The organism is Mesonia oceanica (assembly GCF_902499555.1).
In the GTDB taxonomy this organism is placed as follows: Bacteria; Bacteroidota; Bacteroidia; order Flavobacteriales; family Flavobacteriaceae; genus Mesonia; species Mesonia oceanica.
The window spans coordinates 57,672-115,342 of sequence record NZ_CABVMM010000015.1 but is presented as its reverse complement, the minus strand read 5'-3'; the positions used below and the strand labels follow the sequence as shown (position 1 = coordinate 115,342).

Genomic DNA, 57,671 nt, shown 5'->3' with positions numbered 1-57,671 from the left:
TCAAACCAATAACCTTTTCGGTTATCTTCCCTCACGCTAGGCGTGTAATAATAATTGTATATTTAACTTATAGAAATAAATCCTTGGTCAATATGACAACATTAACTAGAATAATGACAGCAATCTTTATGAGATTAGTGTCTTCTCTAGGTGCGGTGATAGAAATTAATCCAAACACTTGCATCTTTGGAATTCTAGGGCCTTTTCTCCTAATTGAGAAAGCAGTTTGCTCAAAACATACATTTAAGTTACTCGTCCAAAACTCATAGTTTTTTCTTTTTTTTACATTATTACCAACGGTTTTATGTATGGCTCGTTGCGGAAAATCATAGCTGATTTTCCGACGTAAAACGAAGATAGCAAATTGCAATGAATTCCGATTAGGAATTCAGCCGCAATGAGCTATACACGTTGTTACCACACGTTTTTTTATTCAAATTTCTTATAATTTTCAGTCCAATATTGCTCTATGAATTCCCACTTATTTTCAAAGTCCTTTTTCTCTATTGGAATGAGTTTTAGTTGTTTTTTATTTTCTTCTTTTACTTTGTAAATATATATTCCATTATCATTTTCGTTGTCGCATTCTATCGTATGAATATTTCCAATTTTCACTGCTTTATTTTCTTTTAAATAAAACAAGTCACTGTCCCAATTTGAGTCAGCGCAACCACTTCTGTGATAAGAATAGTAATAATTTGTGTTTTTAATTTTTGTTGAAGCTGGAAAATTTGAAAAGTTTTCTATCTCAATAAAGGATTTTGATTTGGGATTAAAAATCAGCAATTCATTAACCTCAGGAACATTAGTCATAAAGTGTAGCTCAATATCTAAAAATCCGTCCCCGTTAAAATCGGTAAAAATAAATTCAGAAGGATTATTGTCATTCCGATACAATGTTTTATCGTCCAAAGATTTGAGTTCGAAAAAGTCATAATCTTTTAGACAGGTTTTAAATTCACTTCCGTTTTCAAATTGCTCTTTGCATATAATTGGATTCTGTACCACAATACTTTCTTTTGCTTCGTCCTTATTCAATTCAGAGTTGCTTGTTTTTTGCTTGCAGGACAAAATCAAGACTAAAATTGTTAATATGCAGAATGTTTTTCTCAAATGTGTGGTAACATGCGAATAAACACAATTGCGTTTATCTATCATTAGCTATGGTATAAATATAACTAATTCCTATAAATTATCCAACACCTTCATATAAGCTATAGTATAAATAGGTAAATTCAATTCAGCTAAAAATTATTTTTCGAGAAAATAGGGAGCCATAAATTTAAGCTGTAAATTTGCAAAAATTTATGTGTGATGGATTACCAAATCAAGGCTTTTAAACTCGTTAGTATTCTAGAAGCGATCTCCTTTTTAGTATTGTTATTAATTGCCATGCCACTAAAATATATTTGGGAGTCTCCCGAAATGGTAAGAGTGGTAGGTATGGCTCACGGCATCTTATTTATTGTGTACCTCATTGGGGCGTATTTTATTTACGAAAAACTAAATTGGTCCCTAAAAACCTTGGGGATTGTTATGCTTTGTTCGGTATTGCCTTTAGGGCCAATTTATGCGGAAAAGAAATACTTGCCTTCGCATTAGTTAATTAGGAGTTCTGTTTTAGAAAAAGGTTTTATTTAACTTCTAAAGCTTCATTTCAAATAAAAATCGGTTACGGTTTTTGTATCGAGAAGAGGGCTTGCAATTAATATTTGGTTCTCGGGTTCTCGATACAATTTTGCTTCGTTTCACTGCACAAAATCACTCGAACTGACTGTGTTGGTTAGAACTAAAAATTGCTGATAGGGTTTTCGATACATTTTCCCTTCTCTTTGTTTCGGAAAAACACTCGAACTGACTATAAATGATTGGTTTTTCCTCTAAGATGAATCTAAAAAAGTTGCTGTAAAATCTCATTATTTTACAGCAAAAGACTAAATCTTGCGTAGCAGACCCTAAATCAAGTTCAGGGTGACGCTACTCGATGATGATTAATTGCTACTAATGTTCGATAAATTTTCTTTGAAAACTCACTTCAAAGGCGTCATTTCAAGCGATAATCGGTAAAGATTTTTATATCAAGAAAAGGGCTTGCAATTAATATTTAGTTCTCAGGTTCTCGATACAATTTTGCACATCACTACACAAATCACTCGAACTGACTAGTTTTCGCTTTATTCATCGGCTAGGCGGTCTTTTACAAACTCTACTTGGGTTTTGCCGTGCGGTTTGGCTTTCCCATGTTCGTCTAAGCTTACCATTACAATTTTATCTACTTTAATAATGGGCTTGCGGGTCATTTTATTTCGTACTTCGCATTTCAACGTCAAGGAAGCCGTACCAAATTTAATTACTTGGATTCCGATTTCAACAATATCGCCCTGTTTGGCAGAACTTTGAAAATCGATCTCGCTAATGTATTTGGTTACCGTTTTGGGGTTTTCTAGCTGAATGATAGAATACAAAGCTGCTTCTTCATCTATCCATTCTAACAATCTTCCTCCAAATAAAGTTCCGTTAGGATTTAAATCTTCGGGTTTTACCCATTTTCTAGTGTGAAATCTCATCTTTTTTATGTAAAATTAGTGGTTTTTATACTGAAATCAACTCCAATTGAATTAGGAAAAACTATAGGCTCATTTGTAATTTCTCTAACGACTCCTCGATAATTTGTCCGTGGTCAAAGGCTATTTCTTCTACCTCTTTTAGCAACATCCATTTGGCTTCCGCAGCATCATCACTTCCTTTAATCGTTTTTCTTTTAGAAAGTTTAGTCGTAAAAGCAACCGATATGGTCCTTCCCCGTGGATCACGTTGAATGGCATCGTAAACCCCTACGCGTTCTACCTTATCTAATTTTAACCCCGTTTCTTCTTGAAGTTCACGTAAGCAACCGGTTTCGAGTAATTCATCTTCTTCTAAGAATCCACCCGGTAAAGCCCATTGTCCTTGGTAAGGTTCATTTTTTCGTTTAATCAAGAGTACATATAAACCTTCTTTTTCTTCGGCAAAAATAACAGCGTCGGTAGTAATGGAAATATCTTGTTTCATAATTCAAGGGATTTCTGGTTGTTCGATTTTGGTAATTGAGGGATTCTTAAATCCAACTCAAAATGTTCATTCATTTTTTTTATAAAATAAGCAGAAAGTAAAGGCGAGGCCTTTTCTAAATTTTGATGTACAAAAAAGTACAGGTTCTTTAATCCTAACTCGTACCACTCCTCTATTCTATCTATCCAATCGTCCAAGCGGGAATAATCAGATTCGTGATTTGCACCGTTATAACGAACAAATGCGGTGTCGCTGGTTAAGCGCATATGCAATAAATCACGCCTTCCGGCACTATCGGTGATCACATTGGCTATATTGTATTCTTGAAGCATGGCATTGAGCTCATCACTCACCGCTTGATCGTGATGCCAATCGTGATGCCGCACTTCAAAAGATAGTGGAATTTCCCTTGGCCATTTTTTAAAAAACTCCGGTAAACGGTCGATCCATTTGGGTTGAAAATTTTCGGGCATTTGTAAAAATACCATTCCCAATTTTTCATTTAATCCCAATAAATTAGCAGTATAATCGGTGACCAAATCGTCTACTTCATGTAAGCGTTTTATATGGCTAATGAGCCGTGGAACTTTCGGGAAAAACTTAAAATCCTCTACCGTTTTGTCATGCCATTTTTGAAACTGCTCTAAAGGCCACATCCGGTAAAAAGTAGCATTTAATTCAATGCTGTTGAATTGCTGCGAATAGTAAACCAGTTCATCTTTGGTACCGCGAGGATAAAAGTTCTTTAAATCTTTTTTATTCCACTTAGCACAGCCAATGGAAATGGTATTGAAAGATTTGGGCGCAAACTTTTGAAGTACCTCTTTGGTTTGTACATGATCTTCCGGTAAGGTAAAATCTATGCTAGAAGGATCGTCAACTTTTCCGAATTTCATAGCGACCGTTTTTTGATTGAGTTTTTATTCTGGATATTCTATTCTAAGATGATAAATGTTTTTTAGCTTTCGTTTTAAAACCTTCTTAATTTTTTGAATTTCCTTAAAAGTGATATCTGCATTTAAGAACTGTCCTTCATCCATTTGCTTGTTGATAATTTTCTCTACAAAATTATCAATAAGCGTAGCTGTTGGTTCTTTTAAACTTTTACTGGCCGCTTCTACACTATCGCTCATCATTAAAATAGCGGTTTCTTTACTGAAGGGTTCGGGACCGGGATACATAAAATCTTCTTTGTTTACTTCTTCATCGGTTCCTTCTAAACGTTCTTTTTCTTTTTTATAAAAATAGTATACCAAGCTGGTACCGTGATGTGTTCTTATAAAATCGATTAATCGATCGGGTAAATTATGCTTTTTTGCTATTTCTATCCCGTGAATCACGTGATTAATAATAATCTTCGCACTTTCCCGAGGTTCCAATTCGTCATGCGGATTAACGGAAGTCGTTTGGTTCTCCGTAAAAAAAGTAGGATTAGACATTTTTCCCACATCGTGGTACAAAGCTCCTACCCGAACCAACATCGAGTTGGCTCCGATTTCATTAGCGGCAGCCTCAGCTAAATTGGCTACGTTTAAGCTATGGTGAAAGGTTCCCGGTGCTTTATTGGAAAGCTCTTTTAATAATTTTGAATTGGTATCGGAAAGTTCTAATAAAGACATATCTGAAACCAAGGCAAACATCTTTTCGTAAGCGTAAATCAACGGCTGAACAAATAAGGTAGCAAATCCACCAATAAGGAAAATAACCAGGGTTTCATAGTTAATTTCCTCTAAGCTTCCTTCCTGAATAATGGTAAATGAAAAGTAAGCAAAAATATAAATTGCGGTAATTTGTCCAACACTAATAAATAAATTTGCTCGTTTATACAATTCTGAAACCGTTAGAATGGTTACAATCCCTGCAATGATTTGCAAGAACATATATTCGTAACTATTGGGTACGATAAAACCGAGAATCAATACTGTGATAACGTGCGTAAAAAGTCCTAAACGGGCATCAAAAAAGGCTTTGAGCGTTAGCGGTAAAATACATAAAGGCACCACATATACGTATTTCACGTTGAACTTCATCACGCCAACGGTCATTAAAACCGCTAAAAGTACGTTGAAGAAAATAAAAGTAACTTTGGTATTGTTGTCAAAAATCTCGTAACGATACTTTTTAATGAAAAGGAATAACATTAATAAAGCTAAAGAAACCAGCAACACGTATCCGAAAACTACGACGTAATAACTGGAAGTTGACCAAACCTTAGATTCGTATTCTTTTTTAAGGGAGTTTAAAATTCCCAGTTTATTACTATCTATCACTTCTCCCCTAGCGATGATCCGGGTACCTTGAGGAACAATGCCACGTGTATAAGAAATAGAATTTAATTGCGATTGTAAATCTTCCCTCGTCAACTCTTCATCTAGACTAACGTTGGGCTGCACAATGTCGAAAAACAACTCGGTAAGTTCTGTTTGAAACTCTTGTAAGCTAGCTATATCAATCTTCCTCTTAATATAAGAAGGTAAGTCTTTTTGCTTTAAAATACTGCTGTAAACGACTTCTTGTGCTTCATTCCCTTTCTTCAGGTAAACAATTCCATTTTCTTTAAAGGGTTTAATTTCCTGAATAAGTCCCCGGTCATAAATATCATCCAGCGTTCGTTCTGTAAACCTTATCAAACGTACTCCCCGAACTTTCATAATACTATCTGAAAAGACAGATTCAATTTCTGCATCTAAAGCCCCGGCAACCTGTTTCGGGATTTCTTGATTGTAAGTAAAATAAGGCGTGTGGTTATTTCTTATTTCCTCTTTTTCTTCAGCAATTTCTTCATCAGATTTTAAAATAGCAAAGTCAAAAGGCGCATACAAATTCTCATATTGCCAAGGTTGCCCTTTAGAATATTCATATTTAAATTTACTCCCTTTAGGAAATAAATAAACAATGATGGCAGTGGTGAGCAGATAAAGAAAAACTTTATAAATCACCGCTTGATTCTTGTAAATACTATTTACGAAATTGCTCATATAAATTTATTGCTCATCAAATGTAGTAAAAAGATAAAAGCTAAGCTTTAATACAGGCGTGAGTTCTTGCTAAAATTATTAAATTCGTAAAATTAAAAACGAAAAATTATTAAATAATGAATAAAGAAGTGGTAATTGTAAGCGCGGCAAGAACTCCCATCGGTAGTTTTTTAGGAAGTTTATCTTCTGTTCCGGCTCCAAAATTAGGAGCTGTAGCCATTAAAGGCGCTTTAGAGAAAATAAATTTAAAACCAGAATTGGTACAAGAAGTTTTAATGGGAAATGTAGTACAAGCCGGAGTAGGTCAAGCACCTGCCCGTCAAGCTGCTCTTGGTGCCGGAATCCCGGATACCGTGCCTTGTACCACCATCAACAAAGTTTGTTCTTCCGGAATGAAAGCGGTGATGCAAGGTGCGCAAGCTATTGCGTTGGGTGATGCTGATATTATTGTTGCCGGAGGTATGGAAAATATGAGTTTGATTCCGCATTACGTGCACATGAGAAACGGACAAAAATTTGGTCCGAAAACGATGGAAGACGGAATGCAAAAAGATGGTTTAGTAGATGCGTACGACCATAACGCAATGGGCGTTTGTGCCGATTTATGCGCAAAAGAGCATAATTTTTCAAGAGAAGATCAAGATAATTTTGCTATTAAATCTTACGAGCGTTCTAAAAAAGCTTGGGCTGACGGTAAATTTGATGAGGAAGTAGTTCCTGTGGAAGTGCCTCAGCGTCGAGGAGAACCTGTAATCGTAAAAGAAGATGAGGAGTTTAAAAATATTAAAATGGAAAAAATTCCTGCATTACGGGCTGCTTTCTCAAAAGATGGTACGGTGACGGCTGCGAATGCTTCTACGATTAATGATGGTGCCGGTGCGGTTGTATTGATGAGTAAAGAAAAAGCAGAAGAATTAGGTTTAACTCCCCTCGCTACGATAAAAGCTTATGCCGATGCAGCGCAAGAACCAAAATGGTTTACCACAGCGCCATCTAAAGCTTTACCTAAAGCGATTGCCAAAGCAGGAATTGCGATTGATGATGTAGATTACTTTGAATTTAACGAAGCATTCTCTGTTGTTGGGCTAGCAAATATGAAAATATTAGGACTCACCGATGAAAATGTAAATGTGAATGGAGGAGCCGTTTCTTTAGGGCATCCCCTTGGTTGTTCGGGGGTTAGGATCCTAATTACATTAATGAATGTACTGAAACAAAACAATGCAAAAGTAGGTGCCGCTGCAATTTGTAACGGAGGAGGTGGTGCTTCTGCAATGATAATTGAAAGAAATTAATATTTTTGCAGTAAAAAGTTTTAATGCAATACGGAATTTGTAACCTTAATATTGTACCGGTACGCGTAGAACCGGACGATACCAGTGAATTGGTTTCTCAGCTTTTGTTTGGAGAACAGATAAAAGTTTTAGAAAAAAGAAAGAAATGGAGCAGAATCCGTATTGCATTTGATCATTATGAAGGTTGGGTAGATAATAAACAATACCTGGAAATCTCTGAAGAAGATTATTGCCTTCTTGAATCTTCTGCCGAAGAATTAGCGGTAGATTTAGTGGATTTTGCAGTTCAACCCAATTCGCAACAGCTAACGCCTCTTTCCATTGGTGCTAAATTGAATTTTATTGACCGATTTCAACTTCAATTTGATGGAAGAAAAATTATCGGGGTTCAACCCAAAGAGCATTTGTTAGAAACCGCCTATCTATATTTAAATTCCCCTTATTTATGGGGCGGAAAAACTCCGTTTGGTATTGATTGTAGTGGTTTTACACAAATGGTTTACCGATTAAATGGTTATCATTTATTTAGGGATGCTTCTCAACAAGCTAAACAAGGAGAAGCCTTAAGTTTTATTGAGGAAAGCGAACCGGGTGATTTAGCTTTTTTCGACAATGCGGAAGGAGAAATTATTCACGTAGGGATCATCATGCGGGATAATTATATTATTCACGCTCATGGAAAGGTAAGGATTGATAGAATTGACCATAGCGGAATTTTTAATGTAGATAGTAACCAATATTCTCACAATCTACGGGTGATCAAGAAAATAATATAAGCTTAGATCTTTTTAAAGTTTTTGGGTTCAACTTCAAATTCGATTTCAACTTCGATTTCAACTTCGATTTCAACTTCGATTTCAAGTTCAAGTTCAATTAGTCTCGACTACGTCTTTTATGGCAGATAAGCTCCAAAAAGCACCGGTAATATTTTATTTATAAATCATTAGCTCGTAAGCGCTATTAATAGATTATGCCACTTTCTAGTGCCTATTTATTTCAAATTAAAGAGCTATTTATTAGAGATTAGAGCAATCGCGAAAATGAAATTGTATCGAAAAGTAATCTTAATAAAAAATCAGCAAAAGTTTTCAGCTTCAGCTTCGATTTCCACTTCAGCTTCAATTTCAATTTCAAGTTCAAGTTCGATTTCAACTTCAACTTCAATTAGTCTCGACTCCGCCCTTACTGACAAACAAGCTAGACTGAAATCTAAACTATGATTTCTGTCTATAAACAAAAAAACTCCGGAGATTTCCGGAGTTTTTTATAATTAAAAGGATTGAAAATTAATTTTTCATCGCTTTATATTTAGCAACTTTATCATCATTACCTAACTGAGAATGAATATTGATTAAAGTTTGAATAGCTTGCTGGTTATTTGCATCTAACTCTACCGCTTTTTCCAAGTAAGGAAGTGCATCTTTATACAATTGCGTACGCTCTTTTTGAAGCTCTTCGTAACGCTTAGTATCTGCTTTAGACATGCCTAATGAGTTCATCTCATCAATCATTCCTTGCTCTTTCATTAAGGTAGAAGAAGCTAAATTAATATAAGCATTTGTCATTTTAGGATCTACTTCTATTGCCTTTTTATAATACTCAATGGCTTTCTTAGGATCTCCCATTTGCGTAGCAGTAACTCCTAAATTGTAATACAAAGAAGCATTGTTAGGATCTTTTTCTAATACTTTTTCTACAATTTCAGTATACTTATCTTTCTGACCAGCTTTATAATAAATATCTGCTTTGGCTAGCATAAGTTGAGTATCACCAGGGTTTTCAGCTAAAGCGTCTTCAATGGCTTGGATACCTTTTTCTTCCTTTCCTTGTTGTAGGTAAATTAGAGCGATATTTTTATAAATCTCTGATTTTTTAGACTCTAATTTCTCCTCCGTAGGATCTGAATAGCTTCCTGATTTTAAATACAGGTCTCTTTGATTTTTATCGTTAAACTTTTCTTTCTCTCCGGTTTCAGTATTTATCGCATAATACTCTATTCCTTTACCGGTATACCCTAAATCCTTCAATTTATTATAATAATTCAAGGCAGCCTCATAATCTTGTGCTTGGGTTAAATTAGCGGCAGCAAAATATAAATGAAGGGTATCTTTTTTATTTAAATTATAAGAAGTATATAATTTTTGAGCTGCTTCTTTATATTTTTTAGCGTTTTGATCTGCTATTGCTGAATTTATTAAAGCATTTCTTACATCTCCTAATTTAGCTGCAGCATCTTCATTACCTAATTCTTGAGCCATTTGAAAGGATTCTCCGGCGATTTTAAGATCTGAAGGAGATTGTGTTTGGGGTTGTTTTCCCATATATGCCATTCCTTTAGCCATATAGTAATCTTCCTTTATTCTATCTTTCTCACCAGCTACTTGGCTTTCTACCGAAGTTAAAATGCTTTTGGCTTCAGAAAAGTTTTCCTTGTCAATGGCTTTTTCTGCATCTTTAATTTCCCTTTTTTGGGCAAAAAGTGTAGTGCTAGCCAATACAAGACCAACTGCTATAATTTTTGTTTTCATTTTTATGATTGTTTTGGTTTTAAGATTCATTATTTATTCTTCTTCACCATCAGTATCAATTGCTGTGCCATCCTCGTTCAAATCTTCTATATCCTCTTCATCTTCTTCATTCATCACTTTCGCAACGGCAGCAATAGCATCGTCTCCCTTTAAATTAATTAAACGAACACCTTGTGTTGCCCTTCCCATTACGCGAAGATCTTCAACAGCAATTCTAATAGCAATTCCCGATTTATTAATAATCATTAAATCATCATTGTCGGTCACACTTTTAATGGTAACCAATTCTCCCGTTTTTTCGGTAATAGAAATTGTTTTCACCCCTTTTCCTCCACGGTTGGTGATTCTATAAATTTCTTCTCCGGTTTCAGGATCATTAATATAGGTACGTTTACCGTAACCATTTTCTGAAACCACCAATACGGTTTCTTCTTTTGGATTTTCTACAGCAATCATACCTACTACTTCATCGTTATCATTGGCTAATCTAATTCCACGAACTCCCGAAGCATTTCTACCCATTGGTCTGGTTTTAGCTTCTTCAAAACGAATAGCTTTACCAGATTTTAAGGCTAACATTACCTGGCTTTCACCCGTAGTTAATTTAGCAGAAAGTAATTCATCTCCTTCTTTAATGGTAATCGCGTTGATACCATTAGTTCTTGGACGAGAATACTGCTCTAAAGATGTTTTCTTTACCTGCCCTTTCTTAGTAGCCATAATTACATAATGACTATTAATGTATTCTTCATCTTTTAAATCTTGCGTACAGATGAAGGCTTTTACTTTATCGTGCGGCTCAATATTTACTAAATTCTGAATAGCTCTTCCTTTAGAAGTTTTGCTTCCTTCAGGAATTTCAAAAACACGCATCCAGAAACATTTTCCTTCTTGCGTAAAGAAAATCATGTATTGGTGATTGGTCCCCACAAACAGGTATTCTAAGAAATCTTCATTTCTTGTCGTTGAAGCTTTAGAACCAACCCCTCCTCTATTTTGCTTTTTATATTCAGTTAATGGTGTACGTTTAATATAACCCGCATGAGAAATAGAAATGACTACTTGCTCATCTGGGATCATGTCTTCAATGCTTAAATCACCTCCGGCAAGATTAATGGTAGATCTACGCTCATCACCATATTTTTCTTTTATTTCCAGCAATTCATCTTTAATGATTTGCATTCTTCTTTCTTTACTGGCAAGAATATCTTCTAAGTCCTTAATGGTTTCCATTAATTCTTCGTATTCTGCCCGTAGTTTATCTTGCTCAAGACCGGTAAGTTGTCTTAAACGCATTTCTACAATTGCTTTGGCCTGAACTTCGGTCAGCTCAAAACGATCGATTAATTTTTGTCGGGCTTCTTCTGCATTACTAGAAGCTCTGATTAAAGCAATTACTTCATCAATATTATCGGAAGCAATGATTAAACCTTCTAAAATATGCGCACGATCTTTAGCCTTCTTTAATTCAAATTCAGTACGTCTTACCACTACTTCGTGACGATGTTCCACAAAATGACGAATCATATCTTTTAGATTCAGCATTTCTGGTCGTCCTTTCACTAAGGCAATGTTGTTAACACTAAAGGAAGATTGTAAGGCTGTATGCTTATAAAGCATATTTAAAACGATATTAGGTATCGCGTCGCGTTTCAAAATATAAACGACACGCATTCCGTTTCTATCGGATTCATCACGAATCAAAGAAATCCCCTCAATCTTTTTATCATTAATCAAATCGGCAGTTTTTTTAATCATATCTGCCTTATTGACTTGATAAGGAATTTCTGTAACAACAATACATTCTTTCCCTTTCACCTCTTCGATATTGGCTTTAGCACGCATCACCACTCGGCCTCTACCGGTTTTAAAAGCCTCCCTTACACCATCATAGCCATAAATAATACCTCCCGTAGGGAAATCTGGAGCTTTAATATGCTCCATTAATTCATCTATTTCAATGTCGTGATTATCGATATAAGCTACTGTTCCATCAACTACTTCGGTAAGGTTATGAGGTGGCATATTGGTGGCCATACCTACGGCAATACCACTCGCTCCATTCACCAATAAGTTGGGTATTCTAGCAGGAAGAACACTAGGTTCTTTTAAAGTATCATCAAAGTTTAAGTTGTGATCAACTGTATCTTTATCTATATCGGCAAGCATTTCTTCACTCACCTTACGCATTCTGGCTTCCGTATAACGCATTGCTGCCGGACTATCGCCATCTACAGATCCAAAGTTACCTTGCCCATCTACCAACATATAGCGCATACTCCACTCTTGCGCCATACGAACCATGGTATCGTAAACAGAAGTATCTCCATGGGGGTGATATTTACCTAATACTTCCCCTACAATTCTTGCTGATTTTTTATATGCTCGATTAGAAAGTACGCCAAGTTCGTACATTCCAAATAAAACTCTTCTATGCACTGGTTTTAAACCATCACGCACATCTGGCAGAGCACGTGACACAATGACCGACATCGAATAATCGATATAGGCCGACTTCATTTCATCTTCAATGTTGATAGGAATTAACTTCTCTCCTTCAGCCATAAAATTTATTTTAGTTCATTTTATTTTCTAACGTGGCAATTTACGGAAATTATTAGTATTTAAAAGCCTCCTTACTTGGTTTCAACTATATTTTATTAACAAAAAATTATTAGCTTTTCGTTGATAAGTAATGTGGATATCATTTTGATTTTAGCAGATAATTTTGTCAATTAGCATAGTGTCTGGAATAAGGCATGGTTTTTGAAACCAATAATGTGTAAACAAATTAGAGGAGATTCAAGATGGATGATAATTTTTCCCCACGAGTAAAAGATGTAATTACCTATAGTAAAGAAGAAGCCTTAAGGCTAGGTCATGACTTTATAGGTACAGAACATCTTGTGCTAGGACTACTTAGAGATGGCAACGGTAAAGCAATCGATATTTTAGATACGCTAAATATTGACTTGGATCATTTAAGGCGTAAAGTAGAGATTCTAAGCCCTGCCAATCCTCAAAATGCAGTAATTTCTAATGATAAGAAAAATTTGCACTTAACCAGGCAGGCAGAACGTGCCTTAAAAACAACCTTTTTAGAAGCGAAGTTATTTCAAAGCTCATCTATTAATACAGCCCATCTTTTACTTTGTATTTTAAGAAATGAGAATGATCCTACTACTAAACTTTTAAATAAGTTGAAGATAGATTATGATAATGTGAAAGATGAATTTAAAGGAATGATAACACAAGATAAAGATTATATTGAAGGTCCTACCTCTGAGTCTTTCTCAGATGACGATACTTCAGGAGATGCCACCAAGCCTAATCCATTTGGAGGAAGCGGTAATAGTGGCGGAAGTGCTAAACCTAATAAAAAATCTAAAACTCCGGTGCTAGATAATTTTGGTAGAGATCTTACCGCCATGGCAGATGAAGGAAAATTAGATCCGGTAGTTGGTCGTGAAAAAGAAATTGAAAGGGTTTCTCAAATATTAAGTAGAAGAAAGAAAAATAACCCCTTACTTATTGGTGAACCGGGAGTTGGTAAAAGTGCCATTGCGGAAGGTTTAGCGTTACGAATCGTAAAAAGAAAAGTGAGTAGAATCCTTTTTGATAAGCGCGTAGTTACCTTAGACTTAGCAAGCTTAGTGGCCGGCACCAAATACCGTGGACAATTTGAAGAGCGAATGAAAGCGGTAATGAATGAATTAGAGAAGAACGACAATATCATTCTTTTCATTGATGAAATTCATACCATTGTTGGCGCTGGTGGAGCTACCGGAAGTTTAGATGCCAGCAATATGTTTAAACCTGCCCTTGCAAGAGGCGAGTTACAATGTATTGGTGCTACTACCTTAGATGAATACAGACAGCATATTGAAAAAGATGGTGCGTTGGAAAGAAGGTTCCAAAAAGTAATTATAGAACCTACTACCGTTGACGAAACCATTGAAATATTAAACAATATCAAAGGGAAATACGAAAGTCACCATAACGTGAGTTATACTCCTGAAGCTATTGAAGCTTGTGTGAAGTTAACCAATCGTTATATGACTGATCGTTTTTTACCTGATAAAGCGATTGACGCCTTAGATGAAGCAGGATCTCGTGTTCATATTACTAATATTGAGGTTCCTAAACTAATTTTGGATCTAGAAAGAAAACTGGAAGAAGTTCGTGAAACTAAAAATTCTGTAGTCAAAAAGCAGAAATATGAAGAAGCAGCTAAACTTCGGGATGATGAGAAAAACCTAGAGAAAGAACTTCAGGTTGCACAAGAACGTTGGGAAGAAGAATCTAAGCAACACAAAGAAACCGTCAATGAAGAAAGCGTTGCTGATGTGGTTTCTATGATGACAGGAATTCCCGTGAATAGAATTGCTCAAACCGAAAGTAACAAACTAGCTAAATTACCGGAACTTATCAAAGGAAAAGTAATCGGTCAAGATGATGCTGTATATAAGGTGGTGAAAGCTATCCAAAGAAATCGTGCCGGACTTAAAGATCCTAATAAACCCATTGGTTCATTTATTTTCTTAGGGCAAACTGGTGTTGGGAAAACTCAGTTAGCAAAGATTCTTGCCAAAGAATTATTTGATAATGAAGATACCCTCATTAGAATTGATATGAGTGAATATATGGAAAAATTCGCGATCTCTAGATTGGTGGGAGCACCTCCGGGATATGTGGGTTATGAAGAAGGCGGTCAGTTAACTGAAAAAGTTAGACGTAAGCCTTACTCGGTCATTTTATTGGACGAGGTTGAAAAAGCTCACCCAGATGTTTTCAATATGCTTTTACAAGTCTTAGATGATGGTTATTTAACCGATAGTTTAGGAAGAAAAATAGACTTCAGGAACACCATTATTATTATGACTTCCAATATTGGAGCTAGAAAATTGAAAGAATTTGGACAAGGGATTGGTTTTGGTACCCAAGCAATGAAAGAGCAAAAAGATTCTAACGCAAGAGGCGTAATCGAAAATGCCTTGAAAAAAGCATTTGCTCCAGAGTTTTTAAATAGGATTGATGATGTGGTAGTATTCAATTCACTTGAAAAAGAGGACATCCACAAAATTATTGACATTGAACTAGAGAAATTATTAATTAGAATAAAAGACCTAGGTTACGATCTACAACTTACAGATACTGCTAAAGATTTTATCGCAGAAAAAGGATTTGATAAACAATATGGAGCTCGACCACTTAAAAGAGCAATCCAAAAATATGTAGAAGATGCTTTAGCTGAAAAAATCATCACTTCTAAAATTGAAGAGGGTGATCAAGTAATTATGGATTTAGATAAAGAAAAAAATGAGCTTTTGATAGAAGTAAAAAAATCACAAGCTAAAACCGAAGATTCTTAGAATCTTCTTATTCATCATAAATAAAACCTCATATTCATTTAAAAAATATGAGGTTTTTTTACGTAAAAACAAACACCTTGAAAAAGATTAAACTACCTATTGGAGAGCTTAAATTATTTCCAGATTATATGGAAATAAACTTTACGGAAGGAACACACATTGATGAAGAAGTTTTATTTCAATTGGTAAGCGAAAAAATAAAATACTATAAAGAAAACCCTATCCCAGTGGTGATTTTAAGAAAATCATCAGCCGATAAATATTCTATCAACCCTACCCTATTTGTTGAACATAAGGAGTTTTTTGAAGCCCACGCAAAGTGGGTAGCTGTAGTTGCTTCAGATGATTCCGGTTTTGAAAACCTAGAATACCTTAAACAGCTGACTAATGTTCCTGGATATGGTTTCACCAATTACCATAAAGTTCTAGAATTGCTGAAAAAAGAAAATAAATTACTCTAATTTCTTCCATAAAGTAATTTCTAATAAGCTTCCTTACTATTTCATTATTCTAAAATGAAAGAAATAGATTTAATTGAATGCAAATTAAAATTCAAAAAACATTATATAATTTTAGAATTAAAGGATGGAGCGCATTTCGATTCAAGATTGTTTGAACAATCTTATGAATTAAAGCTAAACTACTATGGTACTAAGCCTGTTGGAATAATTATTCCGCCTAGAGAAAACAAACAGGACAGCTATTCATTTAACCCATTAATTTTAATAGAATACTACTTTACATTTAAAGCTCAAGTAAAATGGGTTGCCCTTCTATCGAATGATAGCATAGATGTAAACCACTTAGAATACGTTAAAAAGTTTACAAAAATCCCTTGTTATATATTTAAAAATGAAAAAGAAGTAATATTGCGGTTTAAGCTTACATATTAAACAAGATTTCTTGATCAATACCAAACTGAGTCAAGTAAAGTTTAGCTTTAGCAATTTCCTCAGCCATAACTTTATCTTGTTTTACTACAGGAACCTCTTCCCGAAAGCTATTCACCAATTGCATAATAAAATCTGAAGATTTTAGAGGTTCACGATAATACAAAGCCTGAGAAGCATTAAATAGCTCAATTGCCAATATCGATTTTAAATTCTCTACTACTCTCACTAATTTGGTAGCTGCATTAGCACCCATACTTACATGATCTTCTTGTCCGTTGGAGGAAACAATTGAATCAACACTTGCCGGCGTACATAATTGTTTGTTTTGACTTACAATGCTTGCTGCGGTATATTGCGGAATCATAAACCCATTGTTTAAGCCGGGATCATCCACTAAAAACATAGGTAAATCCCTTAACCCAGAAACCAATTGATAAATCCTTCTCTCAGAAATATTCGCTAATTCAGCTAAAGCGATTGCTAAATAATCCATTGCTAAAGCTAAAGGTTGACCATGAAAATTTCCACCGGAAATAATTTTATCTTCTTCCACAAAAATATTGGGATTATCGGTAACACTATTAATTTCGGTCTTTACCGTTTGATGTACAAAACGAATCGTATCTTTTGAAGCTCCATGAACCTGCGGAATACATCTAAACGAATATGGATCTTGTACACTTTCTTTTACTTTCTCAGCAATTTCGCTTCCTTCTAAAAACTCTAACATGCGTTCGGCCGTTTTCACCTGTCCGCGATGTGGTCTTACATAATGCACCAACGGATCAAACGGTGAAAGGTTACAATCAAAACCATCTACAGAAACGGCTCCAATAGCATCAGCCAAATACGACAATTTATAAGCTTCAATTAAAGAGAAAACTGCGTGAGCACTCATAAATTGTGTTCCATTCAATAAAGCCAAACCTTCTTTAGAACGTAAATTTAGCGGCTCCCAACCTTTCTGTTGAAGAATTTCTGTAGCAGGATAAATTTCTCCATCTACATAAACTTCTCCTTTTCCTAACAGCGGTAAAGATAAATGAGCAAGTGGTGCTAAATCTCCCGAAGCGCCTAACGAACCTTGTTCATAAACTACCGGTAACACCCCCTCATTAAAAAAATCAATCAATCGTAAAACGACTTCTTGGGTAATTCCTGAATTTCCGTAACTTAAAGACTGTATTTTCAACAGCAACATAAGCTTCACAATCTTCGGACTCACTTTATCACCTGTTCCGCAAGCATGAGAAATCACTAAATTTTCTTGAAGCTGAACTAAATGTTCTCTAGAAATCTTAACGTTGCATAAAGAACCAAAACCGGTATTAATCCCGTAGAAGGGTTCTTGAGAAGCATCCATTTTTTTGTCGAGATAAGTTCTGGCTTTATCAATATTCACTTTCGCTTCATCACTTAAGGCCAATAATTTGTTTTCTTCCAGAATCTCCTGAATTTGAGGTAAATCTAAAATGTCTCGACTTATATAATGGGTTTCTCTCATTTCTTTAAACAATTGTTAATTTCCAGCTTCAAAATTGAAGATATCTTACAAAATATCCAAGCCTTTTCTAAGATATTCAGTATTATTCAAACAAACTTTTATAAGCTTTGCCCAAATGCTGAATAATATCTTCAGCGATTAGTGCTTCAAAACCTAATTTTTCTGCGGCTAAATCGCCTGCTTTTCCATGCAAATAAACGCCAAAAACCGCTGCAACTCCGGGATCATATCCTTGTGACACCAATCCCGAAATAATTCCGGATAAGGTATCTCCGCTTCCAGCAGTTGCCATCCCGGGATTTCCGGTAGAATTCACATATAAATTTTCATCAGCAATCGTAATGGTGTATGCCCCTTTAATCACTAAAATCACTTTATATTCTAAAGAAAATCTTTTGGCTTTTTCAAGTTTATCAAAATCATCTTCCCAATCTCCTAACAAACGTCTTAATTCTCCGGGATGTGGCGTTAAAATTGATTTTTCAGGTAAAAGCTTCCATAAATCCTTATTTTCGGCCAGTATATTAATTCCATCGGCGTCAATAAGCATAGGTGAACCGTGCTCCTTCATTAATTGCTCCAAATAGTGTTTGGTTCCCTCTTCTTTTCCCGCTCCTATTCCAAAACAAATACTTTCCGGTACAAAATCGGTTTGTGTATTGGTCAAATGTTTTTCGTTTTCTGCGGTAATCACCATCGCTTCAGGAATTCCTAACTGCAAAATTTGATAGCCACATTTAGGGATTAAGGCACTTACCTTTCCTGCCCCTGCTCTTAAAGCTGCTTTAGTAGCTAACAAAACACTTCCCATTTTTCCATAACTTCCACCCGCCACCAAGCAATGACCAAAAGTTCCTTTATGGGAGAATTTTGTCCTGGATTGGTACAAACGTTGTGCATCAGGTTGCTGAATTAAGGATGCTTCAGCAGCTGTGTTAGAAATAAAATTTTGATCTAAACCAATATCTGCAATTTCTACGCGGCCGGCAAATTCAGCTGTTTCAGGTAAAAAGAATACCAATTTAGGAAGTTGAAAAGTAATAGTTGTTTCAGCTTTAATGATCACTTCCTTATCATCAGGAGCTTTATCTAAATACAATCCCGAAGGAACATCAACGGATATTACATAGGTTTTTGATTGATTTATATGCTGAATCAATTCCTTTACCCAACCTTCTGCTGGACGATTTAATCCAATCCCAAAAATCGCATCAATCACGATTTCTCCTTGTTGCAATTCCGGTAAATCTGAATTTTCATTGATAAATTCAGGCCAAAATTTATTTTCTTTTAATCGGTTTAAATTCAATAGAAAATCATCCGAACGCTTATCACTAAAATTCACAATATAAACTTCTACCTCATATCCATCATTTAGCAATAAACGAGCTAAAGCCAAACCATCTCCACCATTATTTCCAATTCCGCAAAAAAGGTTGATTTTTGGCTGGTGTTCTTTTAATTGCGTTTTTAGCCATCCAAAAAGCTGAACGGCCGCCCGTTCCATCAACTCTTCACTTTTAATATTTTGCTCTTTTATTGTGAATTCGTCAACTTCTTTCAGCTTTTCTTTGTTAAATATTTTCATTCTATAAAATATATTTCAAAAATTATTAAAATATCAATTCTCACCAATTGCTTGGTTTCTCTTTATAAAAATAATACATTTGATATGGAATTACGTTTATGAACAGTAGCAATAACATATCTTTAATATTCACCCAAATTTCTACTTCGGGCATTATTGCTATTTCTACCTCTACCATTACCCCTTTTGGGGTTTAATTAATTCATATCATTTTCAGGTTCTATTGGTTTGTTTTAACAAACCAAACAAAAATTTCAATTTCACCAAAAAGCAAAATTCATGAAAGTTCTCAAATTTGGAGGGACTTCTGTAGCTAATGCAGAAAACATTCAACTAGTTAAAAATATAGTTCAAAAAGAATCATCTTCGAACTACTTATGTGTAGTGGTTTCTGCCCTTGGAGGCGTAACCGATTTACTACTAGACTCGGTTTTTTTAGCAAGTCAGCAAAAGGAAGCCTATCAGGAAACTTTTCAATTAATTGAAAAGAAGCACTTAGAAGTCGTTAAAAAACTTATTCCCGTACAACAACAAAGTTCTGTAATGAGCTTTTTAAAGCGGGAACTCAATATTTTAGAAACCTTGTTAGAAGGTGCATTTTTAATTGGTGAAACCACGCCAAAACTACTCGATAAAATTTTAGGTTATGGGGAAATTCTTTCTTCAAAAATCATTCACAGTTATTTTACTGCTGAAGGAATTTCGTGTGCCTACAAAGACAGTAGAGAACTTATAAAAACCAATACACAATTTGGACGGGCTTTGGTGAATTTTGAAATCACTGAGAAAAATTTAACCGAAAATATTACAGAAACAGAAACACAAGTTTACTTAATGCCGGGCTTTGTGGCTTCTTCCCTAGCTGGCGACTCCACTACTTTAGGACGTGGCGGTTCAGATTATACCGCTGCGATTGTTGCTGCCGCTTTAGATGCTGAAGTCTTAGAAATTTGGACTGATGTTAGTGGAATGTTTACCGCTAATCCCAGATTGGTAAAACAAGCCGTAGCAATTGAAGAAATCTCGTATCAAGAGGCGATGGAGCTTTCTCATTTTGGAGCAAAAGTATTGTACCCACCAACCATACAGCCGGTTTTAGCAAAAGAAATCCCTATTCATATCAAAAATACGTTTTTGCCTGCTGAAAAAGGAACGCTGATTACTAAAAACACCAATGGTAAAAACCGACCAGTTCGCGGAATAAGTCATATTGAAAATATCTCTTTGCTTTCCCTTGAAGGCCCGGGAATGGTAGGAGTACCAGGCATTTCTAAACGTTTTTTCGAAGTACTTTCGGTAAATGAAATTAGTGTCGTCCTTATTACTCAAGCTTCTTCAGAACACAGTATTTGCGTGGCTGTAGCCTCTGAAGATGCTGCAAAAGCCAAAGAAGCACTTGACCAATCTTTTGCCTACGAAATTTCACTACATCGAATTCAACCGGTAATTGTTGAAGATCATCAAGCCATCATTGCACTGGTCGGCGATAATATGAAAAGTCATCAAGGCCTAAGCGGAAAAATGTTCAGCGCCTTGGGTAAAAACAATGTAAATATTCGGGTAATTGCACAAGGAGCATCAGAACGGAATATTTCTGCAGTCATCAAAAAGGAAGATGTAAAAAAAGCTTTAAATACCTTACACGAACGCTTTTTTGAAGAAAACATAAAACAACTCAATCTTTTTGTGATGGGTGTTGGAAATGTAGGTGCTAAATTCCTCAAGCAAATTCAACAACAAAAGAAATTTTTAAAACAAAATTTTAAATTGAATGTTCGAGTAATAGCCCTTTCCAACTCTCGAAAAATGTATTTTCAAGAAGATGGAATATCCCTCAAAAATTGGGAAGAAAATTTAACTAAGGGCGAAAAAGCCGATAAAGAATTATTCTTTGAAAAGGTAAAAGCAATGAATTTACGCAATAGTATTTTTGTAGATAATACAGCAAATGAGGTGATTGCAATGTCTTATGCCAACTATTTAAAAAATAGTATTTCTGTAGTTACTTGCAATAAAGTGGCCAGTTCTTCTGCTTATGAAAATTATGCAGAATTAAAACAACTCTCAAGGGAATATAACGCTCCATTTTTATTTGAAACCAATGTAGGAGCGGGATTACCTATCATCGATACGCTTAAAAACTTGATTGCTTCCGGTGATAAAGTCACTAAAATCCAAGCAGTTCTTTCAGGAAGTTTAAATTTTGTATTCAATAATTTTGATGAAAACCATGAGTTTGTAGACGTAGTTAAACAAGCGCAAGAGGAAGGCTATACCGAACCTGACCCAAAAATAGATTTAAGTGGAATTGATGTCATGCGCAAAATACTAATTCTTGCTCGAGAAAGCGGTTATCAACTAGAATTAGACGATATTCAAAACCAATCTTTTTTACCGGAAGAATGCCTCCAAACGAAAACTGTAGAAGATTTCTTTACAAGTTTAGCTACACACAAAGATCATTTTAATCAATTATTTGAAAGTGCAAAGCAACACAACAGTCGACTCAAATACGTAGCTCAATTTGATAACGGAAAAGCAAGTGTAGGACTGGAAGAAATTCCGCAGCAACATCCTTTTTACAATTTAGAAGGAAAAGACAATATCGTTTTATTTTATACAGAAAGATACGTAGAACAACCACTCATTATTAAAGGAGCGGGTGCCGGAGCCGATGTTACCGCTTCAGGAATTTTTGCCGATATCATACGAATAGGAAATTATTAAGTTATGGAAGAAATTAAACTATTTTGTCCGGCTACCATTGCAAATGTTTCCTGTGGTTTCGATGTATTGGGACTTTGCCTAGAACAACCCGGCGATGAGATGATTATTCGAAAATCGTCTTCTCCCGGCATTCAAATTACTAAAATTGTAGGTCAGGATTTACCTCTTGAAAATCAAAAAAATGTAGCTGGAGTTGCAGGTTTAGCTTTGCTGAATGAATTAAAAGAACTCCATGCCGGTTTTGAAATTGAAATCTACAAAAACATCAAACCCGGTAGTGGAATTGGAAGTAGTGCAGCTAGTGCCGCCGGAGCTGTTTTTGGTATTAATCAATTACTCGGTCAACCTTTTTCAGCAAAAGAACTTATTCTCTTCGCAATGCAAGGTGAATTTTTAGCTAGTGGTGCATTGCATGCCGATAATGTGGCTCCTGCCCTTTTGGGCGGTTTTACGCTGGTAAGAAGTTATAATCCTCTTGATGTGATTAGGCTTCCGGTTCCGGCAGAACTGATGGCCACTGTAATTCATCCGCAGTTAGAAGTAAAAACTGCTGATGCCCGTTCGGTTTTAAAACATTCGGTTTCCTTAAAAAATGCGATTACACAATGGGGAAATTTAGGCGGTTTAATTAGTGCTTTATACACCAACGATTACGATTTACTATCCCGGTGTTTACATGATGAGATTATAGAACCATTACGCAGCGTACTCATCCCTGGTTTTGATGAAGTAAAAGCAACAGCCTTGGCTCACGGAGCTTTGGGGAGTGGAATTTCCGGTTCAGGTCCATCCATTTTCGCTTTAAGCAAATCCAAATCAACCGCAAAAGAAATCGCTTCTGCTATGGCAGATGTTTATCGTAAATTTGAGGTAGATTATGATGTTCACGTTTCAAAAATAAATTGTGAAGGCATTAAAGTACTATAGTTGTCAACTAAAAAATGTCACGCTGAACCTGCAAGTACAGCAGACAGGCTCGTTTTTTAATAGTGCATCTTGAGAATGATATTCCAGACCAAGTTCGGAATGACGTAACAGCACTAGTACTTAAGTCCTAAATCTAAAAATTAAACAAAATGAATTATTTCAGTTTAAACCATAAAGCTCCAATTGTAAATTTTGAGCAAGCTACCGTCCAAGGAATTGCTCCTGACAAAGGTTTATATTTTCCGGAAAGTCTAATTCCACTCGATAAATTAATGCTTGAAACCATAGAGTTTATGAGCAACGAACAAATTGCTTATGAAGTAATCCGGCAGTTTGTAAACGAATCTATTCCGAAGAAAGAATTACGAAAAATTGTAGAAGAAACGTTGAGGTTTGATTTTCCATTGGTAAAACTCGATGAACGAACTTATTCCTTAGAACTTTTTCACGGCCCCACCATGGCTTTTAAAGATGTTGGTGCTCGTTTTATGGCTCGTTGTTTAGGTTATTTCAACAGAAATAAAAAAAATCAGAAAATCAGGGTTTTGGTAGCCACTTCCGGTGATACCGGAGGTGCAGTAGCTAATGGTTTTTTAGGCGTTGAAGGTGTAGAAGTTATCATTTTATACCCAAGTGGAAAAGTTTCTGATATTCAAGAAAAACAACTGACTACTTTAGGTCAAAACATTACCGCTCTAGAAGTTGACGGAACTTTTGACGATTGCCAAGCCATGGTAAAAAAAGCCTTTTTAGATGAAGAATTAAAAGAACTCCATTTAACATCGGCCAACTCTATAAATGTGGCGCGTTGGTTACCACAAATGTTCTATTATTTTTTTGCATACAAACAACTAAAACCTCTCAATAAAAAATTGGTTTTCTCTGTTCCCAGTGGAAATTTCGGAAATATTTGCGCCGGTATATTAGCCAAAAGTTTAGGTTTACCCATAGAGTTTTTTGTTGCCGCCACCAATGTGAACGATACCGTTCCGCAGTTTTTACAAACAGGCACTTACGAAGCCAAAGCTTCAACCGCTACTATTTCGAATGCGATGGATGTAGGGAATCCCAGCAACTTTATAAGGATTCAGCAATTATTCAATAACGATATTAAAGCTTTAAAAGAATATTTTGCTTCCTTTAGTTTTACCGACGAGGAAACCAAAAAAGCAATGAAAGAAATCTACAGCAATTGCGATTACATTGCCGATCCACACGGCGCTGTGGGATATTTAGGTTGGCAAAAAGTAAAGGATGAATTTCCCGATAGTGTAGGTGTTTTTTTAGAAACGGCTCACCCCGTAAAGTTTTTAGATATCGTTGAAAAAACACTTCCCGTAAAAATTGATATTCCAGAACAAATCAAAGAAGTAATCGATAAAGAAAAGAAAAGTTTTGGTATTAAAAATTATGAGGAACTAAAGAGATTTCTCAAAAAATAAAAGACAATAAAACTTGATATCAATGATAGCATTTAAAAATTCTCAAAAATATTAGTGTTTATGCAATATTATTTTAAAACTTCTTATCGCTACTCTTTATTTTTTGATAATTTTGCCAAAAATTATAAAACGCGGTCATGAAGAATACGCAACTTACACATATACACGAAGAACTTGGTGCTAAAATGGTTCCGTTTGCGGGCTATAATATGCCGGTTTCTTACGAAGGAGTAACTATTGAACACGAAACCGTACGTGAAAAACTAGGGGTTTTTGATGTTTCACATATGGGAGAATTTTTAGTTTCCGGACCGGAAGCTTTAGCGCTCATACAGAAAATTTCTTCTAACGATGCTTCCAAATTAGTAGATGGAAAAGCACAATATACTTGCATGCCAAATGCAGATGGAGGAATTGTAGATGATTTAATTATCTACCGAATGAACGAAGAAAAGTATTTATTGGTCGTCAATGCATCCAACATCGATAAAGACTGGAACTGGATTTATCAACACAACACGATGAATGCCGATTTAAAAGATGTATCTGACGATTATTCTTTATTGGCCATTCAAGGTCCCAAAGCTGTGGAAGCCATGCAAGCTTTAACCGATATCAACTTAGCCGAAATTAAATTTTACAATTTTAAAATTGGTGATTTTGCCGGTGCAGAGCATACTATTATTTCAGCTACCGGTTATACTGGAAGTGGTGGATTTGAGATTTATGTGAAAAATGAATTTGCTGAACAGGTATGGAAAAAAGTATTGGAAGCCGGAGCAGATTTTGGTATAAAACCCATTGGACTTGCTGCTCGTGATACGCTTCGTTTAGAAATGGGATTCTGCCTTTACGGAAATGATATTGATGATACCACCTCTCCTATTGAAGCAGGATTGGGTTGGATTACCAAATTCACCAAGGATTTTATCAATTCTGAAAATCTTAAAAAAGAAAAAGAAGAAGGACCAAAACGCAAATTGGTTGGTTTTGAATTGACCGAGCGAGGTATTCCTAGAAAAGATTACGTGATTGCCGATGCTGAAGGTAAAGAAATTGGTGTAGTTACTTCAGGTACACAATCGCCTTCTACAGGCAAAGCGATTGGAATGGGTTATGTAAAAACTGAATTTAGTAAACCTGAAACAGAAATTTTTATTCAAATCAGAAAAAAATCGATTCCTGCACGCGTAGTTAAACCACCTTTTTACAAGAAAGGATAATTCATTCAAAATAAATTTTAACTAGTGTTGAAGACATTTTCAATTGTTTTTGGCACTAGTTTTTCTTTTTTTACCGTTTATACAACAAATCTCAAGTTTATCAAAAATTCGAAGAAAATATTAATCCTAGGCGGAAGTGGCTTTCTGGGCAATTCACTTTACAAAGAGCTCCTGCCCTATTTTAATGTACATGCCACCTACCGCACCGGTAATAATTTTTACGATAGAAATAAAAAATTCCATCAGTGGGATTCTGAAACAGAGTCTTTGGAAATTTTATTGAAAAGCTTAAAGCCCGATTTAATTATTTCTGCGATGCGTGGAGAATTTGAAGCTCAAATTTATGCTCATTTTGAAGCCATCAATTACATTCTCTCACACGATAGTAAACTTATATTTCTTTCTTCTGCCAATGTTTTTGATGCGTTTACCAATTACCCTTCTTACGAATACGACAAAACATTATCGTTAAGCGTGTACGGGAAATTTAAAATAAAAATTGAAAATGCACTTTTACGTTTACCCAACGAAAAATACGTGATTGCGCGATTACCGATGGTTTATGGAGCGAAATCTCCCCGAGTGGAAGAATTAAAAATACTACACGATTTAAATGAAGCTATAGAGGTTTTCCCTAATGTAGTTACTAATGCTACTAGTATTGCTAAATTTACACAGCAAATGCACTACATTATTAACCGGGAATTAGAAGGGGTTTTCCATTTGGGCAGTACAGATTTAGTACATCATAGTGATCTAATTGATGATATTTGCAAAGAACTTCAACTTGAAAATCCTTTATTTAAAAGTGTTTATGACTCTAATGAAGATCGGTTTTTAGCTTTACTCCCAAAAGATAATTTACTACCGAAAAACCTTCAATTGACCATTCAAGATGTGGTAAAAGATTCGTTAATTAGTTGATGTTAAGCTTGTACTAAATTTAGTCTCTTGAGAAAAATTAATACTTAATTTTTATAACTTCAGCAAAAAACAATAGTTATGGAAAAATTGAGCGATACCGAAATCAACAAAAAACTGGAGAAACTGGAAGGTTGGGAATTCCACGAAAATTCCATTCAGACTAAATTTGAATTTGAAGATTTTAAAGAAACATTCAGCATTATGACGCGAATTGCTTTTGAAGCTGAAGCACAACAACATCACCCAGAATGGACGAATGTTTACAACACTTTAAGTATTACACTATCTACCCACGATGCCGGTGGAGTTACCGAAAAAGATTTTAAAATGGCTAAAACCATTGAAGACTTAATTCAAATTCAATAAAGTAATATTTGCATTTATTCCCAAAAGTTAGTTATTTGGCTAAATGCTAAAAAATATTCTTTTCTTTTTCTTCGTTTTTGTCTTTAGCTTTTCAAATTATGGACAAAAAAATGAAGCATTTTGTAAGGAAATGGAAGCGCTTTCTCTACTTGTAGATGAACTTCATTACCAAGCAAAACCTATTGATGACAGCTTATCTACAGCAGTTTTTCATCTTTTTTTAGAAAACTTAGATGAAAATAAACGCCTGTTCAATCAAGAACAAGTCAATAAATTTAAAGAACAAGATTACCTCCAACTAGATGATTACTTAAAAGCAAATGATTGTTCTTTTTTAAATAAATATGTAGTTGAGCTGGAAAAAAGTATAGCTCATGCTCAAAAATCATTAGAAGCTCTAAGAACAGTACCATTAGACTTTAGCGGAAATTTAAAGCTTTCTTTTTCACCAAAAGAGAAACATCACTACTCTAAAAATAAAGATTCACAAACTACTTATTGGAAAAAGAAGATTAGCTATGAGCTTATTGCTAACTTAACAGAAGAAGATAGTTTATTGACTCAAGTAGAAAAGACTTTAAAGGAAGAAGGGCAAGAATTAAAAAATAAACTCATAGACCAACAGCTATGCTTGCTTAGTGAGACCACTAATCAGTTTGGAGGGATTCAAAAATTTGTTGAAAAACAGTTTTTAAATGCTTTTGCAAATTACCAAGATCCGCATACCACTTATTTAGACAGAAGTGATAAAGTAAGTTTTGAAACCTATATTTCCAGTAACCAAGCTACGTTTGGCATTTACACCACCAAAAATAAGGAGGGAGAAATAGAAATAGCGCAAATTGTGCCGGGAAGTTCGGCTTTTAAAAATAGTGAGTTGGAAGAAGGAGATATCCTTAAAAATCTACTTAGCCAAAATGACGAACTGCTGGTTTCTTGCGTCTCTAATCAAGAGGTGATTAACTTTATGAACAATGAAAATCACCACCAAACCACTTTTAAAGTTAAAAAGAAAAACGGGCCCATTAAAACCGTAAAACTTACTAAAACAGTTATAAAGGTTGAAGAAAATTCAACTCGGGCCTATACTTTAAATAATGAAAATAAACGTATAGGTTATTTAAAAATTCCTAGTTTTTATACCGATTTAGAATCTCCAAATGGTTTAGGAGTGGCCAATGATGTTGCCAAGGAAATTTTTAAACTTCAGCAAGAAAATATTGACGGCCTCATTTTAGATTTAAGAAATAATGGTGGCGGATCGATGAAAGAAGCAATTACACTTTCGGGAATGTTTATTGATAAAGGACCTATCTCAATTGTAAAAACCCATAAAGGTCGTGTTTCTACCCTTCGTGATCCTTATCGCGGAAAAGTTTTGGACAAACCTATTCTTATTTTGGTCAACCAATTTAGTGCTTCGGCTTCAGAGCTTTTTGCTGGTGCTATGCAAGATTATCATCGTGCAATTGTAGTAGGTTCTCCTACTTTTGGAAAATCTACCGTGCAAAGTATTTTTCCTTTAGATGAAAACGAAAAATTAGGCTTTAGTAAAATTACCATTCAGAAATTCTATGGAATTAATGGGACCACACATCAATTTAAAGGTATTCAACCAGACATTATTTTACCTAGTATTTATGATGATATAGAAAGAGGAGAGCGCTTTCTGCCCTATGCCTTAAATAGCGATTCTGTAGAGGTTACACTACAACCTTTAAAACTGAAGAAAATTAATACTTCCCCATTAAAAGAAAAGAGTGCAAATAGAATCAACTCCAACCAAACTTTTGATAAAGTTAAAAAGTTAAATGGAAAATTTAAGTCGGAATACTTAACTAAAGAAACCGAATACGCTTTAACGGTAGAAAATATTTATAAAGATGTGGAAGCTTTTCAACACCTGCTGAATGAGTTTTCTGAAGTAAAAACAGAAAAACCTGATTTTTCTGTAGAAAATACCTCTTCCACTAAAAACATATTAATTTTCAATAAAGACGATAAAGAATTAAACGAAAAAATAGTTCAATCTATCGCCGAAGATATTTACATAGAAGAAGCTTTTTTGATTATAACCGATTTATTAAATAACTAAACAAATGAAACAACTTTTTACACTCGCCTTAGTTCTAGCTTTACCTTTTTTCAGCTTTAAAGCTAACTCACAAACATTTGATCAACCTGTAGAGTATTTAGATTTTATTAGTGGAGAATACCAGGAATTAACGAAACAAATGTGGAAATATACCAAAGCCATTGCTCACGGAAAAAGTGATCGTAACATAGAACGAAGACGTGAAAAATTGGTGGAAATGATGGAAGAATCGATTGAGAAAATCAAAAAAGCCGATAGCTATAATGAAGAAAATGATTTTAAGGAGAAAATCATCAATAACCTACAAGTGAACAAAAGCCTCATGAATAATGAGTATGATAAAGTTGTAGATATGAAAGCAGTAGCACAACAATCTTATGACAAAATGGAGGCTTATATGTTAGCACAGGAAATGGCTGACCAGAAAATGGAAGAAACGCAAAAAGATTATGAGAAGTATTTTAACCAATATGCTGAAAAATATGACATTACGATCAACGAACAAGAATCCGATTTAGGTAAAAAAATGCGTATCTCGGGGGAAGTATTTAGTCATTATAACGATACTTATCTTATTTTCTTTAAATCCAATATGAACGAGTCTTATTTGATGGAAGCTTTAGCGACTGGAGATGTGAGCGCTATTCAGCAATCGGCTAATGCTTTAAAATCATCCGCAGAAGAAGGTTTAGCCCAATTAGACACACTTACCGCTTATAAAAATGACCGTGCACTAATTAATTCAACTAAAAAAGCGTTGGAATTTTATTTGGAAGAAGTAACTAAACACGTCCCTACCTTAACTAATTTCTTAATTGTAAATGAAGATTTTGAAACCATCAAAAAGAATTTAGATAATACGCCAAAGAAAAAGCGCACCAAAGAAATGGTAGATGCCTACAACAACAAGGTAAAGGAGATGAATAAAGGCGTGAATGAGTATAACAACACCAATAATTTGTTAAACCAAAAAAGACAAAAATACATTACGCAGATTAACCAAACTACCGACCAATATTTGGATAAACATATCCCTAACGATTAAGGTCTTTTTTTGTAAATTCGCAATTATTTTAAAATTTTAAGATGGGAAGAGCTTTTGAATTCCGCAAAGCGCGAAAAATGAAAAGGTGGGCAGCTATGTCTAAAGCCTTTACAAGAATAGGAAAAGATATTGTAATGGCCGTTAAAGAAGGCGGTCCCGATCCTGATGCTAATGCACGTTTAAGAGCAGTTATACAGAATGCTAAGTCTGTAAACATGCCTAAAGATAATATTGAACGTGCGATAAAAAGAGCTAGTGATAAAAACCAAGGGGATTATAAAGAAGTACTTTTTGAAGGTTACGCTCCTCATGGAATTGCTATTTTGGTAGAAACCGCTACCGATAACAATACTAGAACCGTGGCCAACATTAGATCTTATTTCAATAAATGCAATGGTAACTTAGGAACTTCCGGTTCGGTAGAATTCATGTTTGATCATACTTGTAATTTCAGGATCAATGCAGAAGGAATCGATCCTGAAGAATTAGAACTTGAATTTATCGATTTTGGTGCCGAAGAAGTTTTTGAAGATGAAGATGGTATTCATATTTATGCTCCTTTTGAAAGTTTTGGAGCTATACAAAAAGAACTGGAAGACAGAAATATAGAAATACTTTCTTCCGGATTTGATAGAATCCCTACTACTACCAAAAAACTCGATGAAGAGCAAAAGGAAGATGTGGAAAAACTAATTGAAAAGATTGAAGAAGACGACGATGTTCAAAATGTTTTTCACACCATGGAAGAAGAATAAAATTAAATATCTATTATAATAAAAAAAAGAGCGTTTTTCAACGCTCTTTTTGTTTTTAAAGCTTCATTCTATTTTAATTTTTCAGCAATTTTTAAGGTTCTTTTTACCTGTGCTGCAATAGCTTGCTTTTGTTTTCCTCCTAAGTCGCTTCCTCCAACCATACTAAAACCATAAGGGTTTCCTCCGGTTTCAAAAATCACAGGATCAGAATATCCTGGAGCAGCAACAATAGCTCCCCAATGCATCATTGTTTTATATAAAGAAAGTAATGTTCCTTCCTGTCCGCCGTGCGGATTGGCAGCACTCGTCATACCGCTTACTACTTTATTCACTAATTTTCCATTCTGCCAAAGTCCTCCGGTAGAATCGATTAAACTTTTAAACTGTGAAGGGGAATCTCCATAACGGGTCGGGAAACTAAAAATAATAGCATCTGCCCAATCTAAATCATCAACACTTGCAGTTTCTATTTCCTTGGTTTTATGGTAATGTTCTAACCAATCTTCGTTTTGTTTTATTACTTCTTCAGGTACAGTCTCCTCTACCCTTCTAAAGCGTATGTTTTCTAAGCCTAAATCTTTAGCGGCTGTTTCTGCTTCTTTAGCTAGTTGATAATTTGTTCCTGTTGCGCTATAATAAATAATAGCTAGTTTTAAATCTTCCATGAAATTTTTTTATGATGAATATACTTCAATTCTATCTCTAAAAGCAGAAACAAATTTTAAAGTTTTTATAATTTATTGTTATAGACTTCAAGATCTATTTAAGATAATAAAATATTAATCGAGTTATTAGGTAGAATATCGAAAAAAAAACACCGCCAGAAAACTTATAATTAAATTTCCGCTTATTTTAAAAACATAATGTATTTAGCAAGTAATGAAACTATATTTTAGAAAGCTATTAGAAGATAGAATTAGGTATTTACAAAATGAAATTTACCGTAATAATCATCTTCTTACTATGAAACTTCCCACTGAAGATAGGCAGGTTTTAAAAGAAACTCTGTTTAAGTACGAAGAAGAACTAGGAAAGGCTAAACAAATCTATTTTCAATTAGATGAAATAGAAATTTATGCAGATCAAGTTTCTATTTAAAGTAAAATTATCTGTTGTATGGCTACAAATATTTTAAAAATAGGCAGTCATAGACATTTCCCTTCTTCAGTGAATATATCATTATAACTCTCCTCTAGTTTTTAATTATTCTGATCTATACAAATGCAGCAACAGAATCCTTCAATGTAAAAATAATAGCGTTTTTAGGATTCAATTTAGGAGAGTAAAAAATGTAGAATACTTTCTATATAGATTAACTACAATTTTTGGCCAACCACAACTATTAGGATTGATAAACATTTAGGCTTAATCCTACAAAAGTCTATAAATTTTAAGGCTCCAAAAAACAAAAGCTCGATTTCTGTACAGAAATCGAGCTTTGCTCTAAGCGGGAGAAAGAGGGATTTTGTTCCAACATCCCCCCTTACGGCATTTTGCAAATGCCTAAGTCTTTAAAAAAGAAAAACCGCTCAAGTAAACTTGGCGGTTTTTGTATTTCAAGCCTTGCGCTTGATTGCGGAGAAAGAGGGATTCGAACCCCCGGAGGTGTGACCCTCGCCGGTTTTCAAGACCGGTGCATTCGACCACTCTGCCATTTCTCCTTGAGTGTCTCATCAGGTATTTCCTGAATGCGGATGCAAATATAACAGCTTTTTTCAATTCTCAAAAACAAACATGCAGTATTTTTTAGCTTTTTTATGACAAGTGATTTCTGCTTTTTTTGATATATTGGCAACCAAACGATTAAGTCCACAATAATGATAAAAAAAATTTTATTCCTTTCGGCTTTAACCCTAGCCTTTTCATGTAAAACACCTAAAAAGTCTATTAAAGAAGTAAATCCGGAGAAATATGCCAATACCATAACGGCATCTGAATTAAAAGACCACCTTTATACCTTTGCTTCAGATGAATTTCAAGGTAGAGATACCGGAAAACCCGGACAGAAAAAAGCGGCAAACTATTTAAAAGACGAATATCAAAAAATGAAGATTGCTTCACCCTTAGGAGGAGATGATTATTTTCAAGATATTCCTTCCAGTTTTTTTAACAACAAATACAACGACTCTGAAAATGTAGTCGCTTACATAGAAGGAAGTGAATTTCCTGATCAGATTGTGGTAATTTCGGCCCATTACGACCACGTAGGGATGGATGCTGAAGGTAATATTTACAATGGAGCCGATGATGATGGCTCAGGTACTGTTTCAATATTAGAAATTGCCGAAGCTTTTAAAGATGCAGTTAAAGATGGTTACCGCCCTAGACGTTCTATTTTGTTCCTGCACGTTACCGGTGAGGAAAAAGGATTGTTAGGTTCTGATTATTATACCAAAAACCCTATTTTTCCCTTAGAAAATACGGTTACCGATCTTAATACAGATATGATTGGACGTATTGACCCTGTGCACAAAGACAACCCCAATTATATTTATTTGATAGGAAGTGATAAGTTGAGTACAGATTTACACGAACTATCAGAAGAAATAAACAACAAATACACCCAGTTCGATTTAGATTATACCTACAACGAAGATAACGACCCCAACCGTTTTTATTACCGAAGTGACCACTATAACTTTGCAAAACACAATATCCCGGTAATTTTCTACTTTAATGGAACACACGAAGACTACCACCAACCTACGGATACGCCTGATAAAATTGAATATGATTTAATGGCACGCCGGGCAAAACTTATTTTTTATACCGCTTGGGAGGTTGCCAATCGCGACGAACGTCTAGTAGTAGATAAAACTGAATAGCTTAGGTATTTATTAAGTATTATTTTATAAAAACAGCGGTTTATTATATTTTGAATTCGCTAAATATTCAATCATTACTTGAATTACAAAAGCCTTTACATTTCTGTAAAGGCTTTTGTATTGTAGTCAACACTAAAACAAAAACCATCAACCAATTAATAAGAAAAGTAAAAAAAATTTTCATTATCAAATAAACTTGCCTTATCCCCTATTCCTCTGTACGGATATAATTATTCGAATACTTACTCCTATTTTCATTTACTCAGGTAGAAGATTATCCTTAAAGGTTTTATAAATTTTTCTTATTTCGAATTTATTTTAGACAAAAACCCTATTTTTGTCTAAAATTAAACAAAACAATACTTTTTGTCGAATGAAAGAAGCCTTAGTCAAGCAACACATCATACAGTCTTCTACAGCTGCTTTTAAAGAATTGGGCTTTGAAAAAGTGACGATGGATGATATCGCAAAAGCAGCCAATAAAGGACGAAGTACGCTCTACTACTACTTTAAAAACAAGTATGAGGTTTTTGAACACGTGGCCGAGTTAGAATACCTTTCGATTATTGAACCGGCTAAGACGGCCATCCAAGCCTCGCAAAGCCTGGAAGAAAACTTAAAGCTTTACAATGAGTTTAAACTGAAAAGTCTCATCAGTAAAACCACAGCATACACCTTTCTGCTGGAAGACATTCGCCAGAACATCAACCTCGCCTATTATATATTCAGGAAGTTAAGACATATAGAAACCGCTATTTTCGAAAATATGCTGAACTGGGCACTGGACAAAAAGGAAATCACAGCGATCAGTCCCGAAGAAACTCAATTTTTAGCTATGACTATGGTAACTGCCTTAAGCAGTTTAGAAAAAGAAATGCTCCTTTATGGCACCATCGAAAATATGCCCGTTCGGCTCCAATGGCTTATAAGCGTTCTTATAAAAGGTTTAAAAAATTAATCTACAATCATCCTTAAAACTAAAATCAATATGCGCCAGTTTTATCCCCTTCTTTTGATGTGCTTCGCAATGCTAACGCTTCAAAGTTGTAAAAACGAAGACAAAACCCGGGAAATCCCCCCAATTGCGGTAAAAACCTTAACCCTGGGCAGCCCTGATTCAAATAATACCACTTCTTATGCAGCCACCGGTAGGATTGAGGCCGATAAAAGTGTGCGGCTCAGCTTTCAGGTAGGCGGAGTTATTGAACAATTTCCGGTGAATATGGGGGATTTTGTACAACAAGGAAGTCTTATCGCCCGAATAGATGCGACAGCCTATCAAAAACAGTATGAAGCCCGAAAGGCACAGGCAGATTTGGCTAAAGATACTTACAACCGCATCGAGGACGTGTATAATAAAGGAAGTATTGCTGAAGTCAAAATGGTAGAAGCCCGCTCCAATTACAAACAGGCAGAAGCCGCCGCACAAGCCAGCTATCAAAACGTGAAATTTAGCCGTATTACCGCACCCTTTACGGGTTATGTGGGGCAGAAAATGATGGAAACCGGAGATTTGGCCTCACCGGGGCATCCTATCGTAGAATTTTTTGATATCGATAAGCTTAAAGCCATCATCCCCATTTCAGATGATCAGGTAAACCAGTATCAAATAGGAGATACAGCCCTTGTAAAAATAGAGGTCTTAGATACCGAGTACACAGGTGAAATCACCGAAATAGCCATACAGTCTGACTACAACACGCCAAGCTATACGGCAAAAATCACCATTACCAATGCCGATAAGAAAATCAAGCCCGGTATGGCCTGTACGGTAATGCTTCCTGAACCTGAACATGCTTCAGAAGCAACTTCTTCCCGCTTCATCATACCGGTAGAAACCGTATCGGTAACCGATGACAATAAGCATTTTGTGTATGTGGTCAATAGCCAAAACAAAGCAGAACGCCGCCTTGTAAAAACCGGAAGCTTATACAACAACGGCATCGGTATCACTGCAGGTTTACAGCAGGGCGATAAGCTTATTATTTCGGGTTATCATAAGCTCACTGAAGGTACTCCGGTGCGCATTTCAAACAAACACTAAGTCCCTATTTTATGAAAAAACAAGGTTCTATGATAGAATGGGCCATGAAAAACAAAGCCTTTCCGCTGGCATTGGCTTTTGTATTTGTGTTGATTGGCTTGTTAGGGCTTTTCAATATGCCCCGTAACGAATTTCCTGAGTTTACCATTAGACAAGGATTGGTCATTGGGTATTATCCCGGTGCAAATTCACAGGAAGTGGAAGAGCAACTTACCGCTAAAGTTGAAAAATTCTTGTTCAGCTACAATGAAGTGGACAAAGAAAAGACGTATTCCTACTCGCGCGATGGGGAAATGTATATTTATATAGAGGTCGCCAACCGTGTGGGCAGCAATGAAACCCAACAATTTTGGAACAAGCTTAAAAACGACCTGCTGATCTTTCAGCAGCGTAGTGTTCCTCCCGGCGTTAAGGGGATTATAGTGAATAGTGATTTTGGAAGTACGGCCGCGATGATCCTCGCTGTAGAGTCTAAAACCAGACCATATAAAGACCTGCAAAAACACGTAGAAGAAATCGAAGATCAACTGCGCCAGGTTAAAGGGATGGCAAAGATTAGCCACTCTGGGGGACTTACCGAGCAAATTGCGGTTTATGTAGACCAAAACAAATTGGCACAATACGGTATTAGTCCGGCAACTTTAATGCAAAGCCTGCAAACGCAAGGTACCATACGGCCAAACGGAACTTTAGAATCCCCTACTTTTGACCGCCCTATAAATATGGATGTGTTCCTTAAAAATGTTACCGATATAGCCAATCACATTGTAAAGACCGAACGGGATGGTAGTGTGATCCGCATCAAAGACATCGCTCGGGTAAAAAGGGAATACGACGATCCGGACTCTTTTATTACAGCTAATGGAACCAAAGCGATGATCATTACGCTTGAGATGGCTTCCGGCAACAATATTGTACAATTTGGAGACCGAATAAATGATCAACTCGATGCGTTTAAAACCCAACTTCCGCAGGATATTCAAATCACAAAAATCGCGAATCAACCCGAGGTGGTACAACACTCCATAAGCCATTTCCTTGAAGAATTTGGCTTTGCCTTAATGGGTGTGATTATTGTAACGCTCCTGCTACTGCCCTTTCGCGTAGCTTCGGTTGCCGCAGCCACCATTCCCATCACCATACTTGCTACTCTTGCCTTGATGTATATGTTGGGGATGGAGCTTAATACTGTGACCTTAGCGGCCCTGATTATCGTACTGGGTATTGTGGTAGACGACCCCATTGTGGTGATAGACAACCACGTGGAGAAACTGGATGAAGGCCAGTCGGTATGGGAGGCGGCTTTCAACAGTGCCAAAGAACTTTTTCCATCGGTATTTACGGCCACTTTGGCCATATCGGCCACCTTCCTGCCTTTGGTATTTTTTATGTCGGGAACCGCCAAAGACTTTTTAAGCACGTTTCCCTACACCATAATGCTGGCATTATTTCTTTCGCTTACCATTTCTGTACTCTTAGTGCCTTTCTTCAATACCCTATTTATAAAAAGAGGATTGCATCACAACCAAAAGGAAGAAGAAAAGAAGCAAAAAAAATCGATGTTAGAAAGGTTACAGCTCTTTTTTGACAAAAGTGTAGAAAGCGCCATGAAGCACTATAAAATGACTGTATTAGTTGGCCTACTATCTATAGTTGTGGGTATCGTTCTCTTCTCAAAGCTGTCGCAAGAATTGTTTCCGGTAATTGAACGCAATCAGTTTGCGATTGAAGTTTACCTGTCTAAAAACAGCAGTCTTGCAGAAACCGAAAAAGTGGTAAAAGAATTTGAGAAGGTTTTAGCCAAAGACGATCGTATTGAAAACTACACCAGTTTTATAGGCACAAGTTCGCCGCGGTTCCATGTGGTATATGCGCCTAATCTGCCGGCTAAGAACTATGCGCAAATTTTGGTGACCACTACTTCAGACGATGCAACGGAAGAAGTGTTGATCGAATATGATAAAAAATATTCAGAACTATTCACCAATGCCTATTTACGGATGAAACAACTCAATCTGATCGCCAAACCGGCACAGATAGAAGTGCGCCTTTTTGGTGATGATATCGACACCTTAAAAAACTACGGAAATCAAATCATTGACCTGTCACGGGAAACACCCCAGACCATTTGGTCCAGAACCAATTATGGCGAAATGCAGCACACCGTTGCTATTGATGTTAATGAAGAAGAAGCTTCTCGTATAGGACTCACCCGTGAAGCCATTGCCAATACCATAGCTATGAATATGGAAGGCTTGAATGCCACACAGGTTTGGGACGGCGATTATGCGATTAACGTGAAAATTAAGGCTGAAGATCATAAAGATCAATCTGTTTCCAGCCTTAGGGAATTATCGATTATATCACCTGCAACCGGTAAAGTGGTACCGCTACGTCAAGTAGCCGAAGTAACCCCAAGTTGGGAACAGGAACAAATTGTAAGGCGTAACGGAATGCGCTGCTTAACGGTACGTGTAGATATTGAAAAAGGTGCCGTAGCCAATGAAGTATTGGGTAAGCTTCGTCCTAAAATCGAAGCACTTAACCTACCCGATAGCATTACAGTAGGCTATGGAGGAGAATATGAAATGAGCGAGGAAAACCTGGTTCCTATGGGGATTTCCCTATCCATAAGCGTCCTTATCATTTTCTTGATCCTGCTGTGGCATTTTAGGGAATTCAAACAGGCCGTATTGAGTTTTATAACGATGCCCCTCAGCATATTTGGCGCAGCTTTAGGATTGATCTTGATGCAGTATCCTTTTGGATTTACTTCCTTCTTAGGGCTGTTGGCCTTGTGTGGTATCGTGGTACGAAACGGTATTATTTTAATCGATTTTGCCAATGAACTGCGCATCCATCACGGGCATTCGGTATACGAAGCTGCGGCACACGCTGCCAAACGGAGAATGCGTCCTATTTTCCTTACCTCTTCTGCTGCTGCCGTTGGGGTTACCCCTATGATCATCAGCAGGTCCACGTTATGGGGACCCTTAGGTACGGTTATCGCCTTTGGTTTAATGCTGTCTATGGTACTCACCCTATTTGTTTTACCGGTACTCTACTGGTTGTTCTTTAGGAACGAGGAAACGGAACAAGAAGAAACACAACACACTAATGCAAACGCCTAAAACGAGTATGAAAAAGATGCAAATACCTAAGCGCATACCCCTTGTAATCTGGTGTATGCTGAGTTTTTTGTCCTGCGGAAACTTACTTGCACAGCAAAAACTGAATTTAGAAGAAGTTAAGCAAGCCGCATTGTCCTACAGCAAGGCTATCAAAAACGGAAAAATAAGAATAGAACAAGCGGAAGCAGCCAAACGCGAAGCTCTTGCTAATTATTTCCCTCAGATTAGCGCCACGGGAATTGGCGTTTACGGGTTTAAGGAATTTATACCGCCTATACCTCAACTGTTACCCAATGGCATTGATAATTTTTATCAGGCCGGTGCCATGGCGACAGAAGCGATTTATGCCGGCGGAAAAGTTAGAAATGCCAATAATTTAGCACGCCTTCTGGCTGAAACCCGAAGCATTCAGGCTGAGCAGGCTGTAGATTCGGTTGTATTGAATACAGCGCAAAAGTACTGGCAACTGGTTCAGGTGCAAGAGCAACTCAAATCTATTCAGGCCAGTAAGATTTATCTGGATGAATTATTAAAACAACAACAAGACCTCTTATCTGCCGGACTTATCGCTAAAAATCAATTGCTACGTGTACGAACCAATCGCAGCCGTGTACTTTTACAACAAAGCAAACTGGGCAATATGCGTAAACTGGCATTGCTAGACCTGGGCTTGTATGTGGGTAAAGTCTACGATACAACCACCGTCGTCACCGATACCTTACAGCGGGTCAACCCACCTCAGCTTACGTACGCCAGACCTGATCTCGATTTGCAGGACAACGCAAATTACAGGCTGCTTGAAAAATCGATTACCGCATCCCAATTGCAGTCTGAACTTACCAAAGCCGACTTGCTCCCTCAGGTTTCAGTGGGGGTTAATGCGGGTTATTTTGGGTCGTTTAACAATGCTTTTGACAGTCAATTTATGCCGATTGCTTTTGGGATGGTGAGCATCCCCATATCCGATTGGTGGGGTGCCGGTCGCCAAAAAGTAAAGCAAAAAGCGCTGGAAGAAAAAATTGTTCAAAATAATTTTGAAGATCGCAAAAACCAACTTACTATAGGGATCATGAAATCCTGGTACGACCTGATGGATGCTTATAAGCAGATTACCTATGCGAAAGATAATAGGAACTATGCCAATGAGAACCTAAAGGTACAACGGGATAATTACAACAGCGGACTTAACAATCTTTCTGATCTCTTAGATGCCCAACAACAAAAAGAAGCTGCTGAGGCTGAATACGCCAATGCGTATGCCAATTACAGAATAGCAGAATCGAAGTATCTGTTCATAACCGATAATTTATAATACGAATACAAAGGTGGAGTACTAAATTGCACCACGTTAGGATAACAGCTTCTAATAACCTGTACTATGAAACTAAAAAAATCAGTCTTTCTAGCTTTTGCAAGCTTTATCGTTATTGGCGTATCCCGCGTTGAAGCACAAACCATAACGCGAGAACAGTTTAAAGATTCTATTCAAAAACTTCCCTATTTCTCCATCCATAAGGACAATTATTTTGTCACCGGGATTCCTACCAATACAGCAATCAACTCAAGTAGTGCCGATGCGAAATACCAGATCAGTTTTAAACAGATGATCACCCGGGATCAATTGCCCTGGGATACGTACTTGTTTCTGACGTATACCCAAAAAGCTTTTTGGAACATCTATGAAGATTCTTTTCCCTTTAAAGACATCAATTTCAATCCTTCTATCACTTGGGGAAAACCCATTTTTGACAAGAAAGATCGGTTAAGAGGTCTGGGAACTGTCTCTCTGGAGCATGAATCAAACGGACGGGACAGTATTTACTCCCGAAGCTGGAACCGAATAACCTTTTCTTATATCACAAAGATTGCTAAGAATACCCGGGGAAGTTTTGAGCTGTGGGCTCCTTTTGCCTATAAAGACGGAAACCGGGACCTCTTAGACTATACCGGCCTTGGGGAGATCAACCTGGAGCACGAATGGAAACCCAACAAACTGTATCTAACCCTCAGAATGCGAAAGGGACTAAACTTTGATGCAAAAGGCAGTATAAGAACGCGTATATACTTTAATCCTTTTAAACAAAACCGTTCTAACCAATACCTGATGCTGGAGTATTATGTAGGACAGGCAGAAGGCCTGCTCAATTATAAAGAATCAAAAAGTATGATTCGTGTAGGTTATGTGATCAAAACCAATGAGTTTTCTTTTTTTAGGTAGTTTTGCCTATCCTAACCGCACACTCTTATCAAATTTGCACTCTCAAAGTCCGTGAAAGAGTATAAAGCAAAAAGTAAGGGGCAAAGACTTGCATAATAGTTATTGGTGCTGTGCTTTCGTACTATATTTCTACTACTACTTTGCCTCTAGTTGTTCCTGTTTCCACTTGTAAATGCGCTTCTCTAACTTTATTAAAACCATAGATTTTATAGATATGAGGACGAATAATTTTTCTTTCCAATAGATCTGCTATGATTTTCATATCATCGCCGTTTGAGTAAACTGACATAAAAAAACAAGTATTCAGCTTTTTTTGTTCAGCTGCTTTTTCGTCTTCTTTTGTTAATCCTGAAGGTAAATTTACAATTGTTCCTTCTTCTCGAAGTACACTTACCGACTTTTTGAAATTCTTGTGCCCTATCGTTTCTAAAACAAAATCAATATTACTTAGTTCGTTTTCAAATTGCTGGTTCTTGTAATCAATATGCTTATCGGCACCCCAACCCAACACAAATTCCTTGTTTTTTGCAGATGATGTTCCTATTACAAATGCTCCTAGGTGTTTAGCCATCTGAACCGCAAAATGTCCTACCCCTCCTGCCGCTGCGTGGATTAAAACTTTATCTTCTTTTCTTAATTTGCCAAAAAAAGAAAAGGCTTGCCACGCTGTTAATGCCGCTAAAGTACTTGCGGCAGCTTCCGCGTGCGAAATATTCTTAGGCTTTAACGCTAAATGCGCTACAGAAACGACTATGTATTCTGCGTAGGCTTTTCCGTGTCCTACAAAATTTACCATCCCAAAAACTTCATCATTAAGTTTTAATGAGGTTATATTTTTTCCTGTTTCAACAATAATTCCTGAAATATCCCAACCTAAAATAATGGGTTTTTCATTTCTCAACGAAGCTGCTAATGCCTCCCCCTTTCTTGTTTTTACATCTACAGGATTTACACTAAATGCTTTTACTTTAACTAATACTTCATTTTCTGATATCCTAGGTATTGGTATTTCTTGAACTTCCAGATTTTCTACACCGCCAAATTCTTTCAATATAATCGCTTTCATATGCTACTTTAAAATTTATCTCCTAGTGTAATGCGAAGCCTGTTCAGTGTGTTCATAAGTGAAATACTTGCTGTTAGTTCAACCAATTCCCTTTGTGAAAAATGGTGCTCCATTTCTTGTTTGATTATATTCACCTCATCAGAAAGCACGGTTATCGCATCTGCCCATTTTAAAACAAGTTCCTGTTTTATATCAAAAGAAAAAGAATGCTTATGACCTGGGATTGTATCTATCAATTTTTGGTCTATGCCCATTTTACGAAGTTCTTCTGCGTGAAAACTACAGCAATAGGCACAACCATTGAGTTGTGAGGTACGTAATTCTGCTAAGGCTACTAATTTATTGTCAATACCGGACTGCCTGATACTTGTGTGTGACTGGTAAAGGCAACCAATGGTCTTTTTTGCGATTTCTTTATAATCCATCTTCTTTTTTTGTTTTAAATGACCTTGCAAAGGTATTGCTGTCCTATTTTCAGATGCCGTAATCAAAAAGGAAATAACAGTATCCTAATTGGATATTGTGTTTTTTAGTACTGTTTTTTGCACCTTTGTCTGATGGAGCAGATACACGATACATTCGCTATTGAAATCGTGGATTACAGCGAATGGAAAGAAAGAAACCGAAAAAACAATTTTTTTGAGTTGGTTTATATCTTAAACGGCAAAGGCTTACATCGTGTAAACCATATTGCATATCCGTACAGAAAAAACGGTATATTTCTTTTACCTGCGGCACGTTGTCATATGTACGTTATTGAAAAGAAAACACGTTTTCTCTTTCTTCGCTTCACGGCAAGTTACTTTTTACCAAATCCCAACGAAACGGTAGATTATAGCAAGTGGTTCAATTCCCTGAATTTCATCATTGGCAATCACGATTACCTATCGGGGGAATTAATAGATAATCTTGATGATCGAATGCAATTAAAGAGGCTTTTGGACATCATTCTTTATGAATATCAAAAAAAAGCAGGTTGTAGCACCTTTATAATTCAGAATACATTGGTTTCGTTAATCGCAATCATCAGTCGGAACATACAGGACAAGAAATACAGAGGGCATCATTTTACAGATAAAAAAATTGCCGAAATCCTGAATTTTATAGACTTTAATCTTCTTGAACCCGAAAAACTGACAGTGGGTTATCTATCTCAAAAGTTCAATATTTCCAAAAATTATTTCAGTGAGTATTTTAAAAGGAATACATCCCAAAAGTTTCAAGATTACTTAATTTGTTCTAAACTACGTATAGCAGGGGCAAGAGCAAAATTTACCGATGTTTCTTTTCAGGAAATAGCTTCCGAACTTGGTTTTACCGATAGTAGCCATCTCAATAGGATGATGAAAAAATATACAGGTAAGGGAATGCGGGAAACAAGAAAGGAAATACAAAATAACAGGAATTAATTTTTTCAATAGATAAAAAAGCGCGGAATACTTCATTGGGAAAGTTAAATCTCAGACATAAAAAAACCCCTTGTAAAACAAGAGGTTTTTGGTTTTCTAAGTGATCGCGACAGGATTCGAACCTGTGACCGTCTGCTTAGAAGGCAGATGCTCTATCCAACTGAGCTACGCGACCAAGCTTAAAAGCGGTTGCAAATATATTAATACTTCTGAATAAAACAACCCTAAATTCTTCAAAAAAATGAACAAATAATTAATTCACTCATATTCAGAAAGAAAAATTTTAATTTTTACTCATATTTATTAATGTAAACGGTCTTTCTGTTTAAAAACTCTTTAATTCCGTGGGAAGAAAGTTCTCTTCCATAACCTGATTCCTTGGTTCCTCCAAAAGGTAAACGCGGATCACTTTTTACTAGTTCGTTAACAAAAACAGCTCCATCTTCAAACTGCGGAATTAAAGCTTTTGCCCTTTCGTAATCCTCTGTAAAAATAGAAACTCCTAATCCAAAAGCTGATCTATTGACCAAATCAATAGCTTCCATATCAGAATTAAATCGGGTTACGGCCATTAGAGGCCCAAAGGTTTCCTCTTTAAAAATAGTCATCTTTTTATTAACGTTAATCACGATAGTAGGCTCAAAATAAGTTTTATTTCGTTTTCCGCCCAACACTACTTTTGCTCCTTGCTTTTTAGATTTTTCTAATTGTTCTTCTAAGTCTATCGCCAAATCTTCACGTGCTAGCACACCTATATATGTTTCTTCATCCATCGGGTCTCCACTCTTCAATTCACGAACTTGTGTGATAAATTCTTCCAAAAATTCTTCATAAATAGATTCTTGAACAATTAGACGTTTTCCGGCAATACAACTTTGTCCGGTATTTTGAAACCTGGCTTGCACACAGGTTTTTACGGTTTCGGTAATATTCGCATCTTCAAAAACCACTAAGGCGTTACTTCCCCCCAATTCCAACACCGATTTTTTTATTTCTTCTCCGGCAATGGAAGCCACCGAACTTCCTGCGGGTTTACTTCCGGTTAAGGTGACTGCTTTTACACGTTTATCCCTAATAATTTGTTCTACCTTTTTACTGCCAATAATTAGGTTTTGGAAACAACCTTCAGGAAAACCGGCATTTAAAATGGCTTGTTCTATATTTTCTGCACAGCGCATTACATTGCTGGCATGTTTTAAAAGACCTACATTTCCTGCCATTAAAGCCGGGGCAATAAATCTAAATACTTGCCAAAAAGGATAATTCCAAGGCATGACAGCAAGAATTACTCCTAACGGATCGTAACGCACATAAGATTCTTTTGCATCGGTTTCTATTATCTCTTTTTCAAGTTGATTTTTTGCATTTTCAGCATAATATTCACACACCCAAGCACATTTTTCAATTTCGGCTATAGCTTGTGTAATAGGTTTTCCCATTTCTTTAGTAATGGCTGTGGCATAATCTTTTTTATTGTTCCGCAATTCATCAGCCAACTTCAGCATTAATTCTTTTTTTCTTTCAAAAGAAACGTGCCGCCAATCTTGAAATGTCTTATCGGCCTTTTTTATTTTTTTAGAAATATCTGATTTGGTGTGAACTTTAAATTTTTCAATTTTCTCACCGGTATAAGGATTTATGGATGTAAGCATTCTATCTAGTATTTTAACTTTTTGATTCTTCGTCTCAATTTAAAAATACTGGGGATGATAGCATTTTCAATTAAGAGTAATTTAACGCCACTTATTGTTAACAAGTTGGTGTATAAGTCTTAAGACTCAATTAACTTAAGATAAGTTGGATTACGTAAATTTATTAAAAATCACTTACTTATGGATGTTCGCGACGAGTATTTACTACACATTAGACCCGAAATTCCTTCTGCTAAGGTAGCTGAGAATATGTCTTCTGAAGAACGATTTCAAAATGCTACTTTACGACCGGTCATTAAACTTCAGCATCATTTATTGATAGAAGCTTTTAAAAACTATATCAAAAAACATAAAAATGTATTTTTTGAACTTTCTTTAGAAAGAAGATTAGGCTACATTGATAATGTTATTCATAAAGACATGAAGTTTAGAAATAGTTTAAAAGGAATGATCATTGGCCAATTTACGGTGAATGAATACCTTACGTATATCGAAAATTCTTCAGCCTTAAATAAACGAATGATGAATTTGGTGAGGGACAGGCTTCAAAATAGTATTCAGCTTTTAGAACAAGATTATGTTTTCTAAAATTATACTATTTTTACTTTTATGAGAGTAAGAAGAAGGCATAAAAAAAAGCAAAAAGTAAAGAATACTTCAGTTAATCAAATTCCCGGACAGGTTACCTATGTAGGGAATAAAGAAACAGAAAACCCTTCTGTTGAAATTATAAATTTCGACAAGGATAAAGTCACCCGTGAAAATAGTAATAAGGTAGATGATGCTTTTCATTTTAAAGGAAAAGACAACATTACCTGGATTAATATTAACGGCTTAAACCATACTAAAGAGATTGAAGAACTGGGGAAGCATTATCATCTACATCCATTAATTATAGAAGATATTGTAAACACTCAACAACGTCCAAAGTTTGACGATTACGACGATTATATTTTTGTAGTGGTTAAAATGCTTTATAACGACAGCCAAAATGAATTTGTAAATGAACATTTAAGCATTGTTGCCGGTGAAGGTTTTGTACTTACCTTTCAAGAGGCTGATGGTGATGTTTTTGATGGAGTTCGAGAACGTATTAATAATACAAAAGGCAGAATGCGCACTTCTGGTTCAGACTATTTAATGTATGCCCTGATGGATGCCGTTGTCGATAATTACTTTATTATTATTGAAGCATTAAGCGAGAAGATAGAAAGCCTTGAAGATTCCCTTTTTACCCAAGCGGTAGAAGAAGATATGACCCAAGAAATACAAGATCTTAAACGAGAAGTATTACGTATTAGAAAAGCTATTCATCCGCTGCGAGAAGTCGTCAATCGGTTAGAAAATAGTCAACACGAACTCATTGACCAAAAAACACATAGTTACCTTAGAGATTTACAAGATCATATTACTCAAATTTCTGAAAATATCGAGATTTATCGAGAAATGATTTGGGGACTTATGGATATGTATATGACTACCATTAGCAATAAAATGAATGAGGTAATGAAAGTGCTAACCATAATGGCTAGTATTTTTATCCCTTTAACTTTTATGGCCGGAATTTATGGGATGAATTTTGAATATATTCCCGAACTTCAGTTAAAGTATGGTTATTTCTATCTTTTAGGACTTATGTTCGTTGTTTTTTGTATGATGATTTGGTATTTTAAACGCAAAAAATGGCTATAAGCTAACCTCTAATGAAAAAAGTATTACTAATACTACTATGTGCTATCTTTTGTATTTCTTGTATGGAAACAAATAAATCGCATGAACAGCCTCCCTCATTACATTTGAAAGAAAGGTTAGCAACAACTATTGAGGCTGATTCACTTTTAAACGAAGGGAAAACTTACCTATCTATATATTCTCAAGTTTATAGCCTTTCTGAACATCGAAAACATAATCTTACCGTTACCGTAAGTATGCGGAATACTAGCTTATCTGATACGCTATATTTAGAAAAAGCAGACCACTATTCTACCGAAGGAAAATTAATAAAACCTTATTTAGAAAAAACAATTTTTATCGCACCGATGGAAACATTGGAAATCGTGATTAATGAACAAGAAATCGCAGGTGGAACCGGAGGTAATTTCATTTTTGTTTGGAAGATAAACAAAAATGCTCATGAGCCACTTTTTGAAAGTGTGATGATTTCCACTACCAGTCAGCAAGGGTTGTCGTTTATTAGCCAAGGTGTTAGAATTGAATAAACCTAGTCGCTTGTCTTGCGCTTTTTATGATCTACATAAATAAAAATAGCATAAATCACAACTCCTGCTCCGCCAATCCAATACAATCCGGTTTTTAAAGTTTCTATATTTTCAGCAAATAGGGCAATAGCTGTTGCTAACGGTACAATCCCTAACATGGTTGCGGTAATAAATTTCACATATTTCATTTTTACCCCACCCGCTAAAATACTAATGGCATCATTCGATAAAAAGGGAGAAATCCTAAATAATACAATACTCCAAAAACCATAATTGCCCACCCAATATTTCAGTTTTTCAAAAGTTTTGTCACTAATAAATTTATGTAATGCTTTCTCACTTAACCCAATTCCTATAGAATAACCAATGGTAGAGGCCAAGAAAACCCCTGCTGAAGACATAAGAATAGAAGGAATAGTCCCATATACCAAAGCTGCAGCTATCATTGGTAACCACGAAGGAAAAATCACCAAAAACATTTGTAAAACAATAATCAAGATAATTGCGGCGATCCCCCAACCACCAAAACTTTTAATGGTAGAAGAAATTTGTTGTTGCTCACCAGATTTTAGAGCTTCCCATAAATCGTTCATCGCATTTTGAAAATCAGGATAAACAAAATATAAAATTACTAATCCCACTACTAAGGTTAATGTAAAATACAAAGAACTGTATTTGGCAATATTCGCTGCTTTCAATTTTATTGAGTTTTCTCAAAAATAATAAAGCAAAAACTAAAATTTCCTAAATAAATATCAAATTACTCCTCCAATTTTACTTCTTTCAAAATTAATCCGGAAGGTTGAGCTATGTGTTCTAATTTAATTCTATTTTCCCCTTCTAAGGTTTTTTCTATAAAATTCAAATCTACATCTCCCCTACCCAAATCAAATAAAGCACCCATCATTAACCTAATTTGATGCCGTTTAAAACCTTTTCCTCTAATTTTTAATACATAACTTTTCTTCGGAAAGAAATTTGCCGTATAAATATCATTTTCTGTTAACTCACAAAAATCAATTTTCCCCTGTGTTATCGTTTCAGGTTTAGGTCTAAAAGCATACGACCAAAAATCATGTTCTCCTTCAAATAATTTAGCACCTTGCTGCATCAACTCAATATCTAAATCATCTTTAAAATACGTCATAAACGGTGCACAAAACGGATGAAACTTTTCGCCATAAGCAAAAAAATACAAATACTCTTTTTGCTTGGGGTGATTAATAATATTGAAGTCTTTATCGGTTTCTGTGATATCCAAAGCTCGAATATCCGGAGGAAGGTTTTTATTGAATTCAGGTAAAAATTCTTTTACATCAATCGGTGCTTTATCCACAAAAAGTTCGATATACGTTTGATTAACCGAAACTTTTGCATCGGTCCTACCGGAAGCCAAAAGTTTAAAATTCTTTCGTCCCAACACATATGCGGTAGTTCGTTCTACCATTTTTTCAACCGTAATCACATCAGGCTGTTTTTGCCAACCGTGAAAACGAAAGCCTAAATATTGAAGTTTAATAAGGTAATAAAACCTAACTCGTTGCATCTCCTTTTCTTTCAAAAATAAACACTATTCAGAAACTGTCAAGAAATTAAAGGTATTTCGTCTAAATCAAATCAACATAAGTATTTTGTTGCTGCATTTTTAAAGTAGGCAACAGAATAATTTCTAACTTTGAGTTGCTAGAATTTTCGATACATGAATAAACAAGAAATTATTGCTCAACTAGAGAACCAAAAACTAAATCCGCATTTAAAATTTCGGCTGAAAACCGCTACCGAAAACTTTACCAATAAGTTATTTCACACCCTTTTTGATGCTGAAATCCCTGTTGAAAAGAATTTGAATGAGCTAGAGGAAGACTTTAAAGAATTAGTAGATTTAGCCTGTTGGGACCATGAAAAACCTTGTAGCAAACTTTGGCAAAATTACATTACCAAGCTACCGGAATTGCTCTGCAAATTGAATAAAGATGCCGAAGCCATTCATAAAAATGATCCGGCTTCCAATTCTATTGAAGAAGTTTATTTATGTTATCCAGGATTTTTTGCAGTAGCCATTTATAGGTTTGCCCATGAATTTTATAAAGCCGGTTTCCCACTGGTTCCTCGTATGATGACCGAATATGCACATCGGCTTACCGGAGTAGATATTCATCCCGGAGCTCAAATTGGAACTTCTTTTTTTATCGATCATGCTACCGGAATTGTTATTGGGGAGACTGCTGTGATAAAAAATGAGGTAAAAATTTACCAAGGGGTTACGCTAGGAGCTTTATATGTTGAAAAAAATCTAAAAAACACAAAAAGGCATCCTACCGTAGAAGATCAAGTTACCATTTACGCCAATGCCACCATTTTAGGCGGAAAAACGACGGTAGGAAAAAACAGTGTGATTGGCGGAAATGTTTGGCTCACCTCTTCCATTCCAGAAAATTCTATTGTTACCCACAGTCCAGAAATAAAAATTAAGCAAAACTCATGAGTACTATCTTAGATTTAATAGGCAACACGCCGCTAGTTGAGGCCCAACAACTGAACAAGAACAAAAACGTAAAGCTCTATTTTAAATTAGAAGGGCAAAATCCAGGCGGAAGCGTAAAAGATCGTCCTGCCTACAATATGATCAAAAGTGCGATAGAACGTGGCGATATCGATAAAAATACCAAGTTAATTGAAGCGACCAGTGGAAATACCGGAATTGCACTCGCACTTATTGCCAATCTTTATCAACTAAACATAGAATTGGTAATGCCTGAAAACGCTACCAAAGAACGTGTACAAACGATGCGTGCCTACGGAGCAAAAGTTACTTTAACTCCTAGCGATCGTGGCATTGAAGCTGCTCGTGATTATGCCGATAACAAAGTTGCCCATGAAGGTTATGTGGGCTTAAATCAATTTGCTAACGACGATAACTGGAAAGCGCATTACAAAACCACCGGACCAGAAATTTGGAACGATACCGAGCATAAGGTCACTCATTTTGTATCTTCTATGGGAACCACCGGAACCATTATGGGAACTTCTACTTTTTTAAAAGAGAAAAATAGTGATATCAAAATTGTAGGTGTACAACCCAGCGATAATGCTAGCATTCCCGGAATTAGAAAATGGCCAAAAGAATATTTGCCTAAAATTTTTAACCCTAAAAAGGTAGATCAGGTTATTGAAGTAAGTGAAGAAGAAGCACGAGCTATGACTATACGTCTAGCTAAAGAAGAAGGTGTTTTTGCGGGAATGAGCAGTGGCGGTGCTACTGCAGCAGCGTTAAAGCTTATCGAAACACTGGAAGAAGGAGTGGTAGTTTCTATTGTTTGTGACCGCGGTGATCGTTACCTTTCTTCTGATTTGTTTGAGGAGTAAATTTCCTCATCTATTTTAGCAAATGTAAGATCAAGAAATGTTATTTTCTACTTTTCCGTCACCCTGAACTTGTTTCAGGGTCTCATCACTAAAAATTATTTTATAAATTCGGTATGAGATTCCGTGCCAAGCACGGAATGACGAAATTTTTAATTATCAATCAAGGAAACGCCATTTAAATCGGTGGTTAGAACGCTACTCATATAATCAAAAAATGGCTTTATAGCTTGAAAATGCTTATCTATAGTTGTTGCAAAATCAGGGGCAACTACTTCTTTATCGGTAAATTTTTTGGTAAACGTCCATTGTTTTAAATTCAATAAATCAATAGCAGGATGTTCTTTATCAAATCCTTTAGGGGAAGTTTTTAAGCGCTCTCCTTCTACTTCTCCCCAATATTTTTTCAAGTCTTTTTGCTGAAGAATTTCCTGTATTTCTTCCGCATCCATTTCTACTTCTTTCCTAATTCTATATAAATCATCTTTATTGGGGTTCCAAAAACCTACGGCAATAAACGATTTATTTTCGGGTTGAATATGTACATAATATCCACCACGTAATGCCGGTTTTCTTCGAGTAAAGCTTGCCCCAAAATTGGTTTTGTATGGCGTTTTATCTTTAGAAAACCTCACGTCCCTATAAATTCTAAACGCTTTTGTTTTTTCTATTTGATCGTGAAGATTCAGCTTGATTTCAATTTCTTTATAGAAATCTTTCATTTCACTTTCTAAAGCTTTAAATTCAGCTTTATGGTCATTAAACCAATCGCGATCGTTATTTTGTTCAAGTTGACGTAAAAAAGCTAATACTTCTTGAGGTACAGATTTCATGGAAAGTCTTTTCTTCAAAGTTATAAAACTTATTCTTTTAATATCATGATTAAAATCGGAGATTCCATAGAATGAAGCAAACGTACTTCTATTATTTTCGTCATCCCAAACTTGATCTGGTACCTCATCTTATGGTCAAGCTTCGCTTGAGATGTGGTACTAAAAATTGATGATGACTTATTTTTTACTTCCTCTAGTTTTAGGCTTTTTATATTTCTTTTTGATCTCGCGACGATAAGAACCTCCTAAATTTTCTTTTTGGTTTTTCTCTTTCTTTTCATGAAATGCTGCTCCTCTTTCTTCTTCTGTCTTTTTGTGTTTCGTGAAATCTTTTTCTTTGTGCTTTGGCTTTTCTTCGGGGCTAAGCTCTTTAGAAATTTCTACCCCTTCTGGTAAAGCTAATTTGGGGATTTTATAATCCATCAATTTCTCTATTGCTTCTTTGTAAGCTTGTTCTTTTTCAGTATAAAGTAAAATAGAACTTCCCTGTTCCTCTGCTCTACCGGTTCTACCGATACGGTGCATATAATTTTCAGGAAATAAAGGAGTATCAAAATTAATTACATGAGTAATTTTATTTAAATCTAGCCCACGAGACATCACATCACTCGTCACTAACACACGAACTTCTCCCGTATTAAAACTTTCAATTGATCGAATACGGTAATTTTGAGTTTTATTTGAATGTATAACAGCTACATCCTGATTAAACTTTTCTTCTAATAATTGAAATACCAAATCGGCACTTTTCTTATTCGGCACAAAAACTAAAACTTTTTGAAACTGCTGCTTATCTTTTAATAGGTATTGAAGTAAATTTACTTTGGTATAAAAATTAGGAACTGAATAACAAACCTGATCTATATTATCTAAAGGTGTACCACTCACTGCCACTGAAATATTCTCTGGAGACTTGAAAAAATCTTGGATAAATAAGTCTACATCATCAGTCATTGTTGCCGAGAACATAATGTTTTGACGCTGTGGCGGTAAAATTTCTAAAATATTGGTTAACTGAAATCTAAACCCGAGATCCAGCATCACATCTACTTCATCTATCACCAGTTGTTTAATTTCTTTTAACCGAAGTGCTCTACTTAATGTTAAGTCATACAATCGTCCGGGAGTTGCTACTACGATATCACAACCTTGTGCCACCAATAGGTGATGGGTATTCATATTAACGCCTCCATAAACTGCAGCTACTCGTAGGTTGAGGTATTTAGCAAATTTGCCAATTTCTTCTTCTACCTGTAAAACAAGTTCCCGTGTAGGGACCATAACTAATACCCGAGGATGTTTTTGTTTTGAAAACTTTAAATTTTGTAAAATAGGTAGCATATACGCAAAGGTTTTACCCGTTCCCGTTTGAGCAATTCCCACAACATCTCTCCCACTCATAATTACCGGAAAAGATTTAGACTGTATAGGGGTAGGTTTTTTAAAACCTAAATCTTCAATCGCATAGTGTAATTGCTTATTAATTTTAAAATCTTCAAATAACTCCATAGCTTAACTCCTATTTTGCTGTAAAAGTAGTTCTAATTCAATAAAAAAATTGAAATATTTAGATAACTATTTTAAATATCAGTTAAAATAATTACTTTTTTGTATAAGTAAAAAATCTATTCTTATTGTTTTTATTTTTAATGATTTCTTTTAGTTATGATGATACCTCCGATAATAGATGGTTTTATAGTGAATGGTGATACGTTCGATAAAAATTTGATCAACAGTAATCAAACTATTGATTATCATCACACTAGCACAATTATATCTTCTTCTAACAAATATGCTAGTGACTTTGTAGAACATCGAGAGCTAGAATAAATATTCTATAGAATGCTGAGCAATTAGAACGTAGTGCTTATAAGTCTGCTTATAGAATGTCTGCCGAAGGATTGTATGGAACCATATTTTTACGGAAATAACTAAAAAGGTAGATGGCTCACTTAATTCGTTAGGAGCCAAAATAGCCTATGCGGAATACATTTGAATATAAGAATGCCGGTACAGAAAGTTTTAAAAATGGAAAAGTCAAGGTAACTAGCATTAGTTATAACGAAGAGGGCTGTATAGGATATATAGATTTAAACTATAATTTTTCTTGAGATGTAATTAAGATAAAACCTCAAAATAGTTAGATGAATTTCATCTATGAATATGATAATTATTTTATAATAATCGATCCTGAATAAACAGCAACAAATTCCCTTCTTGAAAACTTACCGTTGCCCGATTTTCTAGGATGGTATTTCGTGTTCCTATTCGGGATGTGATAGTTAGGTTTTCATTTTGTAAAGAATATTTTACTCCGGTAGAAGTGATCTTTTTTGCTTCAGGAAATGGGTATAGAGAAAAAACCTCTTGTTGAAATCCTTCAATTTCAGTTTCTTTTTCTGCAAAAAAATAAAATCCGAAATCGTCAAAACAGCGAATGTCAATTTCGTGTTTATGCTTGAGCATAGAAGTTAAATTTCCCAAAAAATGATCTTGTTCTAATCCGCTACAGCCAAAAACCGAAACACTCTTAAAACCTTCCTCAATAATGATTCGCAAAGCTTTTTCAAAATCAGTGGCATTTTGATCGGGCGTTTCGATCACTTTCACTGCTGAAGAAATTTCTGAAACTAAAACCGAATCAAAATCACCGGAAACTACATCGGGTTGAATATTTAACTGATGAAGATTTTTATAGGCACCATCAGTACAAAATATTTTTTTAAAATGAGTTAATTCAGGAACGATACTAGGGAATTGACCGTTGATAAATAAAACTACTTCACTATCAAATCGATAATTTTCTCGATGTATGTGCATTAATGTCTTTTTTGTAAAACCTTGACAATATCATTTAACTGAAAGCCTTTGGCATTCAGCAAAATTAAATAATGAAATAACAAATCTGCAGATTCATTTAAAAATAAATCATCGTTATCATCTTTCGATTCAATTACCACTTCTACGGCTTCTTCTCCTACTTTCTGCGCAATTTTATTAATTCCTTTTTCAAAGAGGGAAGCTACATAGCTATCTTGGGCAACCGATTGATTTTTTCGGTTTTCAATGATTTGTTCCAATTCAGAAACAAAACCATAATCTTGTTTGTTTTTTTCTTGCCAACACGTATCTGTACCTTTATGACAAACAGGCCCTTCGGGATTTACATGAATCAACAACGTATCGTTATCGCAATCTAATTTGATATCGACCAAATGTAAAAAATTACCACTCTCCTCGCCTTTTGTCCATAATCGTTGTTTGGATCGGCTATAAAATGTCACTTTTTTAGACTCATTGGTCTTTAAAAAGGCTTCTTCATTCATATAGCCCAACATCAATACTTTCAAGGTTTTTGCATCTTGAATAATTGCCGGTACAAGTCCGTCGCTATTTTTATTAAAATCTATATTCATATTTTTTATTTAAAGACCTCTCGACTCCGCTCGAGGTGATATTATCAATTTTTTGTTATCCCAAACTTAATTCGGGATTTCATTGTGTTTTGTTTTAAAAATATTAGTATCTAAATGTGATGCTGAATTAACACATCGACAAGCTCAGTATAACAAGTTCAGCAAGACGCCACTAAATTTTATTTTCTAACTAAAATTCCTTCTTCATTTAAAAATTCTTTTAACTCTGGAATGGCAATTTCTTTAAAATGAAAAACACTCGCTGCAAGAGCTGCATCGGCTTTACCTTCTTTAAACGTATCTGCAAAATGCTGCATATTTCCTGCTCCGCCCGAGGCAATGATCGGAATATTTAAGCCTGTAGAAAGTTGAGCTAAAGCTTGATTGGCAAAGCCATTTTTAGTCCCATCGTTATTCATGGAAGTAAATAAAATTTCTCCCGCACCTCGTTGTTCTACTTCTTTTGCCCAATCAAAAAGATTGAGTTCGGTAGCTAACTTACCGCCTACCAAATGTACTTTCCACACATCCTCAACTTTTTTGGCATCAATAGCTACAACCACACATTGACTTCCAAATTTAGCAGAAAGTTCATTAATTAATTGCGGTCTTTTAACTGCGGAAGAATTGATGGAAACCTTATCGGCGCCGGATTGCAACAATACATCTACATCTTCTACAGAAGAAATTCCGCCGCCAACCGTAAACGGAATATTCACTTTTTCGGCCACGCGAAGCACTAAATCTGCTAAAGTTTTACGTTTCTCTTCAGTAGCAGAAATATCTAAAAACACTAATTCATCAGCGCCATTTTCTGCATAAAATTGTGCCAGTTCTACCGGATCACCGGCATCTCTTAAATCTAGGAAGTTCACGCCTTTTACTGTTCTTCCGTTTTTGATATCTAGGCAAGGAATAATTCGTTTGGTAAGCATTTGTGTAGTTTACTGTTTACGGCTTTTAGCCATTGGCTTCTAGCTTTATTTAATTCTAAGACCTCTATTTCTTATTTGTCCTCTCGGACTTAATATGGGATCTCATTAGGTTTTGTTTTAACTAAATTACAATCTGAATGTGATGCTGAAATAAGCCTACCTCGCCGGCAGGCAGGTTCAGCATGACGCTCTTCATTCCTGATTACTAAATATCAACTTTCTAAAATATAGTTTTCTAGTTGTTTTAAACTAATTCTATTTTCATAAATCGCTTTACCAATAATGGTTCCTTCGCAACCGAGTTCAGCGAGTTTGGGGAGTTCTTTGAAGGTTGAAATTCCGCCGGAAGCAATTAATTTAACGCCTTGACATTCTTCTAGTATTTTTTGATATAATTGAAACGACGGACCTTCGAGCATACCATCTTTACTAATATCAGTGCAAATCACGTATTGAATTCCTTCTTCTTGATATTCTTGAATAAACGGAATCAATTCTTCTTTAGAATCTTCTTGCCAGCCTGAAATGGCAATTTTCTCCTCTTTTGCATCGGCTCCCAAAATAATTTTTTCGTTTCCATACTGCTGAATCCAACTGCTAAAAAGCGATTTATCTTTTACTGCAATACTTCCGCCGGTAATTTGCTTCGCTCCACTTTCAAAAGCGATACGTAGGTCTTCATCAGATTTAAGTCCGCCACCAAAATCGATTTTCAACTTTGTTCTTGAAGCGATTTCTTCTAAGATTTTATAGTTGACAATATGTTTACTTTTTGCTCCGTCTAAATCGACTAAATGCAAATGTTGAATTCCGTGCGCTTCAAATTGTTTTGCTATTTCTAGCGGATTTTCATTATAGACTTTCTTCGTGCTGTAATCGCCTTTGGAAAGTCGAACACACTTAGCGTCTATAATATCTATGGCTGGAATGATTCTCATAGTTAAATTAGATTTCGTTTAGACTTTTCGTCATCCCGGACTCGATCCGGGATCTCATCGCATATTTATTAAAAAAAAACTATCACTTAGATGTGATGCTGAATCAAGCCTGCCTCGCCGGCAGACATGTTCAGCATGAAGCGATATCTTTTTAGCCTTTCAAAAAATTCTCTAGTATTTTTTCTCCGGCATCACTACTTTTTTCAGGATGAAACTGAACTCCATAAAAATTGTCTTTCTGTAAAGCTGAAGCATACGGAACATCATAAGTGGTTTCTGCAATCATCTCGTCACATTTTTCAGCATAAAAACTATGTACGAGATACATAAATTCTTGTTCTTTTACACCTTGAAATAATTCTGATTTAAGATTTGAAATTTGATTCCATCCTATCTGCGGAACTTTTACTTGATTTGAAAAACGCTTCACTTCAACATCAAAAACTCCTAAACCTTTAGTATTTCCTTCTTCTGAGTGCTGACACATTAATTGCATGCCTAAACAAATACCCAATACCGGTTGTGTTAATTGCGGAATCAGTTGATCTAATCCGGTTGCTTTTAATTTTTTCATCGCACTACTCGCTTCGCCTACACCCGGGAAAATCACTCGACCGGCTTGCTGAATTTCTTCAACATCATCAGACAGTTTGGCTTCAAAGCCCAATCGCTGTATCGCAAATTTGATGCTTTGTATATTTCCCGCTCCGTAATTGATAATGACTATTTTCATTTCATTTAGTAATTAGTAGTTAGAATTGAGTATATAGTTTTTATTAATCATATTCTTTTGAAATATTGAAACAAGTTCAGTATAATCTAGCTTTATTTTTCTTTCTAGCGACGTCATTCCAGACTTGATCTGGAATCTCATCCTGTTTTTCTTTCGTAACATCTTCTAAACTTGAT

Annotated in this window: 52 protein-coding genes and 2 tRNA genes; 30 read left to right on the top strand and 24 right to left on the bottom strand. The window is 35.7% G+C overall.

The window, feature by feature from the left end; all coding sequences use genetic code 11:
* Positions 1-429 precede the first annotated feature (429 nt).
* Positions 430-1,038: a hypothetical protein gene (locus FVB9532_RS17055; protein ID WP_150546394.1), complete on the bottom strand. Its 609-nt coding sequence runs from the start codon at positions 1,036-1,038 to the stop codon at positions 430-432.
* Between the two features lie 276 nt (positions 1,039-1,314).
* On the opposite strand from FVB9532_RS17055, the gene FVB9532_RS17050 reads away from it, so the two are divergent.
* Complete coding sequence (locus tag FVB9532_RS17050) at positions 1,315-1,602, top strand: DUF3817 domain-containing protein (protein ID WP_150546393.1); 288 nt, start codon at positions 1,315-1,317, stop codon at positions 1,600-1,602.
* A gap of 572 nt (positions 1,603-2,174) precedes the next feature.
* Here the strand turns inward: FVB9532_RS17050 and FVB9532_RS17045 are convergent.
* The 4 genes from FVB9532_RS17045 to FVB9532_RS17030 form a co-directional block, all read right to left on the bottom strand.
* Positions 2,175-2,567 carry an acyl-CoA thioesterase gene (locus tag FVB9532_RS17045; RefSeq protein ID WP_150546392.1) on the bottom strand — a complete coding sequence of 131 codons (393 nt, stop codon included), beginning with the start codon at positions 2,565-2,567 and terminating at the stop codon, positions 2,175-2,177.
* Between the two features lie 61 nt (positions 2,568-2,628).
* Positions 2,629-3,051, bottom strand: a complete 423-nt coding sequence (locus FVB9532_RS17040; protein WP_150546391.1) for an NUDIX domain-containing protein — start codon at positions 3,049-3,051, stop codon at positions 2,629-2,631.
* Positions 3,048-3,947 carry a DUF72 domain-containing protein gene (locus tag FVB9532_RS17035; protein WP_150546390.1) on the bottom strand — a complete coding sequence of 300 codons (900 nt, stop codon included), beginning with the start codon at positions 3,945-3,947 and terminating at the stop codon, positions 3,048-3,050. The genes FVB9532_RS17040 and FVB9532_RS17035 overlap by 4 nt, the downstream gene beginning before the upstream one ends.
* Positions 3,948-3,971: 24 nt before the next feature.
* Positions 3,972-6,029 carry an HD family phosphohydrolase gene (locus FVB9532_RS17030; RefSeq protein WP_150546389.1) on the bottom strand — a complete coding sequence of 686 codons (2,058 nt, stop codon included), beginning with the start codon at positions 6,027-6,029 and terminating at the stop codon, positions 3,972-3,974.
* 116 nt (positions 6,030-6,145) lie between these two features.
* Between FVB9532_RS17030 and FVB9532_RS17025 the strand changes: the two genes are divergently transcribed.
* The gene (locus FVB9532_RS17025) at positions 6,146-7,324 is read left to right on the top strand and encodes an acetyl-CoA C-acyltransferase (RefSeq protein ID WP_150546388.1); all 1,179 of its coding nucleotides are present in this window, start codon (positions 6,146-6,148) and stop codon (positions 7,322-7,324) included.
* Positions 7,325-7,347: 23 nt separating this feature from the next.
* Positions 7,348-8,100 (top strand): C40 family peptidase, encoded by a 753-nt coding sequence (locus FVB9532_RS17020; RefSeq protein ID WP_150546387.1) that lies wholly within the window; start codon positions 7,348-7,350, stop codon positions 8,098-8,100.
* Positions 8,101-8,610: 510 nt separating this feature from the next.
* Here FVB9532_RS17020 and FVB9532_RS17015 read toward each other — a convergent pair.
* Both FVB9532_RS17015 and gyrA read right to left on the bottom strand, forming a co-directional pair.
* Positions 8,611-9,852 carry a tetratricopeptide repeat protein gene (locus FVB9532_RS17015; protein WP_228482382.1) on the bottom strand — a complete coding sequence of 414 codons (1,242 nt, stop codon included), beginning with the start codon at positions 9,850-9,852 and terminating at the stop codon, positions 8,611-8,613.
* Positions 9,853-9,885: 33 nt separating this feature from the next.
* Positions 9,886-12,417, bottom strand: coding sequence for a DNA gyrase subunit A (gyrA, locus tag FVB9532_RS17010; RefSeq protein WP_150546385.1), 2,532 nt, complete (start codon positions 12,415-12,417; stop codon positions 9,886-9,888).
* A 242-nt stretch (positions 12,418-12,659) separates the two neighbouring features.
* Here gyrA and FVB9532_RS17005 point away from each other — a divergent pair, with 242 nt between their 5' ends.
* The 3 genes from FVB9532_RS17005 (at position 12,660) to FVB9532_RS16995 (ending at position 16,117) form a co-directional block, all read left to right on the top strand.
* On the top strand, positions 12,660-15,224 hold the full coding sequence (locus FVB9532_RS17005) for an ATP-dependent Clp protease ATP-binding subunit (RefSeq protein ID WP_150546384.1): 2,565 nt from the start codon (positions 12,660-12,662) through the stop codon (positions 15,222-15,224).
* Positions 15,225-15,301: 77 nt separating this feature from the next.
* Positions 15,302-15,685: a hypothetical protein gene (locus FVB9532_RS17000; protein WP_150546383.1), complete on the top strand. Its 384-nt coding sequence runs from the start codon at positions 15,302-15,304 to the stop codon at positions 15,683-15,685.
* 54 nt (positions 15,686-15,739) lie between these two features.
* Complete coding sequence (locus tag FVB9532_RS16995; RefSeq protein WP_150546382.1) at positions 15,740-16,117, top strand: hypothetical protein; 378 nt, start codon at positions 15,740-15,742, stop codon at positions 16,115-16,117.
* Here the strand turns inward: FVB9532_RS16995 and hutH are convergent.
* Positions 16,107-17,621, bottom strand: a complete 1,515-nt coding sequence (gene hutH / locus FVB9532_RS16990) for a histidine ammonia-lyase (protein ID WP_150546381.1) — start codon at positions 17,619-17,621, stop codon at positions 16,107-16,109. The genes FVB9532_RS16995 and hutH overlap by 11 nt on opposite strands.
* 82 nt (positions 17,622-17,703) lie before the next feature.
* Positions 17,704-19,209: an NAD(P)H-hydrate dehydratase gene (locus tag FVB9532_RS16985; protein WP_150546380.1), complete on the bottom strand. Its 1,506-nt coding sequence runs from the start codon at positions 19,207-19,209 to the stop codon at positions 17,704-17,706.
* A gap of 279 nt (positions 19,210-19,488) precedes the next feature.
* Here FVB9532_RS16985 and thrA point away from each other — a divergent pair, with 279 nt between their 5' ends.
* The 9 genes from thrA to FVB9532_RS16940 all read left to right on the top strand — a co-directional run bounded on the left by thrA (position 19,489) and on the right by FVB9532_RS16940 (position 30,713).
* A complete protein-coding gene (thrA, locus tag FVB9532_RS16980) occupies positions 19,489-21,936 on the top strand; it encodes a bifunctional aspartate kinase/homoserine dehydrogenase I (RefSeq protein WP_150546379.1) in 2,448 nt (815 codons plus the stop codon).
* Between the two features lie 3 nt (positions 21,937-21,939).
* Complete coding sequence (locus tag FVB9532_RS16975; protein WP_150546378.1) at positions 21,940-22,863, top strand: homoserine kinase; 924 nt, start codon at positions 21,940-21,942, stop codon at positions 22,861-22,863.
* Between the two features lie 149 nt (positions 22,864-23,012).
* Positions 23,013-24,305, top strand: coding sequence for a threonine synthase (gene thrC, locus FVB9532_RS16970; protein ID WP_150546377.1), 1,293 nt, complete (start codon positions 23,013-23,015; stop codon positions 24,303-24,305).
* A gap of 137 nt (positions 24,306-24,442) precedes the next feature.
* Complete coding sequence (gene gcvT, locus FVB9532_RS16965; RefSeq protein ID WP_150546376.1) at positions 24,443-25,528, top strand: glycine cleavage system aminomethyltransferase GcvT; 1,086 nt, start codon at positions 24,443-24,445, stop codon at positions 25,526-25,528.
* Positions 25,529-25,627: 99 nt separating this feature from the next.
* The gene (locus tag FVB9532_RS16960; protein WP_150546399.1) at positions 25,628-26,452 is read left to right on the top strand and encodes a sugar nucleotide-binding protein; all 825 of its coding nucleotides are present in this window, start codon (positions 25,628-25,630) and stop codon (positions 26,450-26,452) included.
* A gap of 78 nt (positions 26,453-26,530) precedes the next feature.
* Positions 26,531-26,818, top strand: a complete 288-nt coding sequence (locus FVB9532_RS16955) for a 4a-hydroxytetrahydrobiopterin dehydratase (RefSeq protein WP_150546375.1) — start codon at positions 26,531-26,533, stop codon at positions 26,816-26,818.
* A 43-nt stretch (positions 26,819-26,861) separates the two neighbouring features.
* On the top strand, positions 26,862-28,913 hold the full coding sequence (locus FVB9532_RS16950) for a carboxy terminal-processing peptidase (protein WP_150546374.1): 2,052 nt from the start codon (positions 26,862-26,864) through the stop codon (positions 28,911-28,913).
* Between the two features lie 4 nt (positions 28,914-28,917).
* Positions 28,918-29,958: an LIC11966 family surface protein gene (locus FVB9532_RS16945; protein WP_150546373.1), complete on the top strand. Its 1,041-nt coding sequence runs from the start codon at positions 28,918-28,920 to the stop codon at positions 29,956-29,958.
* A gap of 41 nt (positions 29,959-29,999) precedes the next feature.
* Positions 30,000-30,713 (top strand): YebC/PmpR family DNA-binding transcriptional regulator, encoded by a 714-nt coding sequence (locus FVB9532_RS16940; protein WP_150546372.1) that lies wholly within the window; start codon positions 30,000-30,002, stop codon positions 30,711-30,713.
* Positions 30,714-30,781: 68 nt separating this feature from the next.
* On the opposite strand, the gene wrbA is transcribed toward FVB9532_RS16940, so the two are convergent.
* The gene (gene wrbA, locus FVB9532_RS16935) at positions 30,782-31,378 is read right to left on the bottom strand and encodes an NAD(P)H:quinone oxidoreductase type IV (RefSeq protein ID WP_150546371.1); all 597 of its coding nucleotides are present in this window, start codon (positions 31,376-31,378) and stop codon (positions 30,782-30,784) included.
* A gap of 298 nt (positions 31,379-31,676) precedes the next feature.
* On the opposite strand from wrbA, the gene FVB9532_RS19945 reads away from it, so the two are divergent.
* Entirely contained in the window at positions 31,677-31,811 is a 135-nt protein-coding gene (locus FVB9532_RS19945) for a hypothetical protein (RefSeq protein WP_262714412.1), read from the top strand.
* A gap of 478 nt (positions 31,812-32,289) precedes the next feature.
* Here FVB9532_RS19945 and FVB9532_RS16930 read toward each other — a convergent pair.
* Positions 32,290-32,374, bottom strand: a tRNA-Ser gene (locus FVB9532_RS16930).
* A 156-nt stretch (positions 32,375-32,530) separates the two neighbouring features.
* On the opposite strand from FVB9532_RS16930, the gene FVB9532_RS16925 reads away from it, so the two are divergent.
* The 6 genes from FVB9532_RS16925 to FVB9532_RS16900 all read left to right on the top strand — a co-directional run bounded on the left by FVB9532_RS16925 (position 32,531) and on the right by FVB9532_RS16900 (position 40,931).
* Positions 32,531-33,538 carry a M28 family metallopeptidase gene (locus FVB9532_RS16925; RefSeq protein WP_150546370.1) on the top strand — a complete coding sequence of 336 codons (1,008 nt, stop codon included), beginning with the start codon at positions 32,531-32,533 and terminating at the stop codon, positions 33,536-33,538.
* Between the two features lie 337 nt (positions 33,539-33,875).
* Positions 33,876-34,496: a TetR/AcrR family transcriptional regulator gene (locus FVB9532_RS16920; protein WP_228482381.1), complete on the top strand. Its 621-nt coding sequence runs from the start codon at positions 33,876-33,878 to the stop codon at positions 34,494-34,496.
* 30 nt (positions 34,497-34,526) lie between these two features.
* A complete protein-coding gene (locus tag FVB9532_RS16915) occupies positions 34,527-35,582 on the top strand; it encodes an efflux RND transporter periplasmic adaptor subunit (RefSeq protein ID WP_150546369.1) in 1,056 nt (351 codons plus the stop codon).
* 11 nt (positions 35,583-35,593) lie between these two features.
* Positions 35,594-38,713 carry an efflux RND transporter permease subunit gene (locus tag FVB9532_RS16910; RefSeq protein WP_150546368.1) on the top strand — a complete coding sequence of 1,040 codons (3,120 nt, stop codon included), beginning with the start codon at positions 35,594-35,596 and terminating at the stop codon, positions 38,711-38,713.
* A 55-nt stretch (positions 38,714-38,768) separates the two neighbouring features.
* The gene (locus FVB9532_RS16905; protein WP_150546367.1) at positions 38,769-40,025 is read left to right on the top strand and encodes a TolC family protein; all 1,257 of its coding nucleotides are present in this window, start codon (positions 38,769-38,771) and stop codon (positions 40,023-40,025) included.
* A 66-nt stretch (positions 40,026-40,091) separates the two neighbouring features.
* Positions 40,092-40,931, top strand: coding sequence for a phospholipase A (locus tag FVB9532_RS16900; protein WP_150546366.1), 840 nt, complete (start codon positions 40,092-40,094; stop codon positions 40,929-40,931).
* A gap of 121 nt (positions 40,932-41,052) precedes the next feature.
* Here FVB9532_RS16900 and FVB9532_RS16895 read toward each other — a convergent pair whose 3' ends face one another.
* Together FVB9532_RS16895 and FVB9532_RS16890 are read right to left on the bottom strand one after the other, a co-directional pair.
* The gene (locus FVB9532_RS16895; RefSeq protein ID WP_150546365.1) at positions 41,053-41,997 is read right to left on the bottom strand and encodes an NADP-dependent oxidoreductase; all 945 of its coding nucleotides are present in this window, start codon (positions 41,995-41,997) and stop codon (positions 41,053-41,055) included.
* A gap of 8 nt (positions 41,998-42,005) precedes the next feature.
* A complete protein-coding gene (locus tag FVB9532_RS16890; RefSeq protein ID WP_150546364.1) occupies positions 42,006-42,422 on the bottom strand; it encodes a carboxymuconolactone decarboxylase family protein in 417 nt (138 codons plus the stop codon).
* Between the two features lie 132 nt (positions 42,423-42,554).
* Here FVB9532_RS16890 and FVB9532_RS16885 point away from each other — a divergent pair, with 132 nt between their 5' ends.
* Positions 42,555-43,406, top strand: coding sequence for an AraC family transcriptional regulator (locus tag FVB9532_RS16885; RefSeq protein ID WP_150546363.1), 852 nt, complete (start codon positions 42,555-42,557; stop codon positions 43,404-43,406).
* 101 nt (positions 43,407-43,507) lie between these two features.
* Here FVB9532_RS16885 and FVB9532_RS16880 read toward each other — a convergent pair.
* Positions 43,508-43,581 (bottom strand) — tRNA-Arg (locus FVB9532_RS16880).
* A 115-nt stretch (positions 43,582-43,696) separates the two neighbouring features.
* On the bottom strand, positions 43,697-45,058 hold the full coding sequence (locus tag FVB9532_RS16875; protein WP_150546362.1) for an NAD-dependent succinate-semialdehyde dehydrogenase: 1,362 nt from the start codon (positions 45,056-45,058) through the stop codon (positions 43,697-43,699).
* Between the two features lie 180 nt (positions 45,059-45,238).
* On the opposite strand from FVB9532_RS16875, the gene FVB9532_RS16870 reads away from it, so the two are divergent.
* The 3 genes from FVB9532_RS16870 (at position 45,239) to FVB9532_RS16860 (ending at position 47,277) form a co-directional block, all read left to right on the top strand.
* Complete coding sequence (locus FVB9532_RS16870) at positions 45,239-45,646, top strand: glyoxalase (protein ID WP_150546361.1); 408 nt, start codon at positions 45,239-45,241, stop codon at positions 45,644-45,646.
* Positions 45,647-45,667: 21 nt separating this feature from the next.
* Positions 45,668-46,750 carry a magnesium/cobalt transporter CorA gene (corA, locus tag FVB9532_RS16865; protein ID WP_150546360.1) on the top strand — a complete coding sequence of 361 codons (1,083 nt, stop codon included), beginning with the start codon at positions 45,668-45,670 and terminating at the stop codon, positions 46,748-46,750.
* Between the two features lie 62 nt (positions 46,751-46,812).
* A complete protein-coding gene (locus FVB9532_RS16860; RefSeq protein ID WP_228482380.1) occupies positions 46,813-47,277 on the top strand; it encodes a DUF3124 domain-containing protein in 465 nt (154 codons plus the stop codon).
* A 2-nt stretch (positions 47,278-47,279) separates the two neighbouring features.
* Here the strand turns inward: FVB9532_RS16860 and FVB9532_RS16855 are convergent, their stop codons facing one another.
* On the bottom strand, positions 47,280-47,975 hold the full coding sequence (locus FVB9532_RS16855) for a TVP38/TMEM64 family protein (RefSeq protein WP_150546358.1): 696 nt from the start codon (positions 47,973-47,975) through the stop codon (positions 47,280-47,282).
* Positions 47,976-48,037: 62 nt separating this feature from the next.
* A complete protein-coding gene (locus FVB9532_RS16850) occupies positions 48,038-48,823 on the bottom strand; it encodes a tRNA pseudouridine synthase A (RefSeq protein ID WP_150546357.1) in 786 nt (261 codons plus the stop codon).
* Positions 48,824-48,976: 153 nt separating this feature from the next.
* Here FVB9532_RS16850 and epsC point away from each other — a divergent pair, with 153 nt between their 5' ends.
* Positions 48,977-49,762 (top strand): serine O-acetyltransferase EpsC, encoded by a 786-nt coding sequence (epsC, locus tag FVB9532_RS16845; RefSeq protein ID WP_150546356.1) that lies wholly within the window; start codon positions 48,977-48,979, stop codon positions 49,760-49,762.
* Positions 49,759-50,643 carry a cysteine synthase CysM gene (cysM, locus tag FVB9532_RS16840; protein ID WP_150546355.1) on the top strand — a complete coding sequence of 295 codons (885 nt, stop codon included), beginning with the start codon at positions 49,759-49,761 and terminating at the stop codon, positions 50,641-50,643. The genes epsC and cysM overlap by 4 nt, the downstream gene beginning before the upstream one ends.
* A 149-nt stretch (positions 50,644-50,792) precedes the next feature.
* Here the strand turns inward: cysM and FVB9532_RS16835 are convergent, their stop codons facing one another.
* Together FVB9532_RS16835 and FVB9532_RS16830 are read right to left on the bottom strand one after the other, a co-directional pair.
* Positions 50,793-51,473, bottom strand: a complete 681-nt coding sequence (locus FVB9532_RS16835; RefSeq protein ID WP_150546354.1) for a DUF2461 domain-containing protein — start codon at positions 51,471-51,473, stop codon at positions 50,793-50,795.
* Between the two features lie 177 nt (positions 51,474-51,650).
* Positions 51,651-52,982, bottom strand: coding sequence for a DEAD/DEAH box helicase (locus tag FVB9532_RS16830; protein WP_150546353.1), 1,332 nt, complete (start codon positions 52,980-52,982; stop codon positions 51,651-51,653).
* Between the two features lie 156 nt (positions 52,983-53,138).
* Between FVB9532_RS16830 and FVB9532_RS19540 the strand changes: the two genes are divergently transcribed.
* Together FVB9532_RS19540 and FVB9532_RS19940 are read left to right on the top strand one after the other, a co-directional pair.
* Positions 53,139-53,303, top strand: coding sequence for a hypothetical protein (locus FVB9532_RS19540; protein WP_194716572.1), 165 nt, complete (start codon positions 53,139-53,141; stop codon positions 53,301-53,303).
* Between the two features lie 149 nt (positions 53,304-53,452).
* Positions 53,453-53,584 (top strand): hypothetical protein, encoded by a 132-nt coding sequence (locus FVB9532_RS19940; RefSeq protein WP_262714411.1) that lies wholly within the window; start codon positions 53,453-53,455, stop codon positions 53,582-53,584.
* 64 nt (positions 53,585-53,648) lie between these two features.
* On the opposite strand, the gene FVB9532_RS16825 is transcribed toward FVB9532_RS19940, so the two are convergent.
* The 5 genes from FVB9532_RS16825 to hisH form a co-directional block, all read right to left on the bottom strand.
* Positions 53,649-54,293 (bottom strand): thiamine diphosphokinase, encoded by a 645-nt coding sequence (locus FVB9532_RS16825; protein ID WP_150546352.1) that lies wholly within the window; start codon positions 54,291-54,293, stop codon positions 53,649-53,651.
* Positions 54,293-54,889 (bottom strand): bifunctional phosphoribosyl-AMP cyclohydrolase/phosphoribosyl-ATP diphosphatase HisIE, encoded by a 597-nt coding sequence (gene hisIE / locus FVB9532_RS16820; protein WP_150546351.1) that lies wholly within the window; start codon positions 54,887-54,889, stop codon positions 54,293-54,295. Before hisIE ends, FVB9532_RS16825 begins: the two co-directional genes overlap by 1 nt.
* Positions 54,890-55,068: 179 nt before the next feature.
* Positions 55,069-55,824, bottom strand: coding sequence for an imidazole glycerol phosphate synthase subunit HisF (hisF, locus tag FVB9532_RS16815; protein WP_150546350.1), 756 nt, complete (start codon positions 55,822-55,824; stop codon positions 55,069-55,071).
* Positions 55,825-56,036: 212 nt separating this feature from the next.
* Positions 56,037-56,762 carry a 1-(5-phosphoribosyl)-5-[(5-phosphoribosylamino)methylideneamino]imidazole-4-carboxamide isomerase gene (hisA, locus tag FVB9532_RS16810; protein WP_150546349.1) on the bottom strand — a complete coding sequence of 242 codons (726 nt, stop codon included), beginning with the start codon at positions 56,760-56,762 and terminating at the stop codon, positions 56,037-56,039.
* A 151-nt stretch (positions 56,763-56,913) separates the two neighbouring features.
* Positions 56,914-57,495, bottom strand: a complete 582-nt coding sequence (gene hisH / locus FVB9532_RS16805) for an imidazole glycerol phosphate synthase subunit HisH (RefSeq protein ID WP_150546348.1) — start codon at positions 57,493-57,495, stop codon at positions 56,914-56,916.
* Positions 57,496-57,671: the final 176 nt, after the last annotated feature.

Coding starts and splice junctions, on each gene's coding strand:
- FVB9532_RS17050 (WP_150546393.1), top strand. CDS start 1,315: ATGGATTACCAAATCAAGGCTTTTAAACTCGTTAGTATTCTAGAAGCG.
- FVB9532_RS17045 (WP_150546392.1), bottom strand. CDS start 2,567: ATGAGATTTCACACTAGAAAATGGGTAAAACCCGAAGATTTAAATCCT.
- FVB9532_RS17040 (WP_150546391.1), bottom strand. CDS start 3,051: ATGAAACAAGATATTTCCATTACTACCGACGCTGTTATTTTTGCCGAA.
- FVB9532_RS17035 (WP_150546390.1), bottom strand. CDS start 3,947: ATGAAATTCGGAAAAGTTGACGATCCTTCTAGCATAGATTTTACCTTA.
- FVB9532_RS17030 (WP_150546389.1), bottom strand. CDS start 6,029: ATGAGCAATTTCGTAAATAGTATTTACAAGAATCAAGCGGTGATTTAT.
- FVB9532_RS17025 (WP_150546388.1), top strand. CDS start 6,146: ATGAATAAAGAAGTGGTAATTGTAAGCGCGGCAAGAACTCCCATCGGT.
- FVB9532_RS17020 (WP_150546387.1), top strand. CDS start 7,348: ATGCAATACGGAATTTGTAACCTTAATATTGTACCGGTACGCGTAGAA.
- FVB9532_RS17015 (WP_228482382.1), bottom strand. CDS start 9,852: ATGAAAACAAAAATTATAGCAGTTGGTCTTGTATTGGCTAGCACTACA.
- gyrA (WP_150546385.1), bottom strand. CDS start 12,417: ATGGCTGAAGGAGAGAAGTTAATTCCTATCAACATTGAAGATGAAATG.
- FVB9532_RS17005 (WP_150546384.1), top strand. CDS start 12,660: ATGGATGATAATTTTTCCCCACGAGTAAAAGATGTAATTACCTATAGT.
- FVB9532_RS16995 (WP_150546382.1), top strand. CDS start 15,740: ATGAAAGAAATAGATTTAATTGAATGCAAATTAAAATTCAAAAAACAT.
- hutH (WP_150546381.1), bottom strand. CDS start 17,621: ATGAGAGAAACCCATTATATAAGTCGAGACATTTTAGATTTACCTCAA.
- FVB9532_RS16985 (WP_150546380.1), bottom strand. CDS start 19,209: ATGAAAATATTTAACAAAGAAAAGCTGAAAGAAGTTGACGAATTCACA.
- thrA (WP_150546379.1), top strand. CDS start 19,489: ATGAAAGTTCTCAAATTTGGAGGGACTTCTGTAGCTAATGCAGAAAAC.
- FVB9532_RS16975 (WP_150546378.1), top strand. CDS start 21,940: ATGGAAGAAATTAAACTATTTTGTCCGGCTACCATTGCAAATGTTTCC.
- thrC (WP_150546377.1), top strand. CDS start 23,013: ATGAATTATTTCAGTTTAAACCATAAAGCTCCAATTGTAAATTTTGAG.
- gcvT (WP_150546376.1), top strand. CDS start 24,443: ATGAAGAATACGCAACTTACACATATACACGAAGAACTTGGTGCTAAA.
- FVB9532_RS16955 (WP_150546375.1), top strand. CDS start 26,531: ATGGAAAAATTGAGCGATACCGAAATCAACAAAAAACTGGAGAAACTG.
- FVB9532_RS16950 (WP_150546374.1), top strand. CDS start 26,862: ATGCTAAAAAATATTCTTTTCTTTTTCTTCGTTTTTGTCTTTAGCTTT.
- FVB9532_RS16945 (WP_150546373.1), top strand. CDS start 28,918: ATGAAACAACTTTTTACACTCGCCTTAGTTCTAGCTTTACCTTTTTTC.
- FVB9532_RS16940 (WP_150546372.1), top strand. CDS start 30,000: ATGGGAAGAGCTTTTGAATTCCGCAAAGCGCGAAAAATGAAAAGGTGG.
- wrbA (WP_150546371.1), bottom strand. CDS start 31,378: ATGGAAGATTTAAAACTAGCTATTATTTATTATAGCGCAACAGGAACA.
- FVB9532_RS19945 (WP_262714412.1), top strand. CDS start 31,677: ATGAAACTTCCCACTGAAGATAGGCAGGTTTTAAAAGAAACTCTGTTT.
- FVB9532_RS16925 (WP_150546370.1), top strand. CDS start 32,531: ATGATAAAAAAAATTTTATTCCTTTCGGCTTTAACCCTAGCCTTTTCA.
- FVB9532_RS16915 (WP_150546369.1), top strand. CDS start 34,527: ATGCGCCAGTTTTATCCCCTTCTTTTGATGTGCTTCGCAATGCTAACG.
- FVB9532_RS16910 (WP_150546368.1), top strand. CDS start 35,594: ATGAAAAAACAAGGTTCTATGATAGAATGGGCCATGAAAAACAAAGCC.
- FVB9532_RS16905 (WP_150546367.1), top strand. CDS start 38,769: ATGCTGAGTTTTTTGTCCTGCGGAAACTTACTTGCACAGCAAAAACTG.
- FVB9532_RS16900 (WP_150546366.1), top strand. CDS start 40,092: ATGAAACTAAAAAAATCAGTCTTTCTAGCTTTTGCAAGCTTTATCGTT.
- FVB9532_RS16895 (WP_150546365.1), bottom strand. CDS start 41,997: ATGAAAGCGATTATATTGAAAGAATTTGGCGGTGTAGAAAATCTGGAA.
- FVB9532_RS16890 (WP_150546364.1), bottom strand. CDS start 42,422: ATGGATTATAAAGAAATCGCAAAAAAGACCATTGGTTGCCTTTACCAG.
- FVB9532_RS16885 (WP_150546363.1), top strand. CDS start 42,555: ATGGAGCAGATACACGATACATTCGCTATTGAAATCGTGGATTACAGC.
- FVB9532_RS16875 (WP_150546362.1), bottom strand. CDS start 45,058: ATGCTTACATCCATAAATCCTTATACCGGTGAGAAAATTGAAAAATTT.
- FVB9532_RS16870 (WP_150546361.1), top strand. CDS start 45,239: ATGGATGTTCGCGACGAGTATTTACTACACATTAGACCCGAAATTCCT.
- corA (WP_150546360.1), top strand. CDS start 45,668: ATGAGAGTAAGAAGAAGGCATAAAAAAAAGCAAAAAGTAAAGAATACT.
- FVB9532_RS16860 (WP_228482380.1), top strand. CDS start 46,813: ATGGAAACAAATAAATCGCATGAACAGCCTCCCTCATTACATTTGAAA.
- FVB9532_RS16850 (WP_150546357.1), bottom strand. CDS start 48,823: ATGCAACGAGTTAGGTTTTATTACCTTATTAAACTTCAATATTTAGGC.
- epsC (WP_150546356.1), top strand. CDS start 48,977: ATGAATAAACAAGAAATTATTGCTCAACTAGAGAACCAAAAACTAAAT.
- cysM (WP_150546355.1), top strand. CDS start 49,759: ATGAGTACTATCTTAGATTTAATAGGCAACACGCCGCTAGTTGAGGCC.
- FVB9532_RS16835 (WP_150546354.1), bottom strand. CDS start 51,473: ATGAAATCTGTACCTCAAGAAGTATTAGCTTTTTTACGTCAACTTGAA.
- FVB9532_RS16830 (WP_150546353.1), bottom strand. CDS start 52,982: ATGGAGTTATTTGAAGATTTTAAAATTAATAAGCAATTACACTATGCG.
- FVB9532_RS19540 (WP_194716572.1), top strand. CDS start 53,139: ATGATGATACCTCCGATAATAGATGGTTTTATAGTGAATGGTGATACG.
- FVB9532_RS19940 (WP_262714411.1), top strand. CDS start 53,453: ATGCGGAATACATTTGAATATAAGAATGCCGGTACAGAAAGTTTTAAA.
- FVB9532_RS16825 (WP_150546352.1), bottom strand. CDS start 54,293: ATGCACATACATCGAGAAAATTATCGATTTGATAGTGAAGTAGTTTTA.
- hisIE (WP_150546351.1), bottom strand. CDS start 54,889: ATGAATATAGATTTTAATAAAAATAGCGACGGACTTGTACCGGCAATT.
- hisF (WP_150546350.1), bottom strand. CDS start 55,824: ATGCTTACCAAACGAATTATTCCTTGCCTAGATATCAAAAACGGAAGA.
- hisA (WP_150546349.1), bottom strand. CDS start 56,762: ATGAGAATCATTCCAGCCATAGATATTATAGACGCTAAGTGTGTTCGA.
- hisH (WP_150546348.1), bottom strand. CDS start 57,495: ATGAAAATAGTCATTATCAATTACGGAGCGGGAAATATACAAAGCATC.